A 57,671-nucleotide genomic window follows, 5' to 3' on the forward strand; every position below is an offset into this window, starting at 1 on the left:
TAGCTTCTTTTTGTCGTAATAATCTTAAAAAAGGATCAACGATTAGTTTAACATTTGTTTTCGGCAAAAAAGAGGGTAAAAGTAGCAGCATCGCTGCTAGCGGGGAATACTTAATTTCTAAAAATTTTTGTTCAGCTTGTACACCACTGATAATTTTTTGTAAATGAAGATGCAATTTATCTATTTGTGCTAATTGATTATAAGCTAACAAGATTTGTAAATCATTTAATAAGGCATGACGCCTCATATGTAAGAATTGCTTTAAACGTTCACTTTCTTCAATCCATATCATTTCTTGCCAATGTTTTTTTAAATATAAAATCAAGAATATAACTATAGCACAAAAAAATAAAAAGACTAATTCCGGCCAAGCTTCAATTTGAACCATAATTAACAATACACCCCATCTATGTTGTCATAGATCAAAACAAAAGAAACGATAGCCACAACAAGCAGTCAAAAGCTGCTCAAAACGTAGCTACCGTTTCTCAACGCGCGTGTTTCTGCAAAAAATTTACCTCCCCTACTAACTCGTTTTCTGAATTATAGGTTGAATATGAACACGCTTACGAAATCGACCATAACGCTTGAAAGAAACAACGCCACTGACCGAGGCATACAAAGTATCGTCTGATCCCTTTTTAACATTATCACCAGGATGGATTTTTGTACCTCTTTGTCTAACTAAAATAGAACCAGCATTTACAAGCTGACCATCCGACCTTTTAACACCTAAACGCTTCGAACGACTATCACGACCGTTTTTAGTCGAACCTACACCCTTTTTCGAAGCAAAAAACTGTAAATCAATACGCATATTATTCACTCCAAAATATTTCTAACTTCGATATTTTTAGGATTGTCCAATGATAATTGACCTAATATATGAGCCATCACTTCTAACAAAAGCTGTGCCTGAGGACATTTTAAATCAGAAACAAAACCACACCGTACATAACCATCACCTTTTTCAAGCGACAACGGTGAAGTAAGTAAATCATCAGCCGCATTAATAATACCAAAAACCACAGCCGATACGCCAGCACATACGATATCTTGTCCATAAGGCGCTGCCTTAGCATGACCATTGATTTCAACACTTTGTACTTTTTGTTGTCTATTACGATAAACTGATACAATAATCATCTATTTAAAAAAACTAACCTACCTGAATACGTTCAATTTGTAAACGTGTATAATCATGGCGGTAACCTAACTTACGACGATAACGGCTTTTAGGCTTATACTTAAGCACCGTGATCTTCTTACCTCGGCCATGAGCTAAAGCCTTAGCAACAACACGCGCACCAGATACATAAGGTGCACCAACATGTAATTGGTTGTTATCACCTTGTAACATAACAACTTTATCTAATATAACTTCAGCATCTACGTCTAAAGATAACCTATCAACATCTATATAACGGCCTTCCGTAACTTTGTACTGCTTACCGCCTATACCAACAATTGCATACACACAAAAAACCTCCTAGAACTACGATGAAAAATGTTTTACAAAAAAAATCAAGACCTTTCTTTATTGTAGCATGAATTTGCCAAATCAAGCAAGCCATCCACATACAAAGGTCCTTTTTTAAAATAATCTTTCAACAAGGTCGTTTCATCAAAGATAAATGCTTGTTTATGAGAAATTTTTCTAACCAAAATATGTTTACGTTCTCGATAAAAATGTTGCAAAAAAAAATTAATAGGCATTCCATCAACGATATCCAAGCTCATTATTTTGGCATTTTGAGGAGGACCATGCACAAGACGATACATGAGAAAACGAATCTGTTTATAAGAAATCTCTTTTAAGAATTTAATATTAGCTAAAAATAAGAAAAAAGCAATCATAATGAAATGCCAAACATCGGTTAAACTCATGTTCATAAAAGCAAAAATACCCAAGATAAAAGCAAAAACAAAACTCAAGTAGCAGCTGATATATAAAGCACGTCGCCATGGTAAATAGAAACTTAAAATGGCTTGTAAAATACGCCCACCATCTAAAGGATAAATAGGTAATAAATTAAAAAGCGCAATAAACAGACTACAATTCACAAAATAAGCTAATAAAGCTTCATCAATTATATATGAATATCCTAAAAGGAAAAATATTTTTTGCAAGAAAACACTTATAAAAATAAACAACACATTATAAAAAGGTCCTGCTAAAGCAATTAAAATATCCTTCGTCCATGATATGTAGCCTTTATCATCTACCTCAGCTATACCACCAAAGGGAAATAAACAAATTGTTCTAACACGCAAACCATATGACCACGCAGCCGTCAAATGTCCTAATTCATGAATTAAAATAATGATAAATAAGGTCAAAATTTCGATATAATGACCCGTCCAAACCGAGAAAATCAACATTAACCAACATAACATGTGTATCTTAATTTTTATACCCAACCAAGGATACTTAGTCAATCGTTGCAAATCCTGCCGTACTGATTGGAACTCCACCCTGCCAAGCTAAAAGTTTAAGCTGTCCAACTAACTCACCAAGATGATAATTATCACCAATGATTTGCTGTTCTTTAACATTTATTTTACGCAAACCATCAAAACATGTAACTATCCCATTAGCATGTTCAATCATTATACGATATCCCGTCTGCGGCAGATGGATAATAGATAATACTTTACCACCTTGTAAGATTTTAACATTCTTTATATACTTACGATGATCTTTCAATGAAGAAACAGTAACAACGCCATTTTGCTCTGAACCGTCTAAACGGGAAAAAGCAGGTAAAAAAGACGTCGACAAACCAATCGTTCGCTGATACCAATCCTTTATAGCATGAATGTTCATATCTTGTGTTAAAGACACGTGTAGCCATGATGTAAGAGGTTGCAAAAAAGGTGTCCGAGCATGACTTAGAAGCAATGTTAAAATACTGAGAAAAAAAGCTAACAAACCTTGTATGTATATACGCTTCAACATACGATAAAGGCGTTTAGGACGTAAACCGCTATGTTGATCCAATTTAGCAGAAGATTTCATTATGATACTCTGCTTCTTCTTATTATGAGGCAAAATCTTCCAACCATCACGATCACGTTTCCAAGAAACAGGTTGCAAGCTCCATCCTCCTTCATAAAAAACCGAAACAAAATAAAAAACGAAAAATTTAAAACTAAAAACAAAAAAGTAGGTTCTCTTTAATATATTCCTTGTCCTTAATCTCTAGACCAATCATACAAAACCTAACCAACGGCGTAAGCGGGATAGAACACGATTATCTGTCGACCAAAGCTTTAAAGGTACTGCTTCACCTAACATACGCCTAGCAATATCATTATAAGCACGGCCAGCTTGATTTGAACTATCTAAAGCAATGGGCTCACCACAATTACCAGCTCTGATAACTTGTTCATCATCTGGTATAACCCCTATAAGTTCCAAAGCAAGAACATTTACAACTTCATCAACATCCATCATACCGCCATCACGTACCATATGTTTTTTAATCCTATTTAAAACTAACTTCGGGGCAAAAAGATTAGCCTTCTCTAACATACCCACGACACGATCAGCATCACGCATAGCCGTGCTTTCAGGCGTTGTCACCACAATAGCGCGTTCTGCGCCAGCAATCGCATTCTGGAACCCATTTTCAATCCCCGCCGGGCAATCAATAATGACATAATCAAAATTTTCTTTAACCATTGAAACAAGCCCACGAATTTCATCAGCAGAAACCGCTGTTTTATCTTTCGTTTGTGCCGCTGGCATAAGATAAAGATTATCACAACGCTTATCTTTGATAAGTGCCTGTTCCATACGACAACGCTTCTCGACAACATCAATGAGATCGTAAACAATCCTATTTTCTAAACCCATGAGTACGTCTAAATTACGCAAACCAATATCTGTATCAATTAAACAAACACGCTTACCTAAAAGAGCCAACGACATACCTATATTGGCTGATGTTGTCGTCTTACCAACTCCCCCTTTCCCCGAAGTTACCACCAAACTCTCACCCACGTTGCGCTACCTCCTTATGTTTCTCTTATCCCTTTGCCCACCAAACAAATTGTTGTCGATGCCTTTTAAAATGCATTATCTTTTCCACTTGAATTTGTTTCTCCACAATATGCGCAAAACGCACTCCATCATTCGTTGTTTCCCAATCCTCGGGAGGACGAGACAAAACATTATCTATCCTCAATTGTGTCGGCCTAAAAGACGAAGCAACAATAACTGCATCACGATTACCTTCCATACCAGCATGCGCAATACCACGCAAAGAACCCATAACATAAATACTGCCAGTACATATAACAGAACCCCCAGGGTTAACATCCCCCATAAATAAAAGATCACCTTTATGAGATAACATTTGACCTGAACGAACTGTTCCCGTTAATAACTGAAGAGGATGAAGGTTTTTTGATAATTCAGCCATCTTATGGTTATAATCATTTTCAAAAGCCTGAACAATTAAATTTCTTCTGTCAGAAAATATTTTCCGAACGGCTTCCTCCTCAGGCGGGGTGATATGCCGCTTACCCAACTTAATTGTCACATTCATCTTAGGACCATTCCAAATATTAGCAAAATTAGGACACTCAAATAATTTTTGTTTCAACTCCAAAAGCAGTGATGAAAATGGACGAGTATCTTCAAAAAGAAACAATAAACCCCCACGCACGCCCTTGATGGTTATACCAGGACTCATATCATTATCCATAAAATTCTGTCACCCCGCCTTAGATACTTAAACTTTTTCTCTTTCCCCTATTATTTTCCTCCCCCTATTTAAATAACAGTAAAAAGGTTGACATATAACTCGAGAATTATACCCAAAGGCTATTCTAGCATAAAAAATAGCAATCTCCTATCAAATACAAACTAATATTAAAAATAACATGAAAATTAATCCTAAGAGGTAATTTATTCCTAAATAATATTTTAATGTCAATATAATTAAAAACAGCAACTGATACAAACAACACATATAAAACCTCGAGCATAAGCTTGTCCAAAAAACACCGCACAGAGAGTTTAAGAACCTAATTGAATGCACTAAAAGATATGATAATGACTACATTTGTATTTAAAATAAATAATATTAAAATATAAAAAAATAATATATAAAATATAAATTAAAATATATTACAATTTAAATAACAACTTATCATATAAGAAATGACATGATTTGCACTCAATTTATTTTAAAATAAATTGAAAACTATGGAAAAAATCTAAAAATATTGAAAGAAATCCAAAACTGTTGGAGAAATATAAATCTGTTAAAAAAAATCTAAAAATATTAATAATATACTATGTATAAAAAAACATTAGTATTTTAACTAAAGCTTAAAAATATATTTAAAAAAATATATAAAAAGCATTTTTTTAACTTTGCATTTTTAAATAAAATTCAAGCAATAGAAATAAATACAAAATATCTTAGCTAATTGTCTATATCAATAAATTAAAACAAAAATAATAACAAATATACCACAATTCCAATCCGATAAAATAATAATTAAATTATTTGAATTTATTTATAAGAAAACATCATCAATAAAATAATTAATAAAAATAATCTTATAAATTAAATATATGAAAAATAAAAAAACCTTAAATACGCTCATAAGTCTCAAGGCATTTAAGGTTTTTATCAACAAAATAATATTAATAAATCAAACAAACTAGTTGCCTACTTAAAATCAAAAAATAAATTAAAAAATTAAAATAATCAAATACTATCTTCTAGAACTATATAATCTAGATTGCTCTACTGTTCTTTTTACACTTTTTGTCATATGATTTTCAGACGTTTTACGACTATGCTCTTTTGATCTACGCACTCCATTTTTGATTGTAGATTCTCGATATGAAGTATTAGTTCTCGCACTGTAAGAACTAGATGAAAAAGATAAACTTTCTTTTTTAAAACTATAAAATTTAGAATTTAATTTTTTAAAAGCTTTAGTTTGAGGTTTAACAACTTTAGGTTTAACAGCTTTAGGTTTAACAACTTTAGGTTTAATTAATTTTGTCTTTTGAGCGACTTTGGCACCCTTACGCTCTAGATAAGAACTTTGACTAGTAATCTTTGTCGAATGATGTTCAGTGATCACCGTTTTGTTCGATATATATTTTGGCGACGACAAAGCTTGCGACTTGAATGCTAAAGCGGTAGCCAAGAATAAAATCATGGTCATAATCAACATAACTGAAGTTCTAATACATTTACTAATACTTATACTATTATTCATATTACTTAAGTAACCCCCATATTATTATAGATATATATTTTAAATTGCTTTATAGCCATAATACAACGAATAAAATAACAAATCAAGGAAAAATAATTTTTAAAAAATAAATATCACAGATAAAAATAAAAAATATAAATATAAAAAAATATACTATTTTAAAAAAAATAATATAAAAATAAAATATATTTTAATTAAAATTTAAACTTATCATAAAAAATAAAAAGGTTTGCCTTCATTTATTTTTTGAAATAAATTGAGAACTATCAATAATGCACATATATTTTTATGTATTATTGATAGTTCTGCGTTGAAATTAAATCATGACTAATCGGCTATATTCATATTTCCGATCAAGTGCTTTATAAACGAATAATATACTAAATCTTGTGATATATCAGATCAATATAAATGAAATGTTGTTTATTAATTATATTGATACAAATCTATTTTTATAAGATTATTTATATAATGAATATAAATCGAAAGAATAAATAGCTTATTAAACGACTAGTAATATTTATAAAAAAAATTCTTTTATAAACTAACCGCATGGTATATACTGGTAACAGAAGTTAAGATCACTTAAAGAAATGAAAGAAAACTATTTATATAAAACAAAAAATATCTAAAATCATATAAGGGGAATTATTAAATGAAAATTAATATTAAAATGAATAAAATCGCAAAAATTTCTTTGATTTGCAGCGTTTTGGGCTGTTTATCAGCGGCTACATGGATATATCTAATCAATAACAAAAAACAGGAAAATCAAATACAAACACAAACAACAATAAATAAACAAATATCACCTTATTGCGAAAAAAATAATATATCTCCAAATTGCACATCTGAAGAAGCACGATTCGATATTATAGGAAAAGTTTTTATATCCCAATTAAAAGAATCACTCAAAAATAAATATGAATTCAAATCAGATGACGATTTAAAAAAATTAAATGAACCAAAATTGATTCAAGAAAGTTTAGAAGCATTACTACACTTGAATTATTTTAAAGACCAAAATGTAGATGAATCAGATGAAAGTACATTATCTACAGCAGAAGCTAATCAAAAATATAATGAAACATGGAACAAAGCCAACTACTTACTACAAAATTTACCCAATAATAATCTTTTAACAGAATCATATAATCTTTTAATCCAAAAAATAGGAAGTAAAAGTAATATGCCTGAACTATTACCATATTGCCAAAATTTCGCTCAAGTCTTTGGTACTAACAATGCCAATATTTTTCCAATAATAGATAAAGAAGATTAATCATCAAATTATAAATCACAAAGATAATTATATATTAGTCAAACAAATAATTCATAATCTTAAAATAAAATGCATATATCAAATTATATTGTATATTATTTTTATAAAAATAATATCTAAAAAATATATAAATCAAAAACATACGCTGATCTTTCTTTATATTTAAAAAATAATTTTGATTTGGAAAAATAAAAATCCTAGCCTTTAAAGGGCTAGGATTTTTATTGTTATTTAAAGAAATCTTCATATAATCTAACAAGTTCACCTGTTTTATCTAACTTTTCTAAAATTAATTTTGCGTACTCACTATAAGGTCTACTAGTAGCATCTCGTAGAAAAAAAGTGTCTGATTCTGAAATTCGTTGACTATTTTCTCTATTCTTATTATCTGTATACAAAAACTCAGATAACTTTTCATCAAATTTTGATAAATTTAAATGTGGTTTAATTTCTTTTTCTATAGCTGATGATAATAACTCTACTAATTTAGCACCGTTTGGCAATTTTCTAATTTCACGATGCGCATCCTGCAAACCATCTTCCGAAAAACCCGGGAAAGAAAAAACTATCGCTTTAAATATATTCATAAATTGTTCATTATCTAATAATTCTTTAGTAATTCCTACTTCATCATACCCAAATGCTGCATAAATGCCTTTTGATACAAGGTTATATCGGGGCATTTGTAATTGATCAAATAATTCTACTAATCTAGCTCCATTTGGTAATGCTAAAAGACGCTCATGTATCTCAGCAAGCGTTTCTTCTGAAAAATTAGCATCTGAAATAGCATTATAAAAAAACTCGAAATCAGGTACCTGTTCTTCTACCAACCGCATAAACTCTAATGCACGTTGACTCTCTAGATTCATGTCAATATATGATGTCTCATCAAAATTAGGGACTGCCAAACCATGTGCTTGAGCGAGGGCTTTTATAAAAAGAAAATTAAAATCATAAGCAGATTGTAATGACTCATCCAAAACCGGAAAATCAACCCTAGGCTCTTGATTAATTTCTAATGGCTGTGTAGCTAAGGAAAAACTAGATAAGCAAGTAAAGCATACACCCAAAAAAAGATATTTTTTAATTTTCTTAAAATTCATAATAAAATCCCCCACATATTTTTAATAAAATCTAAGTGAGATATAAATAATCATAAAAGTAAACATAAATAATGCATGAACCAATTTTGTTAAAATTCTAAAATCCACAGATTGGTTAATTGTTCATCACCAAATTATATATTTTACTTATATAATTAATATCTACCAAAAAAAATATAACATATAGCCCTATTAATTACAAGTTTTTTATATAAAGGCGATAAAATATAAAAAAATATAAAAAAATATATTAAAGGAACCCGATGATGATATATATCAAATTCCATTTTATTAATTGAATCATATATCAATATTTTACTACCATTTTAATTAAATAAAATAAAAAGCAATATATCTAAAGCTAATCTATATACAAATTTATAAATATATATGTAATTTTAAAAAGCCGAGATTTAAAAAAGATAAAATTAAAAAAGATAAAATTAAAAAAGATAAAGCAAAAAATATTATTTATAAATTTAATTTAAACAAAAAAATCCTAGCAATCAATATGCTAGGATTAAATATATTTAGCGAAACAAACCGTCATATAATTTATTTAATTCACCTGTTTTATCTAACTTTGCTAAAATTAATTTTGCACGCTCACTATAAGGCCTACGGGCGACATCACGTATCCAGAAACGTTCTAATTCTGAAATGGATTCAAAAGATTGGCTATCGGAATCCAAAGATTTATTATCCGGACCAATAGTTGGATAAATATAGCCGTTTAAAATATCCTCAAATTTGCGCTCATTGATATAAGGTTTTATGTCTTTTTCAAAGCAATCAGAAAATAACTTTATTAGTTTGGTACCGTTTGGTAATTTTGCTAATTCTTGCTTAATCTCTTTAAACTTATCGGATGAAAAATTATCAAATAATTCATAGGTTAAATTATAGAGCCTGTCCATTATTGCCTTTACAGCTTCCGCTTGAGAACTAAATATAACTTCATCTGCAGATGGAGGACCAAAATATTCTGCATAACCTTTAGGATAAGATTTCTTCAATGACACATATAATTCTGCGAAATAAATCTGGATTCTTGGATCATGAGCTTTATCAAACAATTCTACCAATTTAGATCCATTCGGTAATGCTAAAAGACGCTCATGTATCAAAGCAAGCTTTTCTTCTGAAAAATTAGCATCTGAAATAGCATTATCAAAAAACTTGAAATCAGGTACCTTCTCTTCTACCAAACGCATAAACTCTAATGCACGTTGACTCTCTAGATTCATGTCAATATATGATGTCTCATCAAAATTAGGGACTGCCAAACCATGTGCTTGAGCGAGGGCTTTTATAAAAAGAAAATTAACATCATAAGCAGATTGTAATGACTCATCCAAAACTTGAAAATCAACCCTAGGATCTTGATTAATTTCTAATGTCTGTGTAGCCAAGGAAAAACTAGATAAGCAAGTAAAGCATACCCCCAAAAAAAGATATTTTTTAATTTTATTAAAATTCATAATAAAATCCCCCTCATATTTTTAATAAAATCTAAGTGAGATATAAATAATCATAAAAGTAAACATAAATAATGAATGAACCAATTTTGTTAAAATTCCAAAATCCGCAGATTGGTTAATTATTCATCACAAAATTATATATTTTACTTATATAATTAATATCTACCAAAAAAATATACCATATAGTCCTATTAATTACAAGTTTTTTATATAAAAGTGATAAAATATAAAAAAATATAAAAAAATATATTAAAGGAATCCGATAATGATATATATCAAATTCCATTTTATTAATTGAATCATATATCAATATTTTACTACCATTTTAATTAAATAAAATAAAAAGCAATATATCTAAAGCTAATCTATATACAAATTTATAAATATATATGTAATTTTAAAAAGCCAAGATTTAAAAAATATAAAATTAAAAAAGATAAAGCAAAAAATATTATTTATAAATTTAATTTAAACCAAAAAATCCTAGCAATCAATATGCTAGGATTAAATATATTTAGCGAAACAAACCGTCATATAATTTATTTAATTCACCTGTTTTATCTAACTTTGCTAAAATTAATTTTGCACGCTCACTATAAGGCCTACGGGCGACATCACGTATCCAGAAACGTTCTAATTCTGAAATGTCTCCAAAAGAGGTGCTTAACATATTCTCAAATTTCTTCTCATTGATATAAGGTTTTATGTCTTTTTCAACGCAATCAGAAAATAACTTTATTAGTTTGGTACTGTTTGGTAATTTTGCTAATTCTTGCTTAATCTCTTTAAACTTATCGGATGAAAAATTATCAAATAATTCATTGTTTAAATCCACTATTACCATTACAGCTTTCGCTTGAGAACTAGGTATATTATATACAGTTGATGGAGGCCCAAAATATTCTGCATAACCTTTAGGATAATATTTCTCCAATGACACATATAATTCTTTGAAATAAATCTGGGTGCTTGTATCATGAGCTTTATCAAACAATTCTAACAATTTAGCTCCATTCGGTAATGCTAAAAGAAGCTTATGAACCAACGACAACCTTGTCTCCAAATCATCATCATTAATCAAGCCCGGCTTAAAAAACCTAAAATTCGGAATCTCCTTTTCCATAAGAAGATTTAGCGATTCAACTTGTTTAGATTCTAGATAAGCATCGATATATGACGTCTTATCAAAATCCGGAACAGCTAAGCCATAAGATTTGGCCAATTCTTTCAAAAAAACAACATCCCTCGTATAAGCGGAGGCTTGCTCATAAAAATTTGAATATGGGGACTCTTGATGATGATCTTCATACTCCTCTTTATTAAGCGCTACCGTCTGAATAAAAAAAGAAAAGCTAGCTAGGCAACTAACTACCATACCCATAAAAGTAATTTTTTTAATTTTATGAAAATCCATAATAAAATCCCCCTCATATTTTTAATAAAATCTAAGTGAGATATAAATAATCATAAAAGTAAACATAAATAATGCATGAACCAATTTTGTTAAAATTCTAAAATCCACAGATTGGTTAATTGTTCATCCCCAAATTATATATTTTAATTATATAATTAATATCTACCAAAAAAAAATATACCATATAGCCCTATTAATTACAATTTTTTTATATAAAAGTGATATATAAAAAAAATATATTAAAGGTATCCGGTTATGATATATATCAAATTCCGTTTTATTAATTGAATCATATATAAATATTTACTATCATTTTACTTTCATAAAATATAAAGAAATATATTAAAAGATAACATATATAAAAATTTATAAATATATATAATTTTAAAAAAGATAAAATTAAAAAACAAAATTAAAAATATTATTTATAAATTTAATTTGAATAAAAAACCTAGAAATTAATATGCTAGAATTAAGTATACTTAGCTAAAAAACCGTCATATAATCTATTCAATTCACCTGTTTTATCTAATTTTTCAAGAATTAATTTGGCACGTTCACTATAAGGTCTAATCCTAGCTGTTAGGTAATTTTTTTAATTCTTGTTTAATATCTTTAAAAGTATCTTCAGAAAAATCCCTAAAAAATCTATCTTCTAAAACAGAAATTCTATCAATTATTGCCATTCAAACTGTCCGATTGAGGATTATCTTCTTCTACATTATGTGCGGGTAAATTATCTTTATATGATGGAGATATAAAATATCTGTTCCAAAATTCAGGATATGATTTCTTCAATAAAGAACGTAATTCTGTTGAATAAATCCTGTATCTTGGATTCGCGACTTGATAAAATAATTCTACTAATTTAGCTCCATTAGGTAACGCTAAAAGCCACTGATGAACCAATGAAAGCATTTCTTTTAAAAAGCCATCGCCTAAAATAGCATTATAAAAAAGTTCGAAATCTGGTATCTGCTCTTTTCACAACCGCGTAAACTCTAATGCACGTTCACTCTCTAGATTCATATCAATATATGATTTCTCATCAAAATTAGGGACAGATAAGCCATGAGATTTAGCCAATTCTTTCAGAAAACCAAAATCCGGCGTATAAGCATATTTAAAATTTATTATTTGAAAAGAATAATCTATTATTTTCTCAAAACCTCCAGATACATCCTTTTGATTAAATTCTACCGTATGACTACCAAAAGAAAAACTAGCTAAACAACTGATACCTAAACCCAAAAATACCAAATTTTTAATTTTCTTAAACTTCATTTTAAAATAACCCATCGTATTTTTAAAAAATAAAAACTATAAAACATCATAAAAGTAAACATAAATAATAAACTGTACGTGCCGAAAAATGAAATAAAAAATTGTAAATTAATTTTAGTCGCAGGTGACCTATGCACCTCTTAGTTGTTTTTGCATTTGTATAAGAAAAACTCCTGATTGAGCTTGTTCATATATATTTCATAAAAAAAAAATTTCTTTTCCTTTCTATGTATATTCAAGAACATTAAGTAGCTTTACTGCACCTATATATACTAACAAATTTAAAAAAACATTATAAAAGAAAAGTAGAGGTTCAAAGACTTTGTGGATCTAACGCTATATCCATCAAGAAATAGACTAACTTTTACTGTTCTAAAATAAATTTCAATTGACCATCTTTCCAAAAAAGAATAAAAAATGCATTCCCAAACTTTCACTCATAACGATATACCCTATACTTGCCAAAAAAATAGGCCATAATTTTTGATTTCCAAAAATTAAATTAAAAAATTTATTATAATCTAAGTTTTAATATTATTTTTTTTAGGTGTTTAACAGATATTTACGTATCATAATATGATAAATCTATTGTATCACTAATCTAGGTAGCTATTTTTTCATATTTTAGAGATTTTATTTATTAATTGTCGTAATATGACTTTTTTATAGTTTTATCAACAGTACTAATAGTCATATCAGACATAAGCAGAAAGATTAATATAAACTGTTATTAATGATGTAATTTTAAAAAAATAGCTATTATCATAGCTTTTAATGCATTCTATTAGATCATTAAAATCTAATTAGATTATTTTTCTAGCAAGTTATATATTATTTTTAATTTTTTATAATAAAAATAAATTAAGATTATTTATAGATATAAAATTAAAGACATATCTATTTAGATTTAATATAAACATTTATATTAAATCTAAATCTAATATATTTTATTTTTTAGATAAAATAATCATTTAATAGAAGATAAATCGAAGTTATAACGAATATGAATTCACGAGGGGGTTTTTATGGGTATATTAAAGCTTATAAACTATGCTTCTGAAAAAGGAAGTACTGATGTTCATTTGTTAGAGAACGAAAGACCCTGGTGGCGTATTTATGGTTGTATAAAACCTTTTCCAATCGCTTATCTTTGTACTAAAGAAGATTTGGATATTTTTTGGCATAGGATAACATATCATAAATTTAAAGATATGGACCTTCGTTTTTCTTTAAATAAATTATATAGCTTAAGAATTAATGCATTCTTTTCACAAGGAAAAAGGGGGTTAGCTATCCGTATCTTGCCTCAAGTTATCCCCACGCCAAAACAATTAACTATTCCTGAGGTTTTACATTTACCTTTTAAAAAAGGCGGATTATTTCTCTTTACAGGTCCAACAGGAAGTGGTAAATCTACAACACTAGCTTCTTTATTACAACATCATATAGGTAAAAACAAAGTTCGTATTATAACAATAGAAGACCCTATCGAATATTTACTAAGACCTAAAAATGCACAAGTAATACAACAACAAGTGGGCACAGATATTGTCTCTTTTCGCGAAGGTTTAAAATCGCTTTTGCGTAAAGATCCAGATATTATTTTTATCAGTGAATTACGCGATGAAAAAGCTATTTTAGCATGTTTAACAGCTGCTGCTACCGGACATATGGTTCTTAGTACAATGCACGCTGGTAATATTGTACAAGCATTAGAATATTTATTAGCTATGTTTCCAGCTACACAACATAGCTTTCTTTTAAAACAATTGTCTAATGTTTTAATAGGTATTTCCGCACAAAAATTATTTAAAAAAGATCAACGCTTAAAAGCTGTGTTTGAAATTTTGTTCAATATACCGGCTGCTGCTCATTTGATTCGCAACAATATGCTCCATCAATTAACCTCTATTATGCAGACTGGCGCTAAATATGGCATGCAAACACTAAATCAAGCTAAAAACGTCATCTTTAAGGATGAATATGATAAGTATAATATTTAGTGTTGGATTTATAGGCATGATTTTATCATTCCATTTACTCCAGTTTATAAAATGGTGGCTACAAAGATACCAAATAGCTTGGCAACTACAAAAATTTTGGTTCGCACCGATCATTGGTACAATATGTTCAATCATTCTAGCTACTATAACCAAAAATTATCTTAAAATAATCGCCGGCTTAATCATAATTATTTTCTTGCTATTTTTATCGATAACAGATATAACCAGCTACTGGTTACCGGATTATTTTACTTACAGCGGAATCATCGTAATGATAATTTATCATTTAACATGCCATTTATATGAATCAATTACTTATATCCTGGCTGCCATAGTAGGAGCTCTGCTCTTTGCTATCCCTGCTTCTTTTAATGTTTTAGGATGGGGAGATGTTAAATTAATTTTTTTAATCGGTTTAATTGTTAATATGAAAGGCTTAATTGTAGTATGGTTAACAGTAATATGTTTACTATGGTTATTTATATTTAGCCGTTTTTTGATACTTAAACCTTGGTCCTTAGACCGCCCCCTACCCTTTGCTCCTTTTCTATCTACTGGTACTTTTGTAGCTTATTTATGCAAGGATTCTTTTGATCTAGTGCTAATGATATAAATTTTTAAAAAATTAAAATAAATAAAAATTATTTGAAATATAAACTAATATTCACACCTAAAAATATATAAATATAAGTTCAGGTATTTAAAACATAATATTAATTATAAAAGTTTAAAATAATATTAATTAAAAAATTTTAAATAAAAAAATAAACCATATACAAAAAAAATAAACCATATACAAAATAGTATATAGTCTTAAAAGAGTTGGGCACAAGCGATATAATTTTATTATTTTTGCCACTTCAATATATTAATTGAATATAAAGTTAAATTCAATAAAAAAAACATTTTTAAAGTTTAGATAAAAGCTCATGAACTAGATTATATTTATTTATACTTTCGTTATACTTTATTTATACTTTAATATTATTAATTATTCAATAAAATTATAATTAATAATTATAATTTTTATCAAAAATTTTATGGCTTTAAAGTTTATAGTCTAATATCTTTTTTGTAAAATATCTCATAATAATAATTACTAGATGATGGTAATACAATAACCATCATCTAGTAATTTATTTAATTTAACTTAATTTTAAAATTGTAATATAGGCTAAATTAGGAAGGTTATTTACAGCTATACTTACAAATGAAGTATCTGTTTGAAAATCCAGAGCAGAAATGATAGGTATTATTTGAAGTGTTGATGTTATAGTTAGATTGATTAAAATAGATCCAGAAGTGTTAATAAATATATTTTGTGTAGTATTACCATAAGAATTCCAAATGCAGCTACCAACGATAGGTGTGCCATTTAATAATAACTGACAAGCTGCTATTTTATAGGTATTTATAGGGTTGGTGTTAATACCATAATCAATACTATAATCACCCGGCTCTAAAGTAATTGTATCCGCTGCTGTTAAAGAAATACTACTGGTGCCATAAACATTATTGTATGAATTAATAGGTATAGGTATATTTACAGGAAAAGTAATGGGTTGTGTAGCTACGAAACCAAAAGAACCAGACCCTAATATGGGATAACCAGTTATACCAGTTACGCCTTTGATTCCTGTTATGCCTGTATTCCCGGTTGCTCCTGTAGCCCCTGTTACGCCTGTGATACTTGCACCCGTGATCCCTGTTATACCCGTGATACCAATCATTGTAGCTCCTGTTGGCCCTGTAGGGCCAGTAGGTCCTGTTATGAGTTGAACTGCTCCAGAAGAACCTGTCGGTCCTATTTGTCCTTGTGGTCCTGTAGGCCCAGTAGCTCCTTCTGGACCATTTGGTCCAATTGGTCCGGTTATAATAATTTGACCAGGATTACCTAAAGGGCCAATTGCTCCTGCTGGACCAAGAGGTCCATATATTCCTTGGTCACCAGTTGGCCCGATATTACCCATAGGACCAGTATCACCTGTAATCATTAAACCAGTCGGACCAGTAGGTCCGGTATTACCCGTTGCCGGGCCCACTGGTCCCGTTGGTCCTGTAGGACCTGTTGGACCTGGTTCAGAAATTGTATCAATAATAGCATTTGTTTGACTATTTAAAGCTGAACTTTTAACAGCAGCACTTTGGAGAATTGAATTTAAACTGTTACCAACCATTAATAAATCTTGCAAAGACGGTGGTGAGGTATTAGTAAGACCCGGTATAGTTCCTAAAATATATTGCATTTTCTCTGCTTCAGCATTCAATAAATGACTTAAACCTGCGGAATTTAACGCAGTTGATGCTAATAAAAGATTTAAGACACTCTCTTGATCCAAAGAAATTTGCGGAGATATGCCTGGTATATTTGCTTGAGACATGTGTATTAATTATCTCCTTAATGAAAAAATAATAATTCAAAATTTTAAATTATTTATATATAACTAAATTTATTAACTCATTTTCCTGATATTTACATAACCATATACAGGACTATATGGAATTAAAGTATTTATAGCTGGTATTAGTGAAGGATTAATAGGTTCTCGACTATTCAAAGTAAACGATCCCGCTGCTAAAGCATATATTAAAATTTCTGAACTAAAGAAAAAAGCTTTATATGGTACTAAATTAGAATCATTCGAAAAATTAAAGAGGCAAAAGTTTGGATCAATAAGATTAGGATATAATGACAACCCTGCTCCTAGAGATATATAAATTGAAGGGTCAGCTATATCAGCCCTTGTTGAGGTAGTCGAAATTCCCCCAAAGTTAACTATATAAATACCAGGTTGACATTGGATACTCGTAGTACCCACCAAAGCTATTTTACTACTTGGATTATATTGATAATTAAAATTAATTGTTTGAGTTAAAGTAGAGGTAGAATTAATAATTTGGGCAAAATAAGCATATTCTTTGTTCAAAGATACACTTCCGGGTATTCCTTGTGATCCTTGAGCTCCTTGTGATCCTTGAGCTCCTTGGAGGCCTGTTGTTCCTGTAGCACCATATGCTGTAGGACCTGTGATTCCTTGTGTCCCTGTAACATTAATACCCGTAGAACCTGTAAGTCCAGTAGGACCAGTTGATCCGGTAATAGTAGCTAAAAAACCCATAGGTCCATCTGGTCCGGTATTACCTGTTGCTCCTATATTACCTGTATTTCCTGTTAATCCTATAATACCAGTTATAGATAGACCATCTATACCAGTTATACCAGTTATGCCTGTAGGACCCTGTATACCTTGGATTCCTTGCGTACCGGTTAGACCTGTGGGACCTTGATCTCCCGTCATACCTGTACTGTTTGGCCCGGTAGGACCTGTTAACCCTTGTTGACCGCCTGGAGCACCTATATTACCTGTAGGCCCTGTAGGTCCGGTCGGACCTATTAATATACTCATAAAATATTGAATCCTTTGCTGGGAATTTTATTGAAAATTTGTAAAACCAATATTCTTAGCCTATTTGTTCGACACTTAATAAAAAAGTTACATTTCCGCCAGTAACATATGAAATACTTAAAGGTAAAGGATTAAATGATATAGTAGAATTGGCAGGTGCAGAAATCAAAACCTTATTAATCATGGGTAAGCAGCCTCTTACTGATACGGTGGCATCTGCACTACAAACTGTACCTCCAGGTACTGGGGTGCTATTTAAGAGTAATTGAACAATACCAAAATATTGACCCTGAGAAGATGCTAGATACCCAAAGCCAAAAAATACAGTGTATATACCCGCTTCGACAAGTGTTATCGAGTTTAGTTGTGATGATAAAGACATACCTGGTGTATATATTGAGCTGATATTAACAGTATCAGCTACGGACATTAAGCTGCCTCTTTGAACTGTTCTGTTTGAAACATTAGAAATATAAACATTAATAGCACCAGTTGAACCAGTTGCACCTGTTATGCCAGTAACTCCTGTAATTCCTGTGGGACCTACAGGTCCTTGTGGTCCACTCACAGTAGTAATACCAATTGGTCCTTGTGGTCCTGTTGCACCGGTAACGCTAACTCCAGTAGGACCTTGGGCACCTGTTGGGCCAGTTGGTCCTGTGGATCCATTACCAGTTGGACCAGTTATACCAATTGGTCCTGTAGGGCCTTGTGCACCTGTTGTTCCAGTTGGCCCTATAGGTCCTTGTGGTCCAGTAACAGTAAGGCCTTGATTTCCTTGCGGGCCTTGATTTCCTTGAAATCCTTCAGGACCTTGTGCACCTGTTGGGCCGGTTGGGCCTGTTGCTCCTCGAGGACCAACCGGCCCAAGGATTGGTGATGATGGACCCGTCGGACCCTGGGATCCTCTTGGTCCTGGTGGACCAGTTTCTCCTGTTGGACCTGTTGGGCCGGTTGGTCCTACAGAAAAAGTATCTAGTTCATCCAAGACACATACTATTTGTTGTGCAATACTAGATTCTTGGCTAAAGATCGATTTTAGATTGCAGCTTATCATTTTATTAAAATTTATCAGATCTTGAATTGTTGGTGAATTTGGATTTGTGATACCTGCTAATGTACCGAGAACATATTGTAGTTTATTGCAATACTTAGTTTCTTGCCTTACACCATACGCGAAACTATTTGTATATTTTATTTTATTTAAATAATTTTTAAATTAAAGCTTTTTAATAATTTTTATAAATAAAAGTATATTTTACAAATATACCATGCATGAGACTTTCACCTCACATGGCATTCGACAATTTATTTTTTCAAGTACAGAATTTATATAAATTATCGAAAATCTATCCCTTAAACATTTTTTATGTTTATCCTAGGTAAGATGATTTTCACTCTCACAAATATTAAAGTTATTTGTTTTCCAAGTTCCAAATGATTAAAGTTATCTTAATATTTTTAGGCAGAAGCTATTGTTTTAGGAATAAAGTATATAGCTACGTTATTTAAATTAAATGAAAGTTTTTTAAACAACTTTCCCATATAAACGGTAATTTCACTTCTTTGTCAATTATTAAATATTTTTAATAATATACTTGCCTTGAATATTTTGCTAAATGCCGATTTTTATTCGTCATACCTGGCTTTTTGCATACTTGATTAAACAAGTTACGCAAACAGGTGTTATGTTTATTTAGCTTAATCATTTAGTTCATATTTAAATATGCTTAAGTTTAATTAAGAACGTGTCGCACTTCATTTCATATGGCGTTTTTTAAAACATCTATTTATCAAGTATTTTTTCAATACTATCATTTATTCAATGATGTTGCTTTCACAGCTTAGCTGCTTACCACGTTCCAAAGCGTTTTACATTCTTATTTAATCTTTAGGCGGAAATCATTAGTTGAGCAAAATTATAATTAAATAAAATTATAATTACATTTCTTAGGTGAAAATAAGTTAGTAATCTTTTACTCAATAAAAATTCCTTTGGTTATCTCGCCATAGATTACTTACTGTCCTCTACCTAGCTTCCTGCAGACATCAACGCAGGCAGGTTTTTGGATAGAACGCTTTAGTTCTCTTTTGTTATTTTATAAAAAAATCTTTTAAAGATAATTTTTTTATAAAATAACAAAATGATTGGTTTTATAAAATTATTTAGCCAATAACGTGTCGCACTTCACCTTCGGTATTAAGAATACGAGGTAGCTTTTTTGCCCCTCCCAAACCGTACAAGCATTTTGCAATACATACGGCTTTACAGCTTTTTATTTTAATTTAATATTTTAATAATACTTACAATTTAAAATTAAAATAAAAAACCTGCTCTTTTTCGCCTTGTAGTTGATATTAACAACTTCTAACTTTAAAGAACGCCAAATTTTATCCATTTAAAAATTTAAATTATTTATTTTTTGAAATTTAAATTTTTGCATAAGGATAAGTAAATTGATTTTTAAACCTAATGGATGCGATATACCCTTGTATCACAAATATATCCTTAGCCACATAAAGAATATATACAAATTAGCGGGGACATTTTTTCATTATCGTTCATTTTCTTCATCCATTTAGATTTTTAATATCAAACATATATCTGATTGTGTGATAAATATATGTTTAGTTCAAAAAATTAAACGTGGCTAAGTCCTAATTCCTCCATGGCTAATGATGCAATCATTAGTTTTAAAGCATCTGATCTACTAATGTGAATTAATGGCGTAATATTAGGAATATTGGGTTGTGACACTTTATCACGTACCTTCTTGAAATTTAGGAATCTATATATTTATCTTTGATGCTTATTGTGGTTTATTGCTTTTTATTTAGCAATATAAAGCTATATTATTATTATTATTATTAGCTCATAGACCAAAAACCATTTTTTATATTTAGACACTGGAACAATATTAGTCCAATGTATAACAGTAAAAAACAAAGCAAAAAGAAAAATAAGAGCATAGGAAACTGTATATTTATCTTTGATGATTATTGTGGTTTATTGCTTTTTATTTAGCAATATAAAGCTATATTATTATTATTGTTATTATTAGCGCATAAAACAAAAACCATTTTTTATATTTAGACACTGGAACAATATTAGTCCAATGTATAACAGTAAAAAACAAAGCAAAAAGAAAAATAAGAGCAAAAGAGAAAAACAGAGCGACAAATATATTTTATTTTGTACTTAAAGTGAAATTAATTATACACCATATTTTAACTCAATGTGCATAAATATATTAGTTTAAATATATTAAGGATAAATATTATTCTTTATTAAATTAAAAATTATTAAAAATATAAAATATCAAATTTATTTTGAAGCTAAATCAAAGATAAGCTAATAACTTGCTTAATATAGACGATTAGTAATAATGTAATTTAAAAACAAAAATAGCCTTTATCATAGTTTTTGTGCATTTAATTAGGTTCTTAGCAAAGGATTTTGAAAAAACGTAATATTTACTTTAGCCCGCTTCTTGTTTTAAATTTTTAACACTTTTATATCAAATAAACTATCCACCCAATTAATTTTGATCTAGTGCTAAGTCTTTAATACATATCATATATCTGTATAGGTAGCTAACTTTTTTGTGCTATCTATTTTTTGGTTTGTTATTTAGTCTCTAGTTTGTTGTTTATTTTCTTGTTTGTTATTTAGTCTCTAGTTTGTTGTTTATTTTCTTGTTTGTTATCTATTTTCTTGTTTGTTATTTAGTCTCTAGTTTGTTGTTTATTTTCTTGTTTGTTATTTAGTCTCTAGTTTGTTATCTATTTTCTTGTTTGTTATCTATTTTCTTGTTTGTTATTTAGTCTCTAGTTTGTTATCTATTTTTTTATTTATTTCCCAACCACTGTAAGGTAAATTTTATATATTTGAAATTAAATCAGTCTAATTTTAGAGTTTTTAATTTGAAAAGTTTGTATTTAGACAAAATATTTTCCTTGATCTGTGTATATGGAGGCTAGAGTAATGGAAAGATTTGAAGATGAAAAAAATATCCTTTTAAAAAGTCCTGATCTTAAAGTTATTCTGCGTTCAAACGGTCGAAAACCTTTTTCTAAGTTGGTGTCTGTGCCTACAAAGGTAAAATATGTCCAAAAAATGCCTTTAATGGTACCTGCTAAATTACCTCTTGCGCGATCACATCCCTTGGACAAATTAGTTTCTCGGACGAGCTATGTACCTCAAAAAAAAATTCGCAAAAAATGGGTTTTAGCTATGATTTATGCTACGCTAATCGGATCAGTTATGGGTTTCTCAATTTTACATTGGTTTAATATAGAAAATAAACCTGTTTTAAAAAATCAAGCTATTCCAACCTGGGTACCTACCTTACCTACATTTGTTTGTACGCTAGTCGTATCTGAACGTGCATTTAATGATAATCAAATCCAAGAAGCGCAACTTTCGATACAAAAAGAACGTAAAAATGGTTTAGCGGCAGTACTTTTACAAGATAAACCACATCGCATTGGTTTAGGTGTAGGTTGCTCACGTGAACAAGCGTTGAAAATTTTAGGTATTCATAAACAAGCAAAAAAATCAGCTATGTTTAAAGAAATAAAAGTAGGCGGTAAACGTTTAAAGTTATCTATGAATTATCAGGGAAAAATGATCGATGCTATCCAACAAGCAAATAATATAATAAGTTATTTAGCTACGGCTACTACACAAGCTTTACCTATTGCTCAGAATAAGCTGGAGCATTTTGTTTTTCCTAACCAGTTTTTAATGCAAAAGAAATTATTTGCACAAACCGTTTCTCAGCTGGAAAAATATTTGCCCTTAATAGCTGGTAAGCCTATTATATATGAATTATTACATAAAATGTCCAAATATCTTGATCAAGCGATCAAATTAGCACAAATAGCAAATAAAAAACCATATGAAGGCTATTTATGGTCAATTCAAGAATCTATTTTAAATTATGCTCTTACCTATGAAGCACTTAGTATTAGACTTGCAGGATAAGTTTTGGCCTTGTTTGGGAGGAAAAATTTTTTCTATGAACATAACGAATACTAAACCACAAAAATTATGGATCTTAGCTTCTGCTAGTAAGCAAAGATATGAAATATTTAAAAAACTAAAATTGCCTTTTATTGTTATAAAACCTAATTTAAATGAAAAAAAATTAGCCCAAGATATTCCACTATACGACGTAGTAAAAATTTTAGCTCATTCTAAGACAATGGAAGGAGCTCGTTTATTTAAAAATCTGCTTAATATTCAAGACGTCTATGTCTTAGGTGCCGATACAATGGTTTTATACAAAGACTTGTTATTAGGTAAACCAGCTAATCTTGAAGAAGCTAGCGAAATGATAAAATTGCTCTCAGGAAAAAAACATTATTTATTAACCGGATACTCATTGCTACATTTTAGTTTCGGAAAACTTGTAGCTCAGGGATTGCTAACACAGAAAACCACTATTTATTTAAGAAATCTTTCACCTAAATGGCAAACCCTTTATCTTAATACAGGGGAATGGAAAGATAAATCGGGCGGCTATTCTTTAAGGGGGTTTGGAGGACTATTTATTGAACGTATTGATGGTGATATAGGTAATGGGGTTGGCTTATCATTAAATGTTTTAATCAAACTAGCTCAACAAGTAGGCATTTGCTTAGAATAATAAATTTGTAATTCGAGGAGTTAACATCAATGACCAAATTACCTTTAATCCACGAATTGCCTCCTGAAGATAGACCTAGAGAGCGTATGATGCTTCACGGTGCTTCGCAAATGAATAATTCAGAATTAATAGCTATTTTATTGCGAACAGGTTGCTTAGGTCTTTCTTCTTTATCTATGGCCCAAAATTTATTAGCCAATAAAGGAGGATTATTAGGATTAGCTAAATGCTCCTGGGAAGATTTTTTATCTATCGATGGTATTGGACCTGCTAAAGCATTACAATTGTCAGCTGCTTTTGAATTAGGTAAGAGAATTTCCTGTTCTTTTAAAGAAATAAATCCTCGTTTAAATAATCCTTTAGATGTTATGAACTTTCTTGGTGAAAAACTGCGTTTTATTAAACAAGAAATATTTATATGTATTTTTTTAGATGTGCATTATCGTTTAATAAATAAAAAAACACTTTTTAAAGGTAGTTTAGATGCTACCTTAGTTCACCCTCGTGACATCTTTCGCGAAGCTGTGATTTGTAATGCTTTTTCCGTAACATGTGTGCACAATCACCCTAGCGGTAATCCTAATCCTAGCTATGAAGATATTAAGCTTACCAATCGGTTACAAATAGCTGGTGAACTGATAGGAATACCCTTATTTGATCATATTATTATAGGTGATAAATGTTATATTTCTTTAAAAGAAAAAGGCTTAATTAAATGAAAAAAGCTTAATTAATGACTGCTAATATATATTTTTTAGAAAATTAATATCACACATTAACAGATAGAAATAAAAGTTAAAAACCATTATAACCTTAAAATATCTAATCAATAACTATAAACAGCTTTTCTATATACATAAAAATCTATGAAAAAGTCTGTGCTAAAAAATTTATTTTTAAAAAGTATCATCAATTAAAATAAATATTGATTGGTCATTTTTGTTTATCTATGAATTTATTTAAACTTAATTTAACCACCTATTATAACAAATATTAGCATTATATTTTAATTCATATTTATAATACATAAGCTTTCAGAGCCAGATAATTGCATAGATACCGTACTGATAACGCTGACCTTGTCTTCTTATAACATAAAGTATCGTACATGTTAGGAAAAAAAGTTCGTTTTTTGGACTTAAAAAAAAAGATTAATATAGCCGATTATTAATAATATACTTTACTTGCCAAAAAAAATAGGCCATAATTTTTGATTTTCAAAAATTAACTTAAAAAGTTTATTATAATCTAAGTTTGAACATTATTTGTTTATACAAAAGATCGTTTTTATTTTTAGAGTAATTTAGCATCCTTATGTTTAATTACTCTAAAAAGAGAATTTATATATATTGTATTGTTATAATAAATTTAATTATATTTATAAATGGTCAAAAAACAAACCTAGCTTTTTTAGTTTTTTTACCATATCTATCCTTTTTAATTGTATTTGCAGATTTAGGCTACCTCTTTAAATTGATAACAGTAGGACCTTAGTGCTGCTCTTAATACTTTTTTGGCACGTGATAAAATAAGCTTCACAGATATATGCGTAGGAATATCTAAATATGATATTATCCCTTTCAAGGATGAAATGAATATAGCAATCATATCTTCTATTCGATCAGCTTCTTTTTTAGCCTGATATTTACGTAATCCCTTTAGGAGATTACCATTACCTGTATGTATACAATACATTGCTACAAACATTTGTAAAATTAAGTATCGATCTAAAGCTTTGCTGGATCTGACTTGGTATCCTTGTAAATAAAGATAATTTTGAGCTTTTCTAAAATATGTTTCGATTTCCCATCTGTTCGAATAATAATTTAGAATTTCTTCATTACTTAGCTCCATATCTGTGCAAATAAAAGCTTTTGCTTTAGATATATCTTGACCTTCCTTAACACAAATAAGGGCAACCGCATTGTCAATAAAATTAAGATTACCTTCATATCTATAAACACGATACTTTTGTTTTTTAATGGTAACAACTTTTGTATCTGTATTTTTTATAAAATTTAAAAACATTTTTATTTGATTTTTAATGCCCAAAGGAAAAATAACAATATCGATTTTTAATGCACCTATAAAATGAAATCCTTTTTTTAAGCTTTTTTCGATTATCTTTTTTGAAATATACCAAGAATCTACGCAAACATATGCTTTGTGATCTGGCTCAGGAGCACTAGATATGATATTGCAAGCAGTATCCATTTTATTGATTTCTGTTTTATTAGCACGTTTAACTTCTATAGGATAGCTTAAACCATCTGTATGTAACATAGTTTGAACAACAGAATGACCATATAGACTTCTTTTAGCTAAATTAGAATAATGATAACTCGCTGCGTGTATAGGGTGTTCAGCTAATGATGATGGCTTTGTCTTATGGCATACTGTATCGTCAATTATCAGAAAGTAAGGTTTATTTTTTCTCTTAGCTTGATTGATAACTTCTTCATAAGCAACATTTTTTATGGCGTCACTAAGTATTTTTTCATCCCATTTTGAATTAGTCATCATATGGCTTATCGTTTGGCGGCACCTGTTATAAAAGCTTTTTTTATGAATATCTGACAAAGTTCCGTTAAAGTTTTGTGACAACATACCATCAATAATCTGCAAAATATGATTAAAAACAGATGAAGTAAATTGGGATATTAACCCCAATTTACGAAAAAATTTGACCAAATGGGATTTATTTGTTAACCTACAATTAATAGACATTCTCTATCCCCCCTGTTGTTTTTTGTTAGGAGACTTATATTCTACACAGGTGATAGATGAATGTCTATTTTTGTTTGTAAAATATTAAAATGTAATATATTGTAAACTTTGGAAATGCAATAATATTTTATTATTTTTATTAATAATTTACATTTTTTTGCTTTTTTTGCATGTACAGATATTAAATCAAATTGTTCTGGAAATTTTTTAGGATTATTACGATATCTATTAGAAATAATCTTAAATCTTTTTAACCAACCTATAACTCTTTCTACCAATGATCTTTTACGAGAAATTTTTTGATTATACTCCTTTTGTTCCTGAGTCAAATTCTTTAAATTACTTCTTTTATATGGTAAAATCACGTATAGAAATAGCTTTTGTAAGCCCTGAAAGCCTAAATCAGCGATTAAAGGGGCATATTCAGATAACCATGGAATGTACGAATCTTTAAAAAGCTTAAAATCATGTACACTACCAGGTGCGAAATTTGTGTAGCCAATAGAAGCTGTTTCAGCACAAATTGCAAGGAAAGACTTCATTGTTGGATACTTTTTTCTTCCAGATTCATATTTTTTATTATATTTTTTTGGTCTTTCTATGCGCACTTCAGTACAATCGAATGTAAACAAACCAAATATGAGAGATGAAAAATATGGGCTCTGATTTGTAGGATATCTTTTGGATAATACTTTCTTGGCGATACCTTGTATCTTTTGTATGATGTTATTAACCGTGCTTTTACTAATACCAAAAATTTGTGCAATCATTATATTTGTAAACCCAAGAAAAAAATTATGAAAATAAGTATACTTGATTTTCAGGGTCGAGTATATTTTGCCTTCCACCCTTTCTTTTGGTCTTTAAATCTATTTTTCTAACTATATTAAATATTTTTTCAAAGATGATTTTATCTACACCGATAGCAGACATGAATTTACCTTCATCAAATGCTGCTATTTTGGAATATTCCATATTTAAGTATTTAACTTTAGATTTATACATATATAATCCTCTCTTTTAAATATCAAATTTTATAGTAGTATATATCAAAAAAATCACAATGTTATATTGATATTGTGATTTTTTTTGATATATATTACAATATTAAATTCAAAAATATTATAAAGGGATAAAATTATTTTATATAAACTGATTTTTTATCATGAACTTAAAACTATTAATAAAATGTATGCATTTCAATATATAATTATCAATATTCAAATAATTAAAACATTAGTATTTATATATCTTAAAAAATATATAAAAGGCAGCTTTACTGTTTATTTTAAGCTTTTTTAATAAATTTTTAAAATTGACAATAACTACCAATAATCTGCACTAATTGGATATATTAGCATTCTTGGACAAGTCCCTAATAGATATCGTAATAAAATGAAAAAATTAAGACAATTCACATAAGCAATCAGCTCGGTGCAATTAATATAATTTTAGCAACTATTTAAATATAAATAATTAAATAAACCATAAAAGAAAAACAAGTAAAACTTAGTCTCCTGATTAAAACATTTTTATTTATATTTTAACACTTATGATAAAATATAATCATGAAAGTAGTGGTAATAATATCTTTTAAGACGCTTTATTAGTCCGAAATACACCCTGAATTAAAGTTTAGTCACAAGCCCATTAATCTTTATATCTTTATATAATCTAATTTACCTGTTTTATCTAATTTAATAAGCATCTTTTTTTGCTAATTTAAAGTCTTCGAATAGCATCACGTATAACTGTACATGCAAAAAAAGCAAAAAAATGTAAACTTTGGAAATATAATAAAATTTTAATATTTTACAAAAAAATAGACATTCCGCTATCACCTGTGTAGAATGTAAGTGTTAACAAAAAACCAACAGGAGGATAGAGAATGTCTATTAATTGTAGGTTAACAAATAAATCTCATTTGGTCAAATTTTTTCGTAAATTGGGGTTAATATCCCAATTTACTTCATCTGTTTTTAATCATATTTTGCAGATTATTGATGGTATGTTGTCACAAAACTTCAACGGAACTTTGTCAGATATTCATAAAAAAAGCTTTTATGACAGGTGCCGCCAAACGATAAGCCATATGATGACTAATTCAAAATGGGATGAAAAAATACTTAGTGACGCCATAAACAATGTTGCTTATGAAGAAGTTATCAATCAAGCTAAGAGAAAAAATAAACCTTACTTTCTGATAATTGACGATACAGTATGCCATAAGACAAAGCCATCATCATTAGCTGAACACCCTATACAAGCAGCAGGTTACCATTATTCTAATCTAGATAAAAGAAGTGTATATGGTCATTCTATTGTTCAAGCTATGTTACATACAGATGGTTTAAGCTATCCTATAGAAGTTACACGTGCTAATAAAACAGAAAGTAATAAAATGGATACTGCTTGCGATATCATATCTAGTGCTCCTGAGCCAGATCACAAAGCATATGTTTGTGTAGATTCTTGGTATATTTCAAAAAAGATCATCGAAACAAGCTTAAAAAAAGGATTTCATTTTATAGGTGCATTAAGAATCGATATTGTTATTTGTCCTTTAGGCATTAAAAATCAAATAAAAATGTTTTTAAATTTTATAAAAAATAAAGATACAAAAGTTGTTACCATTAAAAAACAAAAGTATCGTGTTTATAGATATGAAGGTAATCTTAATTTTATTGACAATGCAGTTGTCCTTATTTGTCTTAAGGAAGGTCAAGATATATCTAAAGCAAAAGCTTTTATTTGCACAGATATGGAGCTAAGTAATGAAGAAATTCTAAATTATTATTCGAAAAGATGGGAAATCGAAACCTATTTTAGAACAGCTAAAAATTATCTTGCTTTACAAGGATACCAAGTCAGATCAAGCAAATCTTTAGATAGATACTTAATTTTACAAATGTTTGTAGCAATGTATTGTATACATACAGGTAATGGTAATCTCCTAAAGGGATTACGTAAATATCAGGCTAAAAAAGAAGCTGATCGAATAGAAGATATGATTGATATATTAATTTCATCCCTTAAAGAGGTAATATCATATTTAGATGTTCCTACGCATATATCTGTGAAGCTTATTTTATCACGTGCCAAAAAAGGATTAAGAGCAGCACTAAGGTCCTACTGTTATCAATTTAAAGAGGTAGCCTAAATCTGCAAATACAATTAAAAAGGATAGATATGGTAAAAAAACTAAAAAAGCTAGATTTGTTTTTTGACCATTGGACTTGTGCCTAAACTTTAATACATGTGATTAAGACGAACAATTGTCATTTATGGATATTTTTAAATTTTTTTAAAAATATAAAATTTCAATATCTATTCTTATTTATGAGCTATATTGTTATAATAATCTGAATAAACTAAAAAATATTATATATATTATTATTTTTTTGGAATTTCATTAAGATATGAAAAAAGATAAATTTTTGTGTTTTGATATCTTTAAATTAAAATGCTATTTCTTTATATACATAAAAAAAACAACACTATTATTAAATTGTGTTGTTTTTTTTATGTATATATACTACTATTAATATGGAATTTAACACTAAAAGAAAAGAGCAGATAACTATGTCTAATATTAACAAGAGATATGTAAATATGGAATATGCAAAAATAGCAAAATTAACAGAAAAAGAATTTATGTCCGCCGTAGGCGTCGATAAAATAACCTTTTCAATTATAGTATAAAGTGTGCGAAAATATGACTTGAAAAACCATGAAAAAGGGGGTAGAACAAACATACTTGACCCGGAAAATCAAGTGTTATTGTTTTTTCATAATTTTTTCTTTGGTCGTACTTATAGAAGTATTGCAAAAACTTTCGATGTTACTAGCAGTACTGTTAATAAAACTATAAAAAAGGTACAAGCTGTCGCAACAAAAGTACTTAATAAAGAAAATCCTAAAAATATGAAAAAATATCTACCTAGCTTAACATATGGCAGATTCATTATAGATGGTACAGAAATATGCATTCAACGTCCTAAGGTGAATTACAAACCCTATTTATCTGGACGTAAAAAACAAACAAGTAAGAAATCCTTAATTTTAATTTGCTCTAAAACTGCCAAGATTTATTTTACAAATTACGCTCCTGGTAGCGTACATGATTTTAATCTTTACAAAAAATCACGTATTCCATTATCAGAAAACGCAACGTTGCTAGGTGATTCAGGTTTTAAAGGCCTAAACCAATATCATTTGTATGCGATTATACCTTATCAAAACAGTAAATACAAGGTTTTAAGCCAAGAAGAAAAAGACTATAACCATATTTTATCCCAAGAAAGATCCTTAGTTGAAAGAGTTATAGGATGGCTAAAAAGATTCAAGCTTATTGCTAATAGATATCGTAATAAACTGAAAAATTTCTCAAAGCAATTTGATCTAATCTCAGCAATATTCAATCATCATTTATCTTTAGATAAATTCAAAAAATTTATATAAAATCCAAAAATATAAATTAAAAAATTCAGACAATTTACACGAACAATCAATTGTATCAAATCAATATAATTTTAGCTATTATTTAAATTTAAATAATTAAATTAAACATATAAGAGGAATAAGTAAAACTTAGTTTCCTTATTAAAACATGTTTATTGATATTTTAACACTTATGATAAAATATAATCATGAAAGTAATGATAATAACATCTTTGAAAACACTTTATTAGTCTCAAATACACATTGCATTAAAGTTTAGGCACAAGTCCATTTATAAATATAATTAAATTTATTATAACAATACAAATATATAAATTCTCTTTTTAGAATAATTAAACATAAGGATGCTAAATTACTCTAAAAATAAAAACGATATTTTGTATAAACAAATAATGTTCAAACTTAGATTATAATAAACTTTTTAAGTTAATTTTTGAAAATCAAAAATTATGGCCTATTTTTTTTGGCAAGTACAGGTATAAAAAATAAACTATCAAAATCTGTGAATTGAAAAAAGAGACGTAAAGCATACGTCTCTTTTTTCAATTACTCATATATGCTAATTTTTAAATTTAATATTAACCAATTTTATTAACTAATAACCATGCATTATTATTAGGGGTTGATGAAAGTAATGAAAAAGATTGCGTTCCATTATTACTTATTTCAAGTGTAGAATTTAAACTTTGGATATTAACAATAAAACTTCCAAATATATCTGTATCTTGAAGAGCACAAATACCATAATCAAGATTTGTTGCACCATTCAATAATAAAGTAGCACTCGCAGGGATATTACCTTGAATAGGTCCAATAGACCAACTTACAAAATAAATACCAATGCTTTGTATTTGAACCAAAGAAGGTGTAATAAAAGAAATAGGTCCCTGAACAAAAGAAGTTTGTTGGAAAGTGACACTTTGTCCCACAGCAACCGTCTGCGAAGTCGAAGAAACAACCCTTATAGCTACTGTTGAAATACCAGGTCCTGTTGCTCCTGTATTACCTTGTATTCCCCTTGGTCCTTGAAGTCCCTGCGCCCCTTGAATTCCTTGTATTCCCCTTGATCCTTGCAATCCCTGTGTCCCTTGAAGTCCCTGCGGTCCTTGTATTCCTTGTATTCCCCTTGATCCTTGTATACCTTGGGGTCCCGTTGCCCCTGTTGCTCCGGTTGGTCCCGTGTCGCCTATTGCTCCGGTTGGTCCTGTTGCTCCTGTTTCCCCTGTTGATGCTGTTCCTGTTGGTCCCGTGTCTCCCATTGCTCCGGTCGGGCCCGTGTCGCCTATTGCTCCGGTGTCTCCCATTGCTCCTGTCGGGCCCGTGTCGCCTATTGCTCCGGTGTCTCCCATTGCTCCTGTCGGGCCCGTGTCGCCTATTGCTCCGGTGTCTCCCATTGCTCCTGTCGGGCCTGTGTCGCCTATTGCTCCGGCGTCTCCCATTGCTCCTGTCGGGCCTGTGTCGCCTATTGCTCCGGTGTCTCCCATTGCTCCTGTCGGGCCTGTGTCGCCTATTGCTCCGGTGTCTCCCATTGCTCCTGTCGGGCCTGTGTCGCCTATTGCTCCGGTGTCTCCTCCCGGACCTTGTGGCCCCTGATTACCATCCGGACCTTGAGCTCCTTCTGGACCTGTTATTCCTTCTGGACCTTGAGCTCCTTCTGGACCTGTTATTCCTTCTGGACCTTGAGCTCCTTCTGGGCCTGTGACTCCTTCCGGACCTTGTGGCCCCTGATTACCATCTGGACCTTGAGCTCCTTCTGGGCCTGTATCTCCTATTGGTCCTGTGTCGCCTATTGCTCCGGTTGGTCCGGTGTCTCCTCCCGGACCTTGTGGCCCCTGATTACCATCCGGACCTTGTGGCCCCTGATTACCATCTGGACCTTGAGCTCCTTCTGGGCCTGTTATTCCTTCTGGGCCTTGATTACCATCTGGACCTTGGGCTCCTTCTGGGCCTGTATCACCTATTGCTCCGGTGTCTCCCATTGCTCCAGTATCTCCTGCCGGTCCTGTTGGTCCTGTTGGCCCTGTCGGTCCTGTTGGTCCTGTTGGTCCCGTGTCTCCAATGCTTCCTGTTGCTCCAGTATCTCCTTGAAATACAGTTAATCCTGTATCTCCTGTTACCACCAAATCTCCGCTTGCTTCTGATATTCTATTGTTAATTGAAAATCCCAAAAGCGTTTCATTACTCGTAAAATCTATCAAATTATCACTCTCAATCTTGTTGTAAATTATATAATTTTAAATAAAATTCATTAAATAATAGTTTTTTAAATTAATTTTTATATTATGAATTGATCCAAAAATATGATAATATTTTATCTATATCATTATTATTAATATAAATTTAATACTCCTATATCAAATGCTTAATAAAAAAATATAAATATTCATAATTCATTAAATTTTTATTAATCATCCGAAAATATTATCTTAATTTATATTTGAATATATAAATATTTACAACTAAATGGTAAGTTATTTATATAATTCATCCCAATAATATTTATCAATTAATAACTAGATTTTTTATAATGGGAAAAATTAACATAAAACTTTAGTTTAATTAATTTTATAAAATTTTATATATATCATTATTATTCATATAAATTTAATACTCCTGTATCAAATGCTTAATAAAGAAATATAAATTATTTTAAAAAAATATCCAAAAAGAACTTTGCAAAATAATGAATGAATAATAAGAAAGTTTATAATCTTAAATAAGGTACTTGGGACTTGTGCCTAAACTTTAATGCAATGTGTATTTGAGACTAATAAAGTGTTTTCAAAGATGTTATTATCATTACTTTCATGATTATATTTTATCATAAGTGTTAAAATATCAATAAACATGTTTTAATAAGGAAACTAAGTTTTACTTATTCCTCTTATATGTTTAATTTAATTATTTAAATTTAAATAATAGCTAAAATTATATTGATTTGATACAATTGATTGTTCGTGTAAATTGTCTGAATTTTTTAATTTATATTTTTGGATTTTATATAAATTTTTTGAATTTATCTAAAGATAAATGATGATTGAATATTGCTGAGATTAGATCAAATTGCTTTGAGAAATTTTTCAGTTTATTACGATATCTATTAGCAATAAGCTTGAATCTTTTTAGCCATCCTATAACTCTTTCAACTAAGGATCTTTCTTGGGATAAAATATGGTTATAGTCTTTTTCTTCTTGGCTTAAAACCTTGTATTTACTGTTTTGATAAGGTATAATCGCATACAAATGATATTGGTTTAGGCCTTTAAAACCTGAATCACCTAGCAACGTTGCGTTTTCTGATAATGGAATACGTGATTTTTTGTAAAGATTAAAATCATGTACGCTACCAGGAGAGTAATTTGTAAAATAAATCTTGGCAGTTTTAGAGCAAATTAAAATTAAGGATTTCTTACTTGTTTGTTTTTTACGTCCAGATAAATAGGGTTTGTAATTCACCTTAGGACGTTGAATGCATATTTCTGTACCATCTATAATGAATCTGCCATATGTTAAGCTAGGTAGATATTTTTTCATATTTTTAGGATTTTCTTTATTAAGTACTTTTGTTGCGACAGCTTGTACCTTTTTTATAGTTTTATTAACAGTACTGCTAGTAACATCGAAAGTTTTTGCAATACTTCTATAAGTACGACCAAAGAAAAAATTATGAAAAAACAATAACACTTGATTTTCCGGGTCAAGTATGTTTGGTCTACCCCCTTTTTCATGGTTTTTCAAGTCATATTTTCGCACACTTTCTACTATAATTGAAAAGGTTATTTTATCGACGCCTACGGCGGACATAAATTCTTTTTCTGTTAATTTTGCTATTTTTGCATATTCCATATTTACATATCTCTTGTTAATATTAGACATAGTTATCTGCTCTTTTCTTTTAGTGTTAAATTCCATATTAATAGTAGTATATATACATAAAAACAACAACACAATTTAATAATAGTGTTGTTGTTTTTATGTATATAAAGAAATAGCATTTTAATTTAAAGATATCAAAACACAAAAATTTATCTTTTTTCATATCTTAATGAAATTCCAAAAAAATAATAATATATATAATATTTTTTAGTTTATTCAGATTATTATAACAATATAGCTCATAAATAAGAATAGATATTGAAATTTTATATTTTTAAAAAAATTTAAAAATATCCATAAATGACAATTGTTCGTCTTAATCACATGTATTAAAGTTTAGGCACAAGTCCTTGTACAAAAATGCTAATATAGACGATTAGTGCAGATTATTAGCATTTTTGTACAAGTCCATAGGTTGGTTAAAAAGATTTAAGATTATTTCTAATAGATATCGTAATAATCCTAAAAAATTTCCAGAACAATTTGATTTAATATGCGCAATGTTTAATGCTCACCTAGCTTTAGGGAAATTCCAAGAAGTTAAAGAAGTTAAAGAAGATAAAAAAGCAAACTAAATAGCAAAATTAAAAATTATGACAATTTACATATGTATTAGTTAGGTGCTTTTAATAGAATTTAATTGTTTATAGTTACAAAAATGACAAATTAAACCTATTAATAAAATCCCTAAAACAAAAATCTTCGTTTTTTTATATTTTAACACTATTGATGGAATTTAAACACAAAAATAGCTATTATCATAGCTTTTAATGCCTTTGATTAGACCCTTAAACTCCCTTCACATTGATTCTTGGACAAGTCCAATATACATTACTGTAAAATTTAATATTCAAAAGCAATAATTAAACCTATATAAATCTAAAAATAAATGCTTAAATATTAAATATGCCAAAATAGAAAAATTAGATGCAGATAAATTCATGTCTGCTTTTGGTTTATATAACTTCACATGCAAAAAAGTGTAAATAATTAATAAAAACCAATAAAAGTTACGGCATTTCCAAAGTTTAAAATATAATATATTTTAAACTTTTACAAAAAAAAGCAGGCATTCTTTTCTTAGAATTGATGATAAATTATGTAAAAAGAAAAATTAATCATCATTAGATAAACATGCTATACAAGGTGCAAGTAACTATTATTCTAATATATATAAAAAAGATATTAATTAAAAATTAATATCTTTGATAATGCCATTATTATTATTTATTTTAAAAAAGTTGGAAATATATCTTAAAAACAAAAGCTTTTATTTGAACAGAGAAATAGCTAAGTTACGTAATTAAGCATAAAATTGATAAATTAATCGAAAAATCAAAACTACCTTTTGTTTAAAAAATAATACTCAAACTTAAGATTATAATAAAATTTTTAAGTTCATTTTTAAATATCGGACTTGTCCAAAAACCTATGTAAAAGGGAGCTGCAAAATCTAACATAAAACACAAAAAGCTTATAATAACGGCTATTTTGGAGTTCTAATTATCCCATGACTAATGGAATATTTAAAATTTCTGGACAAGTCCATCAAAAAGAAACGTATTATGAATACGTTTCTTTTTGATATTATAAATAAATTAATAATCTAAAATTTCAGTTTTTTTATCAACCAATTTTATTAACTATTAACCAAGCATTACTATTAATTGGTGATGACAGCAGGGAAAATGCTTCGTCTCCATTATTACATATTTCAATCGTAGAATTTTGTTGTCCAATATTCACTACAACACTACCTGACATATGTGTATTTTGACGCGCACAGATACCATAATCAAGGGGCGTTTTACCATTTAATAATAATAAACCACGCGCTGGTACACAACCTTGAATCGGGCCAATTGACCAAGTAATAAAATAAATACCCTTACATTGAATTTTAATCAAAGAAGGACTTAAAAATGAAATAGGTCCTTTTGAAAACGAAACTTCTTTAAAATGTACACTTCTACCAGGTCGTACACACTGAGATACCCAAGAAAAAACTCTTATAACTACTGTACAAATACAAGTTCCTGTTGGCCCCGTAACTCCTGTCACTCCCGAGGCTCCTGTTGCTCCTGTTGCTCCTGTTGCTCCTGTTACTCCTGTTGCTCCTGTTACTCCTGTTATTCCTGTCGTTCCTGTATCTCCTGTTGCTCCTGTATCACCTGTAAAAACAGTTACACCCGTGGCGGCTACAGAAATTGTTGATCCAATCTTAAAATTTAAAACCTTCTTGTCACTTCCTGTTGTTAACATTTTATCAAAATTTTGATTAACGATTTCTTTATTTTTAGAATTTATGTAGGATGAATCTATCATTTCTTTGTCTAATTTTTCGTAATTATCTTTATCAGAATTTTCCGTCTCTAAATTTTCTTTCATAAACATAAATATCACCTTCAACCCATCTTTGATGATTAAAAAATTTTATATAATTTTTATACAATGTATTAGCGTCTTATATTATTCATCATTATATATGTTGTTTAAATAAATGTACAAATAAAATTAATAAAATTATTTTTTAAATATTTAAATAAAAAAAAGGCGTTAAGCCCTTGGGATAATATTTAATATTTAATACGTATATCTTGTATATTTACTAACCAATCATAAATCAAAGCACCTACCATAAGGATACCTGACAAAACAATCAGAATAACTTTTAGTAACAGTTGACGCTCTTGCGCATAAGAGGTCCATTTTTCCGTTGTCCATTTACGCAACCATTTCATATGAAAAAACATTTGAATATTTACCATTAGCAACAAAGAAATAAACATTACAAACCAATATGAAAGAGGCATTTCCCATATCCAAGGTATTGCAGATCGACGCAACCATGCTTGCAAAAAGCTTAGGAAGCTTAAAAGTAATAAGACAAAAACACCACTTTTATAATATAAAATAAAATTAGGACCTAGGCGTTGCCTTTCATAATTATATAGTCCTTGTAAAAAAGGTAAATAAAACATCAAGGGCCGCTGAAACCAAAAACGTAAGATTCCTAAGATTAAAAAAAGCATTCCGCTAACTAAACATATGGAACGAGCTGACCATTCTTGTAATAAACAAGTGCCTAAAAAACCAAAAAAAGAAAGCATAACAAGATGGCTATATATCAATTTATGAAGATAAAAACGTTTTAAAGTTAAAGTGTTAATTATTATATACCCCCATCTATGAAAACGATGTTATCACATTTAAAAAAATTTGCTTCACAGCCAATTCTTTAAACAAATGACCACTTTTAATTCCTTCTTCTACTGCCAAAGCTTCCTTTAACCAGCATAAAATCTGACCCTCAGTAAAAAGTTGTGCTTGTTGAAAAATACCTTTGGCAAAAAAAGGATGGATATTTGCTTCTTTAGCTAAAGTAGTCGCATTGCCATTCTTTTGGGCAACTTCTTTAGCAAAACTCAATAAACGAAGTCGATGTATCCAAATAAATAATAATTTTAAAGGTTCAATACCCTGCTTACCTAACTGATTAATGGTCTGCAAAGCTTCTTTAGCTAAACTTTTAGCTAACTGATCGACAAACACAAATATTTGCTCAACAGGTGTATGTGGGACTAATAAATCAATATCTTCCATCGTCACCTCATAAGGACGTTTCTTAGGATATTGGGCTAATTTTTGCACCTCTTGTTTTAACAATAACATGGATGAAGATGTTTTAATCATTAAAGCTTCTAGTACATTTGCTGCAACTTGCAAATCATGCTGACGCATCTGCTTATATAACCATTTTTTTAGTGCCTCTTCTGATAAAGGACGAAAACGAACAACCAGATCACTTTTATGAAATAATTGAACAATTTTTTTTCTTTTATCTAACTTATCAGCTTCCACAGTCAAGATCAAGGTAACATCTTCGGGTATATTTTGAAGATATTTTTGTAAGACCCCATAATCATGTTTAACCTCTTTTTTTTGTTGCTTAGCAGTAAGAAAAATGGCATTCTTAGCTAAAACAAAACGATGTCTTTGGAGCAGAGTAGACATAAATAATTGCGAAAGTAAATCTTGAATAGCAGTTTTTTCAAGATCAACCACTAATTTGTCTAAAAAACCTTTTTTACACAAAAGACGTTCGATTAATTTAAATGTTTCTTCCTGCAAAAAACAATCTGTACCATAACAAATATATATCGGACGCAACTTACCTTGGCGTAACTCTTTCCAAACTATTTCCATCGTCCCACCTCCTGTTATTTTTTACGCATATTTGATAAAGGATAAAGGTTTGGTTTTAACATCGTCGTAAGCGAAAAAAATGTTGGTTTTATCATCAAAGTAATCGCACCATGTTGATCTGTACGCCAAATAGTCGTACCGAGCTGATTTAGACGTTGTAAAACTAAGGGATCAGGATGATGGTAACGATTAAATTTACCCACAGAAATAAAAGCATGTTTTGGCTTGAGTTGTTCTAATAGAGCTAAAGTTGATGATGTCTTACTCCCATGATGAGCTACTTTGAGAAAATCAACCTTTGGTAAAACGAATTTTTGTTGTATGCTTGCCTCACCAACTTCTTCAACATCGCCTGTGAATAAAAAAGACCATTTATAAAGACGAAGTAAAAAAACCAAGCTATGTTCATTAATCGATAATGATTCATTAACCCCTGAAGGATGTAAGAAACGCCAACTAACCCCAGATGCTAAAGAAGCAAAATCACCAGCTTGACGATATATAATTTGTGTACCTTTTCGCTGTAGTTTTGTCAACAATATTTGCTCAAAAGGTTTTGCTGGATATGGACTACGTATCAATCGTTTAATTGAGATACGATCGACAAGCGAAGCTAAATCACCAATATGGTCAATATCACCATGCGTAAGCACCAATTGATCAATTTTAGCAAAACCACGTTGCCAGAGAAAAGAAAGTAAAACTGATGAAGCAGCTTCTTTCTGAGCATATCGCCCTCCTGTATCAATAACAATCACTTTGCGATAGGGTAACTCAATCACAATAGCATCCCCTTGACCAACATCTAAGATGGTCACACGTATTTCATGAATATTGAAAGGTGCATAAAGGAAAAGAAAGAGCAATAATATACCGCTTAGACTACTAAATATCCGATGAAGATAAGATGTTCTTTTTAACCATGCAAAAACAAAATAACCGATTGACAAGGTTAATAATATTTGCGCGTTAAAGGAAGTGATCGGCATCACAATATGGCAAAAAGGCAAAGAAGCCAGTCGCGCTAGGAGATTTTGCAATCCCATCACAATGACACCTAAACCTTGGCTCAACCATAAAGTAACTTCTGGCCATAAAAAAGCAAGGAATAGTAGGATAAATAAAGAAGGAATAAGTAAAAAACCATATAAGGGAACTAAGATAAGGTTTAACGGAAGTGAGAAAATAGAGACAATTGGGGTAACTTTTAAAGTTAATGGGAGCGAGACTAATTGGGACGTGAACGCAATTGTTAAAGAATTACGCATGCGACCTAAAAAAACCGGTAATCGCTTTTTTATATGGGGAGCTAAAAAAAGGAGAAAAAAAGTTATCCCATAGCTAAGTTGGAAACCTAGGGAAAAAGCTAATGAAGGCTTGTACAGGAGTGATACAAAAAGCATAATTGAAAACGCATATGAAGCTTTAAAAACTGATTTCCTTAAAGAAGCTAAAAAGAGAATAATCGCCATACCACCAGCTCGTAAAGCTGATGATCCTGCACCAGCCATTATGACATAGCTTATGATGGACATGCTAACGAAAAAAACATGCATCTTAGGCGGAAATTTGTTAGTCAATAAAGCAATTAAACGACTACAGAAACTAACATGAATACCTGAGACAACTAATAAATGAGCTAATCCCAGCATCGTATATTCTAGTCGTGATTTCATAGAAATAAATGTCTTGTCACCTAATAAGACAGCAAAAGCAACACCTTTTAAAGATGATGCAAAAGATTCATTTATTTTTTTGGCCAGTAAAAATCTTGTTTTATCAACAAAAAACATAAAGTCTTTTTTATATACAAACTTTTTTTCGATACTTAATGGGATAATAACAAACGATACATCTTCCAAAAAAAGCATTTGTGCTAAATCAAAAGCAAAAGGATTTCTTGCTGAGGAAGGTTTATCTAAGACAGCCTTAAGACGTATTTTTGTACCTGAAGGCAAGAAAAAGAATGGTTCAAAATACTTACAAGAAAGCGTCATATGAGCTTTAATTGGCTTTTTCGATGATAATAAATCAATGAATAAGCTTTTTTGTTTTTCCTTGTCATCTAAGCACCAAAAAGCATCTCTTAATGAAACCACAAAAGAGCCTTCACCCAATGGAACAGAAGGCATCGTTTGGTCAGGCAACCAAAATCGAAAGATAAAAATAGCCGCTATAAAAAAACCAAAAAAGATGCCCTTACGCTGTTTAAGGAGCCATCTTTTAGTTCTATCTCTATGTAATGTTTTTAGATGATAAATAATAAAAAAAAAGCTAAACATCGTTAGCAATATTAAAAGATTCATCTTATCTATATAAAAAATAATGATACTCAAAAAGGCACTTAAAGCAGCCGTGAGAAACCATTTATTCATATACAGGGTAAAGTGATACCTTTTTGGAATTGATATTTTCCTTGTCGATCTTTATAAGAAACCATACACTTTTCATCAGCTTCAAAAAACAACACCTGACATAAACCCTCTTCAGAATAAATTTGAGCTGGTAAAGGTGTAGTATTAGAAATTTCTAATGTGACATGACCTTCCCAACCAGGCTCAAAAGGCGTCACATTAGTAATGATACCACAACGCGCATACGTTGATTTACCCACACATATAGCAAGTACGTTCTCTGGAAGACGAAAATATTCCACAGATCGAGCTAAAACAAAAGAATTAGGTGGAATTATACATACCGGTCCTTGAAAATCCAAAAAAGCTTTTTCATCGATATTTTTGGGATCAAGAACCGAAGTTATAGCATTATGAAAAATCTTATACCTATCCGCCACCCTTAAGTCATAACCATAGCTGCTTAAACCAAAACTAACCGCTGAACCTTTACCTGTATTCTTTTCTATAAAAGGATCAATCATACGATGCTCTTTAACCATTTGTATAATCCAGCTATCTGATTTTAAACCCATAAATAACTCCTTTAATGTTTATAATCTATATAATATTCATTTTAAATTCAAAAATAAAATCACAAAGAGTGTCTTCTTCTGCGCCTATTAGGTCTTTTTTTCTTCCAAAATACTAAAGCTATTAAGCCTAAAATCAAAACAGAAGCAGCAGCTATACTAGTATATATAACATTTCGATTATCAAATAGGCTCGTTTGTTGATCATCAGAGATATTTTCTTTAAAATTCACATAATCAGTGTTAACCTCAGTCTTCAGTCCTGGGCTGCTAATACCACTCTTAGTATCTGCTTTAGATTCTTTTAAATTATCCTTTGATTTATCAACCACCACATGTGAAACACTATAATTTTTTGGTTTAGAACTACTAGGGGTATCTGGCAAACCAGTTGGTTTATTATTGTTCTCCAACGCACTGTCAATAGTACGCATAAATTTCATTACACTTATATCTGTCATTTTTTTCTCTAACTTATGCCTTTTACTGTTTAAATCTTCGAATAACTTAGTTAGATCATCCTTCAAAGATTTGAATTTTTTTACATCATCAGACTCTTCCTGTGTATGAGGCAAACTATTTATATGAGTAGTTAATTCTTCTAAAATATTGTTTTGTTTTGATAAAGAATTCAATCCCTCTAACAAACTCTTCAATACATATGATGATTCATTTGTATATTTATGATTATTATTTGGATATATACTTTCTATATGTTCTATTTCTTTCTTAATATCAGAAACAAGTTTTTCCGCTTTTGAAATTAAGTTGGGATTACTAATATCTGATGATTGTCCTTGAACTATATCAAGCTTCTTTTCCTCAGGTCTACCATTCGGATTACTTTTAGTATGAGTTGCTGCTGCATTATTATTTTTGTTATTAGTGGCTTCTGTTTCGTTATATATATTATTTTGATACAAAATAAAACAAAATACTAAACCCAATGTTAATAATTTGTTATTAAACATAACTGCCTCCTTTCTAGATTTATTGATATATACCTATTAGTAGGTGATATCAATTCTATAGACATTCATATGATTTGGATTAGTCAGAATAATAAAAACATATAAAATATGTATTAACATGAATCTAAATATATAACTAATATCTATTTGTAATAATAATAACATATTCTGCAATCAATTGCGCCTGGAATTAAAATAAAATTTTTTCTGCCAATTTTTTAGCAAATTCTTTACTAATCCCTTTCACACGTTCTAAATCTGCAACACTACGAAAAGGACCTTTTTCCTCACGAGACTTAATAATAGCTTCTGCTTTAGCTTTACCAATACCTGGCAATGCTTGTAAGTCGCTAACTGTAGCAGTATTAATAGCTATTTTATCATTATTAGGAGCTGTTATCTTCTGAGGCAAACAATTATTTTTACTAGAATCAAGATGTGGAATACACACAATTTGTCCATCAGTTAACTGCTGTGCTTGATTTATTTTCATCGCATCTGCAGTTTTTGTTAAACCTCCAGCCATTTGAATAACATCTAAAATACGAGCACCTTGGTTTAATTTATATACACCAGGCTTATTAATCTCGCCCTTGATATCGATCATTAAAAAAGTAATCTTATCTGCCTTAGCTTGTCTATCTTCTTTATGATCAACTTCACTTCGTTGTGCTCCCACTTCAATATTTTCTGATACTGGCTGTTGTTGCAAGAAAATGATTAACATAAAAATAGTTAAAAACCAAGATAAAACAAGTCCTATGACTAATAAACGTTCTCTACTTGTTTGTAACCACATTTATCTCACCTTCATTGTTAAAAAATAAAATCATCTTAAGTTCTTTAAAGAACTTAAGATGATTTTTACTTTCATACTTTTTTCATACTTTTTTCATACTTTTTTCATACTTTTTTCATACTTTTTTCATACTTTTTTCATACTTTTTTCATACTTTTTTCATACCTTTTTCTTTTAACTCTTTTACCCAATTAACAACTTCACTTACTTGAATTTGACCTTTTTCGCCTGTTTGACGTATTTTCCAATCAACATAGCCATCTGAAATATTCTTCCCTATAATAATATGAATAGGCATGCCTAAAAGATCAGCTTCGTTAAATTTAATACCTACCCTCTCTGTGCGATCATCAAAAATAACTGAAAGATGATGTTCCTGAAATTGCTTGTATAAACGTTCACCCCATACTTTTTGCTCTTCTTGTTTTAGATTTACCACAATTAAATGCACTATATAAGGAGCTACAGGCAATGGCCAAACCAATCCATATTCATCATGATGCTGCTCGACAATAGCAGCCATTAAACGCGAAACACCAATACCATAACAACCCATCCAAAATGCTTGTTCTTTGCCTTCTGTATCAAGAAAATGCGCTTTGAGTGGTTCACTATAACGTTTTTCGAGTTGAAAGATATGACCTATTTCAATCCCGCGTTTCCATATTAATGTTTGATTTGGACAATGTATACATTGATCTCCAAGTGCAATCTCGCGTAAATGACATATCTCATAAGGTAGTTGGTCTAAATCGCGTTTTAAGGATACATAGCGCAAATGGGTATCTTGCTTGTTAGCACCTACGATCCATTCAGGCATCTTACAAAGTTCTTGATCGATCAAAAGTGGTAGTTTTTTCGGTAAATTTAATGGGCCTAAGAAACCTGGTCGTACACCAGTAAGCTCCAAAACTTGTTTATCATCAGCTAAAACACAATTAGAGGATTTACATTGTTTTTGTACGTTCATCAAACTAAGCGTCCGATCACCACGAATAAGTGCCAATACCGGTTTATCATCAACCATAATTAACAAACTTTTAACAATATCAGCTGCTTTAAGTTTAAAAAAAGCTGCTACTTCGTCAATAGATGAACAAGAAGGGGTCAAAATTTCCTGTATGTCAAATAATGTATCATGTGATGAAATTTCATCATTGATCATAGGTGTAAACATCGCTTGCTCAATATTGGCAGCATAACCACAATGTTCACAAACCACAACCGTATCTTCACCCGCTTCAGAAGTAACCAAAAATTCATGTGTATTACTACCACCGATTGATCCTGCAGATGCTTCAGCGACTTCAATATGTAAATGACATCGATGAAAAATATTAGTATAAGCACTTAAAACATCTTGATAAGTTACTAAAAGTGATTCTTGATCCGCATGAAAAGAATAAGCATCTTTCATCAAAAACTCGCGACCTCTTAACAAGCCCGAACGAGGCCTAATTTCATCGCGAAATTTTGTCTGTAGTTGATACAATAACAATGGTAAACGCCGATATGTCGAAATAGCATCACTGACCAAAGTTGTAATAACTTCTTCATGCGTCGGTCCTAAAACAAAAAATCGTTTATGCCGATCTTGAAAATGCATCAATTCTGGTCCATAAGCCTCATATCTACCTGTTTGTTGCCACAATGTAGCAGGATGTAAAACAGGAAGTACAAGTTCTTGACCTCCTATGCTATTCATTTCATCACGTATAATATATTCAATATTTTGCAAAACTTTAATAGCCAATGGCAAATAATTATAGATACCAGAAGCAAGCTGACGTATATATCCAGCCCTTAATAAAAAACGGTGACTAGCCATTGTAGCTTCGTTCACCGTCTTTAAAGTAGGTATAAAGGCCTTACTAAAACGCATATTTATGCTATCTCCTTCAAAAATATTTTAAACTTATATATAATATATAAGTTTTTTATTGTTTTTTTTTGTTTGTTTTGTTTTTTGTTGTTTTTTGTTGTTTTTTGTTGTTTTTTGTTGTTTTTTGTTGTCTTGTATCGCACTAATTACAAAAACCAACCGATAATATCACCGATCACTAAATAACCCATCCAAAGCAAAAGCATCATCAAACCAATGACATAAAGACCAATCTCAAATTTTTTGTTTAATGGTTTACCACGAATAAATTCCACGCTTAGAATTAATAGCTTTCCTCCATCTAACACAGGGGTTAACGGCAAAAGATTACCTATACACAGTGCAACATTTAGGATAGCTAAGATATAAATAAAATTTAGTACATCATACGTTAAAACAACTTTATAAATAATTTTCAAAATATCCAAAGGCCCGCTTAGTTTGCGTTCTTTGCCATATAGAGGAGTACCTTCTTTAAACACACCTAGCAATGCCTTGCATAAAATTAAGACCTGAAAACCAATCCTTGATACACCAACATTTAAGACAGATATAAAACTAGCTTTATCCTCAGAAATTTTCAATTTCACATAATCATGAAATGTCGTCTTTGTTATAGGAGGAGGTAACTTAATTTCCTTCTCAGTATTGTCACGCTTAACTGTTAAAAATAAAGGATCTTCCTTGCTAACACTCTGATCTAAAACCGAAATTGTATATTTACTACCTACAACAGGCCACATATTAATAGCAACCAATTCATCATTCTCTTTTAATTGACTAAATACTGTGTCATTCGAATCTTCAAAAACATTAGCTATTTTAATGTAATTAGTGTCAGAAGCAAATGTGAGAATAATAAATAAAAACATGGCAAGAAAAAGATTAAAAATAGGACCTGCTAAAATGGTCAGAAAACGATGCCAAATAGTTTTTTGATCATAACAATATTTTTTTGGCACAATATAATAAGGGGGTAAATCACTGTCCTGTTTTGTTACACACACGGCTCCAATAGCAATATCGTATGTTTTAAGATGTTCATTTTCCATTAAAGAAAGCTTAAGCTTGTTAAAATCAAAATGATCAACTGTACCTTTGATCCAATTATTAGCAACATTCGGTATCTTAGCCATCATATTATCGTAAATAAATTTTGTCTTCTCTTTATCAGAAGGTTCATACAGATAAATAGAATCTACTTGCTTATTATTAGGCCGTAAAAAGATATGTACCGTATCACCTTTTTTAAGTTCTGGTTCCGTGTTTTCTAAAGACAACAAACCGGCCATTTTAACATAGCCACCGAATAAAATAAGCCGCACACTATAAATCGTACCAGTCTTCTCTGAACGCTTGGACCAAATTTTAGGACCAAATCCAACTGCAAATTCATGTACAAATATCCCTGCTCTTCTTGCAAAAATATAGTGGCCTAATTCATGTATAAAAACAACAAGACTCATCGTCAAGATTACAGATAAGATAGATAAAATAACCTCAAATACCGAAATAGCGCCCAACATAATAACCCCCATAGCCGCATCTTTTAACATGATCTTTAATCAAACACCTGGTTTACATTCTAAACAAATAAACCTAAAGAAATACGGCCGATGTAATTCTTGGTAAAAACCATCCATTTAAATAGCTATCTCGTCGTATATTTCTGTAACCATATATAAGCCTGTTGCGAAATCGTTTCCTCTAACGCTAATAATTCTTCTAAAGATAACTGAGCTTTATAAACTTGTGTTTGTAAAAAATAATCAATTGTAGCAAAAATCATCGGAAATGCCACATCATCTTGTAAAAAAGCATTTACAGCAACTTTATTTGCCGCATATAAAACTGTGGGTAGATTACCACCTTTTTTACATGCTTCAACAGCTAATTTGAAGCAAGGATACCGGGTATGTGATATAGGGGCAAAAGAGAGTTCTAAATCAAAGAAATTCAAAGGTTCAATCGCAAGCGGTAAACGATCTGGATATGTTAGAGCGTATTGAATAACCGTTTTCATATCCGGATAACTAAGCTGAGCTAACCACGTACCATCTATAAAACCAACTAAGCCATGTACGATACTTTGTCTATGTAAAACGGCCTTGATTTTATCATAAGGTAGATCAAACAAAAAATGTGCTTCCATAATTTCAAAAGCCTTATTCATCATCGTCGCTGAATTAACAGTAATAATAGTTCCCATAGACCAAGTCGGGTGTTTTAAAATATCTTTTGCTTTAACATGAGCTAGTTGTGTAACATCTAAATTTTGCAATGCCCCACCAGAAGCAGTTAACAAAAGTTGATCTACAACATCAATCTTTTGTCCATACATACACTGCCATAAAGCTACATGTTCACTATCAATCGGTAAAATATTGCCCTTTTTGAGACAACCGCCTGCTTCTTTTAACAGCTGACCAGCCATCACTAAGATTTCCTTATTAGCAATACAAAGCTTTTTACCAGCTTTCAAAGCCATAAGCGCGGGTTTTAAACTAATAATACCTGAAGTAGCAATAACAACATGGGTAACCTCTGGTAACAAGATCAAATTATCCAGCGCTTCTAAACCTTTATACAAACAAACATGCGGTAAATTAACCTTTTTTTGCAGTTGCTCCCCTGCGAACTCATCTGTCATCACAACATGTGGTGGTTGAAATGTTTTAATTTGCTCAAGCATCATATCAATATTCTGCTCTGCAACCAAACCTAAAATTTCCCATCGAGATGGATGTAATTTTAAAACATCTAAGGTGCTGCGACCCACCGATCCCGTTGATCCTAAAATAACAATTTTCTTTTTTGGCACTTTTTGTATTGTCAGTTTAAATCACTCCAAGTAAATAAAGAACAAAGAAAATAAATAACAAACTGTCGAAACGATCTAATATACCACCATGTCCCGGTAAAATAACACCAAAATCTTTAATATTAAGGGTTCGCTTCCACGCAGATTGAATGAGATCACCTAAAGGTGAAATCAACGCTACGATCGTTATAAACCATAGGGGGAAAAGTACCGACCAATTTAAATAAAGAATAAAACCCAGAACCATTGCACCGATGAAACCCGCAATGGTACCTTCCCATGTTTTCTTGGGACTTATTTTTGGAAAAAAGGGCTTTCGACCAAATTTATAACCAATAATATAAGCCAGGGTATCATTTATCCACGTCATCACAATAACACCCATACAAAATTTCAATCCATTTATTAAATGAATAGATTTAGCCATAGCTCCAAAACTAACACCCAGGTAGATTGCTGAAAAAAACAATTGTGAAATATGGGTGAAATTAATTTTATTTAGACTAAATACATTTATCAATAAAAGTACACCGATCAAAGTATAAATCATATTTATAAACGATAATTGGATAAAAGAAAAAGAAATGATACCCTCAAAAGGTAATAAAAAAGGTTGATAAATCGTTAATAACGATTTATCAATATCTAAGGTTTGATTAAAACAAAGAATAAAGAGCCAAATACCAATGATATATAAAATAAAATTCAGCTTTTTAAATTGAGCATACAAAATTTCCCCTAAAGCTATAAACCCTAAAAAAAGGAGAGCTATAGTATAGCCCCATTTATTTGAAAATAGCAGATAAAGAAAAAATATACCACAAAACAGACCAGTTAATAATCTCTTCTGAAAAGTGCTCATGCTAAATATCAAGCCAACTCTCTTTCTCAATTAACCAATTGATCCATAACGACGGGAACGAAGTTGAAAATGATGTAGCGCACGATGAAATTCTGGCACGGTAAAATCTGGCCATAAAGTATTGACAAAGATAAGTTCGCTATATGCTATTTGCCAAAGAAAAAAATTACTAATACGTATTTCACCACTTGTACGAATAACCAAATCTGGATCAGGTAGTTCTTTTGTCAAAAGATGCTGCGCAAATAAACGGTCATCGATCTCATGTGGCTGAAGCTCGCCATCAGAAACTTTACCCGCTATGTTACGTACAGCATGAATAATTTCGGCTCGCGAACCATAATTAACGGCAAAGTTAATTATCAAACCCGTGTTATCATTGGTTTCTGCTTCAAAACGATCCATGGCATCAAGTGTCCGTTGCGGTAGCAAAGCTCGATCACCGAGCATTCTAACCTGGACATTACGCTGGACAAGTTCTTTTAAATCTGTTTTGAGAAAATTAATCGGCAAATCGAGTAAAAAAGAAACTTCATCCGAAGGTCGTTGCCAATTTTCTGTTGAAAAAGCAAAAAAAGTAAGTACTGGTATGTGGAGTTGATCCGTAGCACGAATAATTTCTCGAACTCTACGCATACCAGATGCATGACCTAAAGTACGAGCTAAATAACGATTACTGGACCAACGACCATTCCCATCAGGAATAATAGCTATATGCTTAGGTAACATGTTTACGGCTAATTCATAACCATCCTTAACCAAAACACGTTTGCTATTTTCAGCATCGTATGATTTCGAATCATCATGTTTATTGTTTTCCCTATCAAACATATATATCCCTCAGCATCATTTGTTGAATAAACATACTATGAACGAAGTATTTCCTTCTCTTTCGAGCTGATTAAATTATCAACCTCTTTGTTAAAATCATTTGTAATCTTTTGAATAACCGTTTGAAAACGTTTCTTAACATCCTCAGAAAAATCATCGGCACCTTTATTAGCATCACGACGTACACTACGAATCGTGATTTTCGTTTTTTCACCCATTTGTTGCGCCATCTTAACAAACTCTTTCCGTCGTTCCTCACTCAAACTAGGCATAACAATGCGCAACGACTGTCCATCATCACGTGGTGTCACCCCTAAATCGGCTTTCATAATCGACCGCTCAATTTCTTTTCTGATTGTATTATCAAATGGTTGAATTAACAAACTGGTAGCATCCGGTGTAGAAATACTAGCTACTTGCTTTAAGGGTACTTCACCACCGTAACACGAAACAACAACACGATCTAAAAAAGTTGGGCTAGATCTTCCTGCTCTTAAAGTACCTAAATCACGCTTCAAAGCATCAATCGCTTTATCCATGCGATCCTTCGTCGCTTTTTCAATTTCCTGCGTCATCAACATTCCTCCTAATAATTGTACCAATCCTTTCACCTTTAGCAACACGATATATATTGCTAACATCAGCAATATTAAAAACAATTAAGGGAATATCATTATCCATACATAAAGAAGAAGCAGTTGCATCAATAACTTGTAATCCCTGATTGATAATTTCTAAATATGTTAAAGAATCGTATTTTTGTGCCGTAGGATCAGATAATGGATCAGCTGTATATACACCATCGACATTATGCTTTGCCATCAAAATAACATCTGCACCAATTTCCGCCGCTCGTAAAACAGCAGTCGTATCTGTTGAAAAAAATGGATTACCGGTGCCACTACCAAAAATAACTACTCGGCCTTTTTCTAAATGATGAATAGCACGACGCCTTATATAAGGCTCCGCTATTTGGCGCATCTCAATAGCTGTTTGCACACGTGTTGGCAGATCAACACTTTCAAGGGCACTTTGTAAAGCTAATGCATTCATCACAGTCGCCAACATGCCCATATAATCAGCTGTAGCACGATTCATGCCGCGTTTAGCATTTACCTGACCACGCCATATATTTCCCCCACCTACAACAACGGCTACCTGTACACCTAATAATTCGACAACGCTTTTTATCTGAATTGATAACGCGTTCAAAACTTCTGTATCAATACCATAGCCTTTTGAACCAGCTAAAGCCTCGCCACTCAGTTTAAGTACAATGCGCTTATATTTAGCTTCTTTCATACCTCTCCCCCATTTTTATAGTGCGAAAAAGCAACAATGAAAACTAAAAAATTCAGAGAATGATGAAACAAGCTAATGTCCATAATAACTCTCTTGATAAATATCTTAATAAATCTTTCGCAAAAAAAGAGAACACAAACACCGTGTTCTCTTTAGGGATAGGTTAATATCAAATATTCTCGAAGCACCACTTGCATTTATTATGCTCAATCTCCACCAACACTAAAGAACGTAAAACGACGTATAGTAATATTCTCTTTTAAACAAGCAACTTGTTCCTTTAAGAAATCACTGACACTTTTATTAGGATCTTTTACATAAGGTTGATCAAGTAAACAAATCTCTTTGAAATACTTACCTAAACGACCCTCTACCATATTCTTAACAACAGCCTCAGGTTTTCCTTCACCCAAAGCTTTTTTATACAAAATATCTCTTTCACTATCCACCACATCTTGTGGTATCTCATCGCGCGAAACAAACTTAGGTTTCACAGCAGCAATATGCATGGCAATGTTATGTACAAAAGCCTTAAATTCCTCTGTACGAGCCACAAAATCAGTCTCACAATTAACCTCTATTAAAACACCTAACCGACCATCACCATGAATATATGAATAAACAAGGCCTTCCGAAGTAGCGCGTCCAGCCTTTTTAGCCGCTGTAGCCAAACCAGATTCACGAAGATAAATAACAGCTTTATCAACATCACCATTTGTTTTCTCTAAAGCTTTCTTGCAATCCATAAAACCAGCTGATGTCTTCTCACGCAACTCTTTAACCTGCATCGGTGTTATATTCTTCAATCAATATACCTCCCTTACCTAAGAACCAACGTTTGAGGAAGATCTACTAGGAGATGATGATGCATGATCATCTTCATTACGTCCCTCTAAAATCGCATCGGCAATTTTACCGGTAAATAACCGAACAGCTCTAATCGCATCGTCATTACCAGGAATAATGTGGTCAATTTCATCAGGATCACAATTTGTATCGACAATCGCAATACGAGGAATACCAAGCTTAATAGCTTCAGCAACAGCAATACGCTCTTTACGAGGATCGATGACAAAAATAGCATCAGGTAAACGCTTCATCCCACGAATACCACCAAGGAATTTTTCTAAACGATCGCGCTCTTTATTCAATAACACAACTTCTCTTTTCGGTAAAAGGGCAAAAGTACCCTCTTCTTCCATACGTAACAAATATTCCAGGCGGTCAATACGCTTACGAATTGTTTGAAAATTAGTCAACGTACCGCCTAACCAACGATGGTTAACATAAAAATTACCAGAACGTATAGCCTCATCACGAACAGCTTCTTGCGCTTGTTTTTTAGTACCTACAAACAAAACAGTACCACCATCACGAGCCAAATCACGGGTAAAATTAAAAGCGCGATCGAGCATTTTACTTGTTTTCTGTAAATCAATAATATAAATATTATTGCGTTGTGTAAAAATATACTCACCCATCTTGGGATTCCAACGACGCGTTTGATGCCCAAAATGAACTCCAGCTTCCAACAACTGTTTCATCGAAACACAAGCCATGAACCATACCTCCATAAATGTGGGTTAAAACCTCCGTCATGTGAAAAAACACAAACAAAAAACCATGTCAAAACATAGCACCCTCTTGTTTGTTTCACATAATACGTGTGGATTTCCGTCCATTTTCAAATATCGAATAATCGAATCAGAAGTCCTTAAAATAATCCAGGATCACTATACCATGTTTTACCCCTAAGCACAAGATTAGCGCACAGATGTCAAAAAACCAAGCATATATAAATTCAAGTTATCTCAACTTTGTCTCAAATTTTTGGTCATTTCCTATAAAATATATTGACTAGCATCATGATCACTAACAATCGATAACAGCTGTTTTTTTACATAATTAGTGTTTATTTCAATTTTATTACCACGCATATCGGGCGCTGCAAAAGATAATTCTTCCAACAAACGCTCTAAAAGTGTCGCTAAGCGACGCGCACCAATATTCTCTGTATTGCGGTTAACTTTTTCCGCTAAGTTAGCAATTTCCGCAATAGCATCATCCGTAAAGGTAATGGTCACATCTTCTGTCGCTAAAAGTGCTATATATTGTTGTAAAAGAGCATTTTTAGGTTCTGTTAAAATACGCACAAAATCAGAAGCACAAAGATCATTTAAATTCACACGAATCGGAAAACGTCCTTGCAACTCTGGGATAAGTTCTGATGGTTTAGCAACATGAAAAGCTCCTGCAGCAATAAACAAAATATGATCTGTATTTACAGGTCCATATTTCGTCACGACCGTTGAACCTTCGATAATTGGCAAGATATCACGTTGGACACCTTCACGAGAAACTTCTGCATTTTGTTGATGTTTACCGACGATTTTATCGATCTCGTCTAAAAACACAATCCCTAATTGTTCCGTATACTGAATAGCTTCTTTGATCGTTTGCTCATTATCAATTAACTTTTGCGCCTCTTGTTTAATTAAAACTTCCCTTGCTTCTTTCAATGACAAACGTACTTTACGCAACTTTTTAGGCAATAAATTCTGTAACATATCTTGCATCTGATTACCGAGTAATTCCATCCCACCACCAGAAAAAAAATCAGGTGTTGAAGATGTATCTTCAACTTCAATGTCTAACATCTCGTCCTCTAGTAATCCTTTAAGCAACTTTTTACGTACTTTATCACGCGATATCGCTAATTCAACTTCATCATTATCTGTTTTAACATCATCATCCATATTTTTATTCAAAAACATCGCGAAAGGATTTGTAGCATCTCGGTTTTTTTTCGTAGGAACCAATAAGGCAACTAAACGTTCGGTAGCTCTTTCCGAGGCTTTAGTATGTACTGCTTTGATTTTATCATTTTTAACCATACGTATCGCAATTTCTAGGAGATCGCGAATCATGGACTCAACATCGCGTCCGACATAACCAATTTCCGTAAATTTCGTCGCCTCTACTTTGACAAAAGGCGCTTTAACCAAATGTGCCAAACGACGCGCAATTTCCGTTTTGCCTACACCAGTAGGGCCAATCATTAAAATATTTTTCGGCATTACCTCATTTTTCCAAGGAAGAGGTAGTTGAAACCGACGATAACGATTGCGCAAGGCAATAGCAACAGCTCTTTTAGCCTCTTTTTGTCCCACAATATATTTATCCAGTTCTATGACAATTTCCCTAGGAGTAAATGTCTCCGGACCTCTAAGTTGTTTTAGCATCGTCATCACCACCTACTTCCTCCACGACGATATGTTCATTTGTATATACACACAAATCACTCGCTAATAACAAGGCTTCTTTAGCAATCGTTGCCGCAGATAAATGTTCCGCATGCTTCTTTAACGCCCTCGCTGCTGACAAAGCATAATTACCACCCGAACCGATGGCAATAATCCCATCATCTGGTTCAATAACTTCGCCACTACCTGAAATTAACAACAAATGATCATTATCGAGAACCAACAACATCGCTTCTAAACGGCGCAACATCCGATCAGAACGCCAAGTGCGCGCTAATTTAACAGCAGAACGAACTAGATGACCTTGGTTTTTTTCTAACTGTGTTTCAAAATTTTCAAATAACGTCAATGCATCTGCTACCGCGCCTGCAAAACCAGCAACAACACGCCCTTTATATAAACGACGCACTTTGACGGCTTGTTTTTTTAAAACAACATGACCAACCGTTACTTGACCATCACCCGCAATAGCACCTTTACCTTGATGACGAACGGCACAAATCGTTGTCCCTCGCATATATGCTCTCTCTTTTCACAAAAGGTTTCTAGCACAAAAAACTCATCATCACAAATACTTTGATGATATTTATTTAATTAACTTCCGTCTGATAACCACATTTTTCCTTATCGACACATAATAAACGCAAAATCTTTTTTGTTCGCTTTTCAATCATGATCCCTCGACAACGCGGACAAGGTTTTTTATGCGGTCGATCCCATGACAAATATTCACATTTAGGATAAGCATTACAGCCATAAAACGTCCGTTTTTTCTTACTTTTTCGCTCAACAATTTGTCCATCTGAACATAAAGGACAAGCAACTCCGATTAGTTTATCAATCGCACGCGTATTACGACAATCAGGAAAAGCAGAACAAGCTAAAAATTTACCATAACGTCCAAACTTATAAACCATTGAGGTATTACACTTATCACAAACTTCATCAGAAACTTCATCTTTAACCTCGACATCTTTCATCTCAGCAGAAGCTACTTGAAGACGATCATGAAATGGTTGATAGAAAACATTGAGAATCGAAACCCAATTTTCTTTACCTGATTCAACTAAATCAAGTTCTTTTTCCATATGAGCAGTAAATTCAACATTTAAAATTTCGGGAAAAAAACGTTCCATAATACCAAGAACAAGTTCACCTAATTCTGAAGGAACAAAACGTTTTTCCTCCAACAAAACGTAACCTCGTTTTTGCACCGTTTCTAACGTTGGTGCATACGTACTAGGACGACCAATCCCTTTTTCCTCCAACATTTTAACTAAACGAGCTTCCGTATACCGTGGTGGAGGCTGCGTAAAATGTTGTTTAGGATCTATATTTTCTTTATCTAAAACTTGCCCCTCTGTCAGAGGAGGTAAAAATGTTTCTTTTTCACCTGAAGCATTGTCATCACTGCCTTCGGTGTAAACACGCATAAACCCAGGAAAATTTATTTTCGAACCTGTGGCACGAAACCAAACATCACCAGCATAAATATCACAAGAAATAGCATCTAAGACTGCATGAGCCATTTGTGAAGCAATAAACCGCTCCCAAATCAACTTATATAAGCGTAGTTGATCACGAGATAAATATTGCTTTAACAAAAGCGGTGTCTTTTGAGGATAAGTAGGACGAACAGCTTCATGCGCATCTTGCGCACTTGCTTTTTTTTTCGTAACATGTTCCTTCGTCGATAAATATTCTTTGCCATAACTATCCGTTATATAATCTTGTGCCTCACTTTTAGCACTATCAGCAACACGAATCGAATCCGTACGCATATATGTTATAAGACCAACAAGACCTTCTTTCCCTAGCTCAATACCTTCATAAAGCTGCTGTGCAATCATCATCGTTTTCTGAGCCCGAAAACCTAATTTTCGCGCTGCTTCTTGCTGTAAGGTACTGGTAATAAAAGGCGGTGAAGGATGTCGTTTCAATTGGCGTTTTTGTAAAGCTTTAACAACAAACTTATGATCACCGATAAGCGCTAAAATAGCATTTGCCTCTTCTTCGCTCTTCAACTCTTTTTTTTCTTTACCTATACCTTGAAACTTAGCACGTATCGGCTTCTTATGACTCAACAAATCAGCAGTAATCGTCCAATATTCCTGTGGTTCAAAAACCCTAATCTCACGTTCACGATCTAAAATCAACTTAACAGCAACAGATTGCACACGTCCAGCACTCAATCCACGTCGAACAGATTTCCACAACAATGGACTAATACTATATCCTACCAAACGATCTAAAATACGCCGTGCTTGCTGAGCATCAACCAAATTCATATCAATTGGCCTTGGTTTATGAAAAGCATCCTGAATAGCTTTTTTCGTTATTTCATGAAAAACCACACGACAATCGTCCTCAGGAGACAACTGCAAACTGTTAGCCAAATGCCAAGCGATTGCTTCACCTTCGCGATCCGGGTCAGCCGCCAAATAAATGCGTTTAACCTTTTTTTTCGCATCACGAAGTTTTTTAAGAATTTCACCCTTACCTCTAACCGTTATATATTTTGGATTAAAAGAATCATCTACATCAACACCTAATTGACTTTTAGGTAAATCACGCACATGTCCCATAGATGCTCTAACCAAAAAACGTTTACCGAGATATTTACTAATCGTTCTCGCTTTAGCAGGAGATTCAACAATCACCAGCGCTTCTGCCATACTATTATAGTTCCTCCTTTCCTAAATATATGTATAAACAAACCTTTATAACAATATTTATTACTTCCTAAACAAAAGAAAAAGCAAAAAAGAAAAAGCAATAATAAAGAAAAAGAAACAAAAGAAAAAGAAACAAAAGAAAAAGAAACAAAAGAAAAAACAATAATAAAGAAAAATATCATGCCATGAAAA

The 57,671-nt window shown here is 31.3% G+C and carries 50 protein-coding genes and 1 pseudogene (1 of these 51 cut by a window edge); 10 read left to right on the forward strand and 41 right to left on the reverse strand.

Annotation, left to right across the window (positions count from 1 at the left end; genetic code table 11):
- The 9 genes from VS182_RS06610 to VS182_RS06650 all read right to left on the reverse strand — a co-directional run.
- A protein-coding gene (locus tag VS182_RS06610; protein WP_479492526.1) for a hypothetical protein crosses the window boundary here: on the reverse strand, positions 1-388 show its 5' portion. It extends 254 nt beyond the left edge of the window; only the first 388 of its 642 coding nucleotides appear in the window; its start codon is at positions 386-388; its stop codon lies beyond the left edge, outside the window.
- 138 nt (positions 389-526) lie between these two features.
- Positions 527-817 carry a 50S ribosomal protein L27 gene (rpmA, locus tag VS182_RS06615; protein WP_479484366.1) on the reverse strand — a complete coding sequence of 97 codons (291 nt, stop codon included), beginning with the start codon at positions 815-817 and terminating at the stop codon, positions 527-529.
- A gap of 5 nt (positions 818-822) precedes the next feature.
- Entirely contained in the window at positions 823-1,146 is a 324-nt protein-coding gene (locus tag VS182_RS06620; RefSeq protein ID WP_479484367.1) for a ribosomal-processing cysteine protease Prp, read from the reverse strand.
- 13 nt (positions 1,147-1,159) lie between these two features.
- Entirely contained in the window at positions 1,160-1,477 is a 318-nt protein-coding gene (rplU, locus tag VS182_RS06625) for a 50S ribosomal protein L21 (RefSeq protein ID WP_479484368.1), read from the reverse strand.
- 47 nt (positions 1,478-1,524) lie between these two features.
- Complete coding sequence (locus VS182_RS06630; protein ID WP_479484369.1) at positions 1,525-2,475, reverse strand: M50 family metallopeptidase; 951 nt, start codon at positions 2,473-2,475, stop codon at positions 1,525-1,527.
- Complete coding sequence (locus tag VS182_RS06635; RefSeq protein ID WP_479484370.1) at positions 2,432-3,097, reverse strand: hypothetical protein; 666 nt, start codon at positions 3,095-3,097, stop codon at positions 2,432-2,434. The genes VS182_RS06630 and VS182_RS06635 overlap by 44 nt, the downstream gene beginning before the upstream one ends.
- Before the next feature lie 114 nt (positions 3,098-3,211).
- Complete coding sequence (gene minD, locus VS182_RS06640; RefSeq protein ID WP_479484371.1) at positions 3,212-4,006, reverse strand: septum site-determining protein MinD; 795 nt, start codon at positions 4,004-4,006, stop codon at positions 3,212-3,214.
- Between the two features lie 25 nt (positions 4,007-4,031).
- Positions 4,032-4,712, reverse strand: a complete 681-nt coding sequence (minC, locus tag VS182_RS06645) for a septum site-determining protein MinC (RefSeq protein WP_479484372.1) — start codon at positions 4,710-4,712, stop codon at positions 4,032-4,034.
- A 1,021-nt stretch (positions 4,713-5,733) separates the two neighbouring features.
- The gene (locus tag VS182_RS06650; protein ID WP_479492527.1) at positions 5,734-6,249 is read right to left on the reverse strand and encodes a hypothetical protein; all 516 of its coding nucleotides are present in this window, start codon (positions 6,247-6,249) and stop codon (positions 5,734-5,736) included.
- Between the two features lie 655 nt (positions 6,250-6,904).
- On the opposite strand from VS182_RS06650, the gene VS182_RS06655 reads away from it, so the two are divergent.
- Positions 6,905-7,531, forward strand: a complete 627-nt coding sequence (locus VS182_RS06655; RefSeq protein WP_479484374.1) for a hypothetical protein — start codon at positions 6,905-6,907, stop codon at positions 7,529-7,531.
- A gap of 227 nt (positions 7,532-7,758) precedes the next feature.
- On the opposite strand, the gene VS182_RS06660 is transcribed toward VS182_RS06655, so the two are convergent.
- The 5 genes from VS182_RS06660 to VS182_RS06680 all read right to left on the reverse strand — a co-directional run bounded on the left by VS182_RS06660 (position 7,759) and on the right by VS182_RS06680 (position 12,816).
- A complete protein-coding gene (locus tag VS182_RS06660; RefSeq protein WP_479484375.1) occupies positions 7,759-8,604 on the reverse strand; it encodes a hypothetical protein in 846 nt (281 codons plus the stop codon).
- A 563-nt stretch (positions 8,605-9,167) separates the two neighbouring features.
- Positions 9,168-10,085: a hypothetical protein gene (locus tag VS182_RS06665; protein ID WP_479492528.1), complete on the reverse strand. Its 918-nt coding sequence runs from the start codon at positions 10,083-10,085 to the stop codon at positions 9,168-9,170.
- Between the two features lie 547 nt (positions 10,086-10,632).
- Positions 10,633-11,532 carry a hypothetical protein gene (locus VS182_RS06670; RefSeq protein ID WP_479492529.1) on the reverse strand — a complete coding sequence of 300 codons (900 nt, stop codon included), beginning with the start codon at positions 11,530-11,532 and terminating at the stop codon, positions 10,633-10,635.
- Between the two features lie 672 nt (positions 11,533-12,204).
- Positions 12,205-12,441: a hypothetical protein gene (locus tag VS182_RS06675; protein WP_479492530.1), complete on the reverse strand. Its 237-nt coding sequence runs from the start codon at positions 12,439-12,441 to the stop codon at positions 12,205-12,207.
- Between the two features lie 75 nt (positions 12,442-12,516).
- On the reverse strand, positions 12,517-12,816 hold the full coding sequence (locus VS182_RS06680) for a hypothetical protein (RefSeq protein WP_479484379.1): 300 nt from the start codon (positions 12,814-12,816) through the stop codon (positions 12,517-12,519).
- 1,025 nt (positions 12,817-13,841) lie between these two features.
- On the opposite strand from VS182_RS06680, the gene VS182_RS06685 reads away from it, so the two are divergent.
- The gene (locus VS182_RS06685; protein WP_479488635.1) at positions 13,842-14,819 is read left to right on the forward strand and encodes a type IV pilus twitching motility protein PilT; all 978 of its coding nucleotides are present in this window, start codon (positions 13,842-13,844) and stop codon (positions 14,817-14,819) included.
- Positions 14,800-15,432 (forward strand): prepilin peptidase, encoded by a 633-nt coding sequence (locus tag VS182_RS06690; RefSeq protein ID WP_479492532.1) that lies wholly within the window; start codon positions 14,800-14,802, stop codon positions 15,430-15,432. The genes VS182_RS06685 and VS182_RS06690 overlap by 20 nt, the downstream gene beginning before the upstream one ends.
- Positions 15,433-15,964: 532 nt before the next feature.
- Here the strand turns inward: VS182_RS06690 and VS182_RS06695 are convergent.
- From VS182_RS06695 to VS182_RS06705, 3 genes are all read right to left on the reverse strand, one after another.
- The gene (locus VS182_RS06695; protein ID WP_479492533.1) at positions 15,965-17,200 is read right to left on the reverse strand and encodes an alpha-helical endospore appendage domain-containing protein; all 1,236 of its coding nucleotides are present in this window, start codon (positions 17,198-17,200) and stop codon (positions 15,965-15,967) included.
- A 72-nt stretch (positions 17,201-17,272) separates the two neighbouring features.
- Positions 17,273-18,226: a hypothetical protein gene (locus VS182_RS06700; RefSeq protein ID WP_479488638.1), complete on the reverse strand. Its 954-nt coding sequence runs from the start codon at positions 18,224-18,226 to the stop codon at positions 17,273-17,275.
- Positions 18,227-18,281: 55 nt separating this feature from the next.
- On the reverse strand, positions 18,282-19,283 hold the full coding sequence (locus VS182_RS06705; protein ID WP_479488639.1) for a hypothetical protein: 1,002 nt from the start codon (positions 19,281-19,283) through the stop codon (positions 18,282-18,284).
- Positions 19,284-22,211: 2,928 nt separating this feature from the next.
- Between VS182_RS06705 and VS182_RS06710 the strand changes: the two genes are divergently transcribed.
- From VS182_RS06710 to radC, 3 genes are read left to right on the forward strand one after another with little or no spacing between them, the layout of a single operon-like run.
- Complete coding sequence (locus VS182_RS06710) at positions 22,212-23,213, forward strand: hypothetical protein (RefSeq protein ID WP_479488640.1); 1,002 nt, start codon at positions 22,212-22,214, stop codon at positions 23,211-23,213.
- Positions 23,214-23,247: 34 nt separating this feature from the next.
- Positions 23,248-23,877 (forward strand): nucleoside triphosphate pyrophosphatase, encoded by a 630-nt coding sequence (locus VS182_RS06715; RefSeq protein ID WP_479488641.1) that lies wholly within the window; start codon positions 23,248-23,250, stop codon positions 23,875-23,877.
- Between the two features lie 29 nt (positions 23,878-23,906).
- Positions 23,907-24,596: a RadC family protein gene (gene radC, locus VS182_RS06720; protein ID WP_479492534.1), complete on the forward strand. Its 690-nt coding sequence runs from the start codon at positions 23,907-23,909 to the stop codon at positions 24,594-24,596.
- Between the two features lie 736 nt (positions 24,597-25,332).
- Here the strand turns inward: radC and VS182_RS06725 are convergent.
- The 3 genes from VS182_RS06725 to VS182_RS06735 are packed head-to-tail and all read right to left on the reverse strand — an operon-like array spanning position 25,333 to position 27,609.
- Positions 25,333-26,604 (reverse strand): transposase, encoded by a 1,272-nt coding sequence (locus tag VS182_RS06725; RefSeq protein ID WP_479492535.1) that lies wholly within the window; start codon positions 26,602-26,604, stop codon positions 25,333-25,335.
- Positions 26,605-26,645: 41 nt separating this feature from the next.
- Complete coding sequence (locus VS182_RS06730) at positions 26,646-27,374, reverse strand: transposase family protein (RefSeq protein WP_479492537.1); 729 nt, start codon at positions 27,372-27,374, stop codon at positions 26,646-26,648.
- A gap of 25 nt (positions 27,375-27,399) precedes the next feature.
- Positions 27,400-27,609, reverse strand: coding sequence for a hypothetical protein (locus VS182_RS06735; protein WP_479492538.1), 210 nt, complete (start codon positions 27,607-27,609; stop codon positions 27,400-27,402).
- Positions 27,610-28,492: 883 nt separating this feature from the next.
- Here VS182_RS06735 and VS182_RS06740 point away from each other — a divergent pair.
- From VS182_RS06740 to VS182_RS06750, 3 genes are all read left to right on the forward strand, one after another.
- Entirely contained in the window at positions 28,493-29,764 is a 1,272-nt protein-coding gene (locus tag VS182_RS06740) for an IS701 family transposase (protein WP_479492539.1), read from the forward strand.
- Between the two features lie 386 nt (positions 29,765-30,150).
- Positions 30,151-30,306 carry a hypothetical protein gene (locus tag VS182_RS06745; RefSeq protein WP_479492541.1) on the forward strand — a complete coding sequence of 52 codons (156 nt, stop codon included), beginning with the start codon at positions 30,151-30,153 and terminating at the stop codon, positions 30,304-30,306.
- 3 nt (positions 30,307-30,309) lie between these two features.
- A complete protein-coding gene (locus VS182_RS06750; protein ID WP_479492542.1) occupies positions 30,310-31,065 on the forward strand; it encodes a transposase family protein in 756 nt (251 codons plus the stop codon).
- A gap of 578 nt (positions 31,066-31,643) precedes the next feature.
- Here the strand turns inward: VS182_RS06750 and VS182_RS06755 are convergent.
- Positions 31,644-33,179 (reverse strand): annotated as a pseudogene (locus VS182_RS06755) (collagen-like domain-containing protein); the annotation flags it as partial.
- A gap of 883 nt (positions 33,180-34,062) precedes the next feature.
- Positions 34,063-34,977, reverse strand: a complete 915-nt coding sequence (locus VS182_RS06760; protein WP_479492543.1) for a transposase family protein — start codon at positions 34,975-34,977, stop codon at positions 34,063-34,065.
- 362 nt (positions 34,978-35,339) lie between these two features.
- Between VS182_RS06760 and VS182_RS06765 the strand changes: the two genes are divergently transcribed.
- Positions 35,340-35,516 carry a hypothetical protein gene (locus tag VS182_RS06765; RefSeq protein WP_479492545.1) on the forward strand — a complete coding sequence of 59 codons (177 nt, stop codon included), beginning with the start codon at positions 35,340-35,342 and terminating at the stop codon, positions 35,514-35,516.
- A gap of 1,051 nt (positions 35,517-36,567) precedes the next feature.
- Here VS182_RS06765 and VS182_RS06770 read toward each other — a convergent pair.
- The 19 genes from VS182_RS06770 to topA all read right to left on the reverse strand — a co-directional run bounded on the left by VS182_RS06770 (position 36,568) and on the right by topA (position 57,479).
- Positions 36,568-37,329 (reverse strand): hypothetical protein, encoded by a 762-nt coding sequence (locus VS182_RS06770; protein WP_479492546.1) that lies wholly within the window; start codon positions 37,327-37,329, stop codon positions 36,568-36,570.
- A gap of 188 nt (positions 37,330-37,517) precedes the next feature.
- Complete coding sequence (locus tag VS182_RS06775; RefSeq protein WP_479484395.1) at positions 37,518-38,051, reverse strand: hypothetical protein; 534 nt, start codon at positions 38,049-38,051, stop codon at positions 37,518-37,520.
- Positions 38,052-38,127: 76 nt separating this feature from the next.
- A complete protein-coding gene (holA, locus tag VS182_RS06780; protein WP_479484396.1) occupies positions 38,128-39,147 on the reverse strand; it encodes a DNA polymerase III subunit delta in 1,020 nt (339 codons plus the stop codon).
- 14 nt (positions 39,148-39,161) lie between these two features.
- On the reverse strand, positions 39,162-41,429 hold the full coding sequence (locus tag VS182_RS06785; protein ID WP_479492547.1) for a DNA internalization-related competence protein ComEC/Rec2: 2,268 nt from the start codon (positions 41,427-41,429) through the stop codon (positions 39,162-39,164).
- A gap of 89 nt (positions 41,430-41,518) precedes the next feature.
- The gene (gene dcd, locus VS182_RS06790; RefSeq protein ID WP_479492548.1) at positions 41,519-42,076 is read right to left on the reverse strand and encodes a dCTP deaminase; all 558 of its coding nucleotides are present in this window, start codon (positions 42,074-42,076) and stop codon (positions 41,519-41,521) included.
- A gap of 59 nt (positions 42,077-42,135) precedes the next feature.
- Positions 42,136-43,044, reverse strand: a complete 909-nt coding sequence (locus tag VS182_RS06795; protein WP_479488655.1) for a hypothetical protein — start codon at positions 43,042-43,044, stop codon at positions 42,136-42,138.
- 190 nt (positions 43,045-43,234) lie between these two features.
- Positions 43,235-43,843, reverse strand: a complete 609-nt coding sequence (locus tag VS182_RS06800) for a ComEA family DNA-binding protein (protein ID WP_479488656.1) — start codon at positions 43,841-43,843, stop codon at positions 43,235-43,237.
- A 148-nt stretch (positions 43,844-43,991) separates the two neighbouring features.
- Positions 43,992-45,725, reverse strand: coding sequence for a proline--tRNA ligase (locus VS182_RS06805; protein ID WP_479488657.1), 1,734 nt, complete (start codon positions 45,723-45,725; stop codon positions 43,992-43,994).
- 146 nt (positions 45,726-45,871) lie between these two features.
- The gene (locus tag VS182_RS06810) at positions 45,872-47,281 is read right to left on the reverse strand and encodes a M50 family metallopeptidase (protein ID WP_479492549.1); all 1,410 of its coding nucleotides are present in this window, start codon (positions 47,279-47,281) and stop codon (positions 45,872-45,874) included.
- A gap of 95 nt (positions 47,282-47,376) precedes the next feature.
- The gene (gene dxr, locus VS182_RS06815; RefSeq protein WP_479492550.1) at positions 47,377-48,546 is read right to left on the reverse strand and encodes a 1-deoxy-D-xylulose-5-phosphate reductoisomerase; all 1,170 of its coding nucleotides are present in this window, start codon (positions 48,544-48,546) and stop codon (positions 47,377-47,379) included.
- A gap of 16 nt (positions 48,547-48,562) precedes the next feature.
- On the reverse strand, positions 48,563-49,408 hold the full coding sequence (locus VS182_RS06820) for a phosphatidate cytidylyltransferase (RefSeq protein ID WP_479492551.1): 846 nt from the start codon (positions 49,406-49,408) through the stop codon (positions 48,563-48,565).
- Positions 49,409-49,438: 30 nt separating this feature from the next.
- Positions 49,439-50,239, reverse strand: coding sequence for an isoprenyl transferase (locus VS182_RS06825; protein WP_479492552.1), 801 nt, complete (start codon positions 50,237-50,239; stop codon positions 49,439-49,441).
- Between the two features lie 35 nt (positions 50,240-50,274).
- Positions 50,275-50,814 carry a ribosome recycling factor gene (gene frr / locus VS182_RS06830; protein ID WP_479484406.1) on the reverse strand — a complete coding sequence of 180 codons (540 nt, stop codon included), beginning with the start codon at positions 50,812-50,814 and terminating at the stop codon, positions 50,275-50,277.
- Complete coding sequence (gene pyrH / locus VS182_RS06835) at positions 50,798-51,541, reverse strand: UMP kinase (RefSeq protein WP_479484407.1); 744 nt, start codon at positions 51,539-51,541, stop codon at positions 50,798-50,800. Before pyrH ends, frr begins: the two co-directional genes overlap by 17 nt.
- A gap of 206 nt (positions 51,542-51,747) precedes the next feature.
- Complete coding sequence (gene tsf / locus VS182_RS06840; RefSeq protein ID WP_479484408.1) at positions 51,748-52,347, reverse strand: translation elongation factor Ts; 600 nt, start codon at positions 52,345-52,347, stop codon at positions 51,748-51,750.
- 18 nt (positions 52,348-52,365) lie between these two features.
- Positions 52,366-53,100 carry a 30S ribosomal protein S2 gene (rpsB, locus tag VS182_RS06845; protein WP_479488472.1) on the reverse strand — a complete coding sequence of 245 codons (735 nt, stop codon included), beginning with the start codon at positions 53,098-53,100 and terminating at the stop codon, positions 52,366-52,368.
- 282 nt (positions 53,101-53,382) lie between these two features.
- The gene (hslU, locus tag VS182_RS06850) at positions 53,383-54,789 is read right to left on the reverse strand and encodes an ATP-dependent protease ATPase subunit HslU (protein ID WP_479484410.1); all 1,407 of its coding nucleotides are present in this window, start codon (positions 54,787-54,789) and stop codon (positions 53,383-53,385) included.
- A complete protein-coding gene (gene hslV, locus VS182_RS06855; RefSeq protein ID WP_479484411.1) occupies positions 54,767-55,321 on the reverse strand; it encodes an ATP-dependent protease subunit HslV in 555 nt (184 codons plus the stop codon). Before hslV ends, hslU begins: the two co-directional genes overlap by 23 nt.
- A gap of 73 nt (positions 55,322-55,394) precedes the next feature.
- Complete coding sequence (gene topA, locus VS182_RS06860) at positions 55,395-57,479, reverse strand: type I DNA topoisomerase (protein ID WP_479484412.1); 2,085 nt, start codon at positions 57,477-57,479, stop codon at positions 55,395-55,397.
- Positions 57,480-57,671: the final 192 nt, after the last annotated feature.

It is taken from the genome of Pasteuria ramosa (assembly GCF_056496785.1).

What these genes read in the sequence shown, in the direction of transcription:
- rpmA (WP_479484366.1), bottom strand. Translation starts at nt 817, where the DNA reads ATGCGTATTGATTTACAGTTTTTTGCTTCGAAAAAGGGTGTAGGTTCG.
- VS182_RS06620 (WP_479484367.1), bottom strand. Translation starts at nt 1,146, where the DNA reads ATGATTATTGTATCAGTTTATCGTAATAGACAACAAAAAGTACAAAGT.
- minC (WP_479484372.1), bottom strand. Translation starts at nt 4,712, where the DNA reads ATGGATAATGATATGAGTCCTGGTATAACCATCAAGGGCGTGCGTGGG.
- VS182_RS06650 (WP_479492527.1), bottom strand. Translation starts at nt 6,249, where the DNA reads ATGAATAATAGTATAAGTATTAGTAAATGTATTAGAACTTCAGTTATG.
- VS182_RS06655 (WP_479484374.1), top strand. Translation starts at nt 6,905, where the DNA reads ATGAAAATTAATATTAAAATGAATAAAATCGCAAAAATTTCTTTGATT.
- VS182_RS06670 (WP_479492529.1), bottom strand. Translation starts at nt 11,532, where the DNA reads ATGGATTTTCATAAAATTAAAAAAATTACTTTTATGGGTATGGTAGTT.
- VS182_RS06680 (WP_479484379.1), bottom strand. Translation starts at nt 12,816, where the DNA reads ATGAAGTTTAAGAAAATTAAAAATTTGGTATTTTTGGGTTTAGGTATC.
- VS182_RS06685 (WP_479488635.1), top strand. Translation starts at nt 13,842, where the DNA reads ATGGGTATATTAAAGCTTATAAACTATGCTTCTGAAAAAGGAAGTACT.
- VS182_RS06690 (WP_479492532.1), top strand. Translation starts at nt 14,800, where the DNA reads ATGATAAGTATAATATTTAGTGTTGGATTTATAGGCATGATTTTATCA.
- VS182_RS06695 (WP_479492533.1), bottom strand. Translation starts at nt 17,200, where the DNA reads ATGTCTCAAGCAAATATACCAGGCATATCTCCGCAAATTTCTTTGGAT.
- VS182_RS06700 (WP_479488638.1), bottom strand. Translation starts at nt 18,226, where the DNA reads ATGAGTATATTAATAGGTCCGACCGGACCTACAGGGCCTACAGGTAAT.
- VS182_RS06705 (WP_479488639.1), bottom strand. Translation starts at nt 19,283, where the DNA reads ATGATAAGCTGCAATCTAAAATCGATCTTTAGCCAAGAATCTAGTATT.
- VS182_RS06710 (WP_479488640.1), top strand. Translation starts at nt 22,212, where the DNA reads ATGGAAAGATTTGAAGATGAAAAAAATATCCTTTTAAAAAGTCCTGAT.
- VS182_RS06715 (WP_479488641.1), top strand. Translation starts at nt 23,248, where the DNA reads ATGAACATAACGAATACTAAACCACAAAAATTATGGATCTTAGCTTCT.
- radC (WP_479492534.1), top strand. Translation starts at nt 23,907, where the DNA reads ATGACCAAATTACCTTTAATCCACGAATTGCCTCCTGAAGATAGACCT.
- VS182_RS06725 (WP_479492535.1), bottom strand. Translation starts at nt 26,604, where the DNA reads ATGTCTATTAATTGTAGGTTAACAAATAAATCCCATTTGGTCAAATTT.
- VS182_RS06730 (WP_479492537.1), bottom strand. Translation starts at nt 27,374, where the DNA reads ATGATTGCACAAATTTTTGGTATTAGTAAAAGCACGGTTAATAACATC.
- VS182_RS06735 (WP_479492538.1), bottom strand. Translation starts at nt 27,609, where the DNA reads ATGTATAAATCTAAAGTTAAATACTTAAATATGGAATATTCCAAAATA.
- VS182_RS06740 (WP_479492539.1), top strand. Translation starts at nt 28,493, where the DNA reads ATGTCTATTAATTGTAGGTTAACAAATAAATCTCATTTGGTCAAATTT.
- VS182_RS06745 (WP_479492541.1), top strand. Translation starts at nt 30,151, where the DNA reads ATGGAATTTAACACTAAAAGAAAAGAGCAGATAACTATGTCTAATATT.
- VS182_RS06760 (WP_479492543.1), bottom strand. Translation starts at nt 34,977, where the DNA reads ATGGAATTTAACACTAAAAGAAAAGAGCAGATAACTATGTCTAATATT.
- VS182_RS06770 (WP_479492546.1), bottom strand. Translation starts at nt 37,329, where the DNA reads ATGAAAGAAAATTTAGAGACGGAAAATTCTGATAAAGATAATTACGAA.
- VS182_RS06775 (WP_479484395.1), bottom strand. Translation starts at nt 38,051, where the DNA reads ATGCTTTCTTTTTTTGGTTTTTTAGGCACTTGTTTATTACAAGAATGG.
- holA (WP_479484396.1), bottom strand. Translation starts at nt 39,147, where the DNA reads ATGGAAATAGTTTGGAAAGAGTTACGCCAAGGTAAGTTGCGTCCGATA.
- VS182_RS06785 (WP_479492547.1), bottom strand. Translation starts at nt 41,429, where the DNA reads ATGTTTAGCTTTTTTTTTATTATTTATCATCTAAAAACATTACATAGA.
- dcd (WP_479492548.1), bottom strand. Translation starts at nt 42,076, where the DNA reads ATGGGTTTAAAATCAGATAGCTGGATTATACAAATGGTTAAAGAGCAT.
- VS182_RS06795 (WP_479488655.1), bottom strand. Translation starts at nt 43,044, where the DNA reads ATGTTTAATAACAAATTATTAACATTGGGTTTAGTATTTTGTTTTATT.
- VS182_RS06800 (WP_479488656.1), bottom strand. Translation starts at nt 43,843, where the DNA reads ATGTGGTTACAAACAAGTAGAGAACGTTTATTAGTCATAGGACTTGTT.
- VS182_RS06805 (WP_479488657.1), bottom strand. Translation starts at nt 45,725, where the DNA reads ATGCGTTTTAGTAAGGCCTTTATACCTACTTTAAAGACGGTGAACGAA.
- VS182_RS06810 (WP_479492549.1), bottom strand. Translation starts at nt 47,281, where the DNA reads ATGTTAAAAGATGCGGCTATGGGGGTTATTATGTTGGGCGCTATTTCG.
- VS182_RS06820 (WP_479492551.1), bottom strand. Translation starts at nt 49,408, where the DNA reads ATGAGCACTTTTCAGAAGAGATTATTAACTGGTCTGTTTTGTGGTATA.
- VS182_RS06825 (WP_479492552.1), bottom strand. Translation starts at nt 50,239, where the DNA reads ATGTTTGATAGGGAAAACAATAAACATGATGATTCGAAATCATACGAT.
- frr (WP_479484406.1), bottom strand. Translation starts at nt 50,814, where the DNA reads ATGACGCAGGAAATTGAAAAAGCGACGAAGGATCGCATGGATAAAGCG.
- pyrH (WP_479484407.1), bottom strand. Translation starts at nt 51,541, where the DNA reads ATGAAAGAAGCTAAATATAAGCGCATTGTACTTAAACTGAGTGGCGAG.
- rpsB (WP_479488472.1), bottom strand. Translation starts at nt 53,100, where the DNA reads ATGGCTTGTGTTTCGATGAAACAGTTGTTGGAAGCTGGAGTTCATTTT.
- hslU (WP_479484410.1), bottom strand. Translation starts at nt 54,789, where the DNA reads ATGACGATGCTAAAACAACTTAGAGGTCCGGAGACATTTACTCCTAGG.
- hslV (WP_479484411.1), bottom strand. Translation starts at nt 55,321, where the DNA reads ATGCGAGGGACAACGATTTGTGCCGTTCGTCATCAAGGTAAAGGTGCT.
- topA (WP_479484412.1), bottom strand. Translation starts at nt 57,479, where the DNA reads ATGGCAGAAGCGCTGGTGATTGTTGAATCTCCTGCTAAAGCGAGAACG.